The 56,253-nt window shown below is 73.4% G+C and carries 55 protein-coding genes; 22 read left to right on the forward strand and 33 right to left on the reverse strand.

All coding sequences use genetic code 11. The features are described from left to right. Nucleotides 1–254: 254 nt before the first annotated feature. From ABD324_RS13900 to ABD324_RS13925, 6 genes are all read right to left on the reverse strand, one after another. Nucleotides 255–608, reverse strand: coding sequence for a GNAT family N-acetyltransferase (locus tag ABD324_RS13900; protein WP_344416417.1), 354 nt, complete (start codon nt 606–608; stop codon nt 255–257). A gap of 217 nt (nt 609–825) precedes the next feature. Beyond that, nucleotides 826–1,236 (reverse strand): nucleoside-diphosphate kinase, encoded by a 411-nt coding sequence (gene ndk, locus ABD324_RS13905; RefSeq protein ID WP_344416419.1) that lies wholly within the window; start codon nt 1,234–1,236, stop codon nt 826–828. Between the two features lie 26 nt (nt 1,237–1,262). After that, nucleotides 1,263–1,652 carry a DUF4233 domain-containing protein gene (locus tag ABD324_RS13910; RefSeq protein WP_344416421.1) on the reverse strand — a complete coding sequence of 130 codons (390 nt, stop codon included), beginning with the start codon at nt 1,650–1,652 and terminating at the stop codon, nt 1,263–1,265. Nucleotides 1,653–1,808: 156 nt separating this feature from the next. Then, nucleotides 1,809–3,398, reverse strand: a complete 1,590-nt coding sequence (locus ABD324_RS13915) for a bifunctional folylpolyglutamate synthase/dihydrofolate synthase (protein ID WP_344416423.1) — start codon at nt 3,396–3,398, stop codon at nt 1,809–1,811. Beyond that, nucleotides 3,395–6,031 (reverse strand): valine--tRNA ligase, encoded by a 2,637-nt coding sequence (locus ABD324_RS13920; RefSeq protein ID WP_344416425.1) that lies wholly within the window; start codon nt 6,029–6,031, stop codon nt 3,395–3,397. The genes ABD324_RS13915 and ABD324_RS13920 overlap by 4 nt, the downstream gene beginning before the upstream one ends. A 45-nt stretch (nt 6,032–6,076) precedes the next feature. Continuing rightward, complete coding sequence (locus ABD324_RS13925; protein ID WP_344416427.1) at nt 6,077–6,769, reverse strand: hypothetical protein; 693 nt, start codon at nt 6,767–6,769, stop codon at nt 6,077–6,079. 66 nt (nt 6,770–6,835) lie between these two features. Between ABD324_RS13925 and ABD324_RS13930 the strand changes: the two genes are divergently transcribed. Both ABD324_RS13930 and ABD324_RS13935 read left to right on the forward strand, forming a co-directional pair. Further along, nucleotides 6,836–7,273: a PPOX class F420-dependent oxidoreductase gene (locus ABD324_RS13930; RefSeq protein WP_344416429.1), complete on the forward strand. Its 438-nt coding sequence runs from the start codon at nt 6,836–6,838 to the stop codon at nt 7,271–7,273. A gap of 70 nt (nt 7,274–7,343) precedes the next feature. Then, on the forward strand, nt 7,344–7,691 hold the full coding sequence (locus ABD324_RS13935; protein ID WP_425565851.1) for a hypothetical protein: 348 nt from the start codon (nt 7,344–7,346) through the stop codon (nt 7,689–7,691). Nucleotides 7,692–7,939: 248 nt separating this feature from the next. Here ABD324_RS13935 and ABD324_RS13940 read toward each other — a convergent pair whose 3' ends face one another. From ABD324_RS13940 to ABD324_RS13950, 3 genes are read right to left on the reverse strand one after another with little or no spacing between them, the layout of a single operon-like run. Beyond that, a complete protein-coding gene (locus tag ABD324_RS13940; protein WP_344416431.1) occupies nt 7,940–8,242 on the reverse strand; it encodes a DUF6457 domain-containing protein in 303 nt (100 codons plus the stop codon). A 22-nt stretch (nt 8,243–8,264) separates the two neighbouring features. After that, on the reverse strand, nt 8,265–8,510 hold the full coding sequence (locus ABD324_RS13945; RefSeq protein ID WP_344416434.1) for an MFS transporter small subunit: 246 nt from the start codon (nt 8,508–8,510) through the stop codon (nt 8,265–8,267). After that, nucleotides 8,507–9,862, reverse strand: coding sequence for an OFA family MFS transporter (locus ABD324_RS13950; RefSeq protein WP_344416436.1), 1,356 nt, complete (start codon nt 9,860–9,862; stop codon nt 8,507–8,509). The genes ABD324_RS13945 and ABD324_RS13950 overlap by 4 nt, the downstream gene beginning before the upstream one ends. Nucleotides 9,863–9,957: 95 nt before the next feature. Here ABD324_RS13950 and ABD324_RS13955 point away from each other — a divergent pair, with 95 nt between their 5' ends. After that, nucleotides 9,958–11,139 (forward strand): CaiB/BaiF CoA transferase family protein, encoded by a 1,182-nt coding sequence (locus ABD324_RS13955; RefSeq protein WP_344416438.1) that lies wholly within the window; start codon nt 9,958–9,960, stop codon nt 11,137–11,139. A 224-nt stretch (nt 11,140–11,363) separates the two neighbouring features. On the opposite strand, the gene clpX is transcribed toward ABD324_RS13955, so the two are convergent. The 6 genes from clpX to ABD324_RS13985 all read right to left on the reverse strand — a co-directional run bounded on the left by clpX (nt 11,364) and on the right by ABD324_RS13985 (nt 16,508). After that, nucleotides 11,364–12,641, reverse strand: coding sequence for an ATP-dependent Clp protease ATP-binding subunit ClpX (gene clpX, locus ABD324_RS13960; protein ID WP_344416441.1), 1,278 nt, complete (start codon nt 12,639–12,641; stop codon nt 11,364–11,366). Between the two features lie 197 nt (nt 12,642–12,838). Then, nucleotides 12,839–13,453 (reverse strand): ATP-dependent Clp protease proteolytic subunit, encoded by a 615-nt coding sequence (locus ABD324_RS13965; RefSeq protein ID WP_344416726.1) that lies wholly within the window; start codon nt 13,451–13,453, stop codon nt 12,839–12,841. Nucleotides 13,454–13,467: 14 nt separating this feature from the next. Beyond that, a complete protein-coding gene (locus ABD324_RS13970; protein WP_344416729.1) occupies nt 13,468–14,070 on the reverse strand; it encodes a ClpP family protease in 603 nt (200 codons plus the stop codon). Between the two features lie 220 nt (nt 14,071–14,290). Continuing rightward, a complete protein-coding gene (gene tig, locus ABD324_RS13975; RefSeq protein ID WP_344416443.1) occupies nt 14,291–15,754 on the reverse strand; it encodes a trigger factor in 1,464 nt (487 codons plus the stop codon). A 173-nt stretch (nt 15,755–15,927) separates the two neighbouring features. After that, entirely contained in the window at nt 15,928–16,254 is a 327-nt protein-coding gene (locus ABD324_RS13980) for a hypothetical protein (protein WP_344416445.1), read from the reverse strand. 80 nt (nt 16,255–16,334) lie between these two features. Next, nucleotides 16,335–16,508, reverse strand: a complete 174-nt coding sequence (locus ABD324_RS13985; protein WP_344416447.1) for a CsbD family protein — start codon at nt 16,506–16,508, stop codon at nt 16,335–16,337. A 155-nt stretch (nt 16,509–16,663) separates the two neighbouring features. Between ABD324_RS13985 and ABD324_RS13990 the strand changes: the two genes are divergently transcribed. From ABD324_RS13990 to ABD324_RS14000, 3 genes are read left to right on the forward strand one after another with little or no spacing between them, the layout of a single operon-like run. Further along, complete coding sequence (locus ABD324_RS13990; RefSeq protein ID WP_344416449.1) at nt 16,664–17,254, forward strand: RNA polymerase sigma factor; 591 nt, start codon at nt 16,664–16,666, stop codon at nt 17,252–17,254. Continuing rightward, entirely contained in the window at nt 17,245–17,811 is a 567-nt protein-coding gene (locus ABD324_RS13995) for an Asp23/Gls24 family envelope stress response protein (protein ID WP_344416451.1), read from the forward strand. Before ABD324_RS13990 ends, ABD324_RS13995 begins: the two co-directional genes overlap by 10 nt. Further along, the gene (locus ABD324_RS14000) at nt 17,808–18,197 is read left to right on the forward strand and encodes an Asp23/Gls24 family envelope stress response protein (RefSeq protein WP_344416453.1); all 390 of its coding nucleotides are present in this window, start codon (nt 17,808–17,810) and stop codon (nt 18,195–18,197) included. Before ABD324_RS13995 ends, ABD324_RS14000 begins: the two co-directional genes overlap by 4 nt. Here the strand turns inward: ABD324_RS14000 and ABD324_RS14005 are convergent. After that, on the reverse strand, nt 18,184–18,915 hold the full coding sequence (locus ABD324_RS14005) for a (2Fe-2S)-binding protein (RefSeq protein WP_344416455.1): 732 nt from the start codon (nt 18,913–18,915) through the stop codon (nt 18,184–18,186). The two genes, ABD324_RS14000 and ABD324_RS14005, sit on opposite strands and share 14 nt — an antisense overlap. A 579-nt stretch (nt 18,916–19,494) precedes the next feature. Here ABD324_RS14005 and gltB point away from each other — a divergent pair. Next, nucleotides 19,495–24,033: a glutamate synthase large subunit gene (gltB, locus tag ABD324_RS14010; RefSeq protein WP_344416732.1), complete on the forward strand. Its 4,539-nt coding sequence runs from the start codon at nt 19,495–19,497 to the stop codon at nt 24,031–24,033. Nucleotides 24,034–24,098: 65 nt separating this feature from the next. Continuing rightward, nucleotides 24,099–25,550: a glutamate synthase subunit beta gene (locus ABD324_RS14015; protein ID WP_344416457.1), complete on the forward strand. Its 1,452-nt coding sequence runs from the start codon at nt 24,099–24,101 to the stop codon at nt 25,548–25,550. A 43-nt stretch (nt 25,551–25,593) separates the two neighbouring features. Here ABD324_RS14015 and ABD324_RS14020 read toward each other — a convergent pair whose 3' ends face one another. The 4 genes from ABD324_RS14020 to ABD324_RS14035 all read right to left on the reverse strand — a co-directional run bounded on the left by ABD324_RS14020 (nt 25,594) and on the right by ABD324_RS14035 (nt 28,464). Beyond that, nucleotides 25,594–26,598, reverse strand: a complete 1,005-nt coding sequence (locus ABD324_RS14020; protein WP_344416459.1) for a cation diffusion facilitator family transporter — start codon at nt 26,596–26,598, stop codon at nt 25,594–25,596. A gap of 317 nt (nt 26,599–26,915) precedes the next feature. Next, nucleotides 26,916–27,359 (reverse strand): nitroreductase family deazaflavin-dependent oxidoreductase, encoded by a 444-nt coding sequence (locus ABD324_RS14025; RefSeq protein ID WP_344416461.1) that lies wholly within the window; start codon nt 27,357–27,359, stop codon nt 26,916–26,918. A gap of 141 nt (nt 27,360–27,500) precedes the next feature. After that, entirely contained in the window at nt 27,501–27,761 is a 261-nt protein-coding gene (locus tag ABD324_RS14030; protein ID WP_344416463.1) for a hypothetical protein, read from the reverse strand. A gap of 37 nt (nt 27,762–27,798) precedes the next feature. After that, on the reverse strand, nt 27,799–28,464 hold the full coding sequence (locus ABD324_RS14035; protein WP_344416465.1) for a DedA family protein: 666 nt from the start codon (nt 28,462–28,464) through the stop codon (nt 27,799–27,801). A gap of 117 nt (nt 28,465–28,581) precedes the next feature. Here ABD324_RS14035 and ABD324_RS14040 point away from each other — a divergent pair, with 117 nt between their 5' ends. From ABD324_RS14040 to ABD324_RS14050, 3 genes are all read left to right on the forward strand, one after another. Beyond that, nucleotides 28,582–29,103, forward strand: a complete 522-nt coding sequence (locus tag ABD324_RS14040; protein WP_344416467.1) for a DUF1697 domain-containing protein — start codon at nt 28,582–28,584, stop codon at nt 29,101–29,103. 74 nt (nt 29,104–29,177) lie between these two features. Next, nucleotides 29,178–30,488, forward strand: coding sequence for an ABC1 kinase family protein (locus ABD324_RS14045; RefSeq protein WP_344416469.1), 1,311 nt, complete (start codon nt 29,178–29,180; stop codon nt 30,486–30,488). A 9-nt stretch (nt 30,489–30,497) separates the two neighbouring features. Next, on the forward strand, nt 30,498–31,817 hold the full coding sequence (locus ABD324_RS14050) for an ABC1 kinase family protein (protein ID WP_344416471.1): 1,320 nt from the start codon (nt 30,498–30,500) through the stop codon (nt 31,815–31,817). Nucleotides 31,818–31,848: 31 nt separating this feature from the next. Here ABD324_RS14050 and ABD324_RS14055 read toward each other — a convergent pair whose 3' ends face one another. Further along, complete coding sequence (locus tag ABD324_RS14055) at nt 31,849–32,646, reverse strand: phytanoyl-CoA dioxygenase family protein (protein ID WP_344416473.1); 798 nt, start codon at nt 32,644–32,646, stop codon at nt 31,849–31,851. 103 nt (nt 32,647–32,749) lie between these two features. Here ABD324_RS14055 and ABD324_RS14060 point away from each other — a divergent pair, with 103 nt between their 5' ends. Then, nucleotides 32,750–33,238 (forward strand): hypothetical protein, encoded by a 489-nt coding sequence (locus ABD324_RS14060; protein WP_344416475.1) that lies wholly within the window; start codon nt 32,750–32,752, stop codon nt 33,236–33,238. 9 nt (nt 33,239–33,247) lie between these two features. Here the strand turns inward: ABD324_RS14060 and ABD324_RS14065 are convergent, their stop codons facing one another. Continuing rightward, nucleotides 33,248–34,234, reverse strand: coding sequence for a thiamine-phosphate kinase (locus ABD324_RS14065; protein ID WP_344416477.1), 987 nt, complete (start codon nt 34,232–34,234; stop codon nt 33,248–33,250). Nucleotides 34,235–34,322: 88 nt separating this feature from the next. Here ABD324_RS14065 and ABD324_RS14070 point away from each other — a divergent pair, with 88 nt between their 5' ends. Beyond that, a complete protein-coding gene (locus ABD324_RS14070) occupies nt 34,323–34,559 on the forward strand; it encodes an Lrp/AsnC ligand binding domain-containing protein (protein WP_344416735.1) in 237 nt (78 codons plus the stop codon). Between the two features lie 4 nt (nt 34,560–34,563). Further along, nucleotides 34,564–35,139: a DUF3515 domain-containing protein gene (locus ABD324_RS14075; RefSeq protein ID WP_344416479.1), complete on the forward strand. Its 576-nt coding sequence runs from the start codon at nt 34,564–34,566 to the stop codon at nt 35,137–35,139. Between the two features lie 106 nt (nt 35,140–35,245). Here ABD324_RS14075 and ABD324_RS14080 read toward each other — a convergent pair whose 3' ends face one another. From ABD324_RS14080 to ABD324_RS14095, 4 genes are all read right to left on the reverse strand, one after another. Further along, entirely contained in the window at nt 35,246–36,361 is a 1,116-nt protein-coding gene (locus tag ABD324_RS14080; RefSeq protein ID WP_344416481.1) for a D-alanine--D-alanine ligase family protein, read from the reverse strand. A gap of 171 nt (nt 36,362–36,532) precedes the next feature. Further along, nucleotides 36,533–37,417, reverse strand: a complete 885-nt coding sequence (locus ABD324_RS14085) for an isocitrate lyase/PEP mutase family protein (protein ID WP_344416483.1) — start codon at nt 37,415–37,417, stop codon at nt 36,533–36,535. Between the two features lie 152 nt (nt 37,418–37,569). Continuing rightward, nucleotides 37,570–38,751 carry an RNA polymerase sigma factor gene (locus tag ABD324_RS14090; RefSeq protein WP_344416485.1) on the reverse strand — a complete coding sequence of 394 codons (1,182 nt, stop codon included), beginning with the start codon at nt 38,749–38,751 and terminating at the stop codon, nt 37,570–37,572. Nucleotides 38,752–38,791: 40 nt separating this feature from the next. Then, nucleotides 38,792–39,151, reverse strand: coding sequence for a YciI family protein (locus ABD324_RS14095; RefSeq protein WP_344416487.1), 360 nt, complete (start codon nt 39,149–39,151; stop codon nt 38,792–38,794). Between the two features lie 78 nt (nt 39,152–39,229). Here ABD324_RS14095 and ABD324_RS14100 point away from each other — a divergent pair, with 78 nt between their 5' ends. Next, nucleotides 39,230–39,661 carry a pyridoxamine 5'-phosphate oxidase family protein gene (locus tag ABD324_RS14100; protein ID WP_344416489.1) on the forward strand — a complete coding sequence of 144 codons (432 nt, stop codon included), beginning with the start codon at nt 39,230–39,232 and terminating at the stop codon, nt 39,659–39,661. Between the two features lie 222 nt (nt 39,662–39,883). Further along, nucleotides 39,884–42,439, forward strand: coding sequence for an MFS transporter (locus tag ABD324_RS14105; RefSeq protein WP_344416737.1), 2,556 nt, complete (start codon nt 39,884–39,886; stop codon nt 42,437–42,439). Nucleotides 42,440–42,474: 35 nt separating this feature from the next. On the opposite strand, the gene pdxR is transcribed toward ABD324_RS14105, so the two are convergent. Continuing rightward, complete coding sequence (gene pdxR, locus ABD324_RS14110; RefSeq protein WP_344416491.1) at nt 42,475–43,950, reverse strand: MocR-like pyridoxine biosynthesis transcription factor PdxR; 1,476 nt, start codon at nt 43,948–43,950, stop codon at nt 42,475–42,477. A 79-nt stretch (nt 43,951–44,029) separates the two neighbouring features. On the opposite strand from pdxR, the gene ABD324_RS14115 reads away from it, so the two are divergent. Then, nucleotides 44,030–44,689: a pyridoxamine 5'-phosphate oxidase family protein gene (locus tag ABD324_RS14115; RefSeq protein WP_344416494.1), complete on the forward strand. Its 660-nt coding sequence runs from the start codon at nt 44,030–44,032 to the stop codon at nt 44,687–44,689. 126 nt (nt 44,690–44,815) lie between these two features. Here ABD324_RS14115 and ABD324_RS14120 read toward each other — a convergent pair whose 3' ends face one another. The 5 genes from ABD324_RS14120 to ABD324_RS14140 all read right to left on the reverse strand — a co-directional run bounded on the left by ABD324_RS14120 (nt 44,816) and on the right by ABD324_RS14140 (nt 49,410). After that, the gene (locus ABD324_RS14120; protein WP_344416496.1) at nt 44,816–45,451 is read right to left on the reverse strand and encodes a maleylpyruvate isomerase family mycothiol-dependent enzyme; all 636 of its coding nucleotides are present in this window, start codon (nt 45,449–45,451) and stop codon (nt 44,816–44,818) included. A gap of 99 nt (nt 45,452–45,550) precedes the next feature. Continuing rightward, nucleotides 45,551–46,102, reverse strand: coding sequence for a dihydrofolate reductase family protein (locus tag ABD324_RS14125; RefSeq protein WP_344416498.1), 552 nt, complete (start codon nt 46,100–46,102; stop codon nt 45,551–45,553). Between the two features lie 41 nt (nt 46,103–46,143). Next, a complete protein-coding gene (locus tag ABD324_RS14130) occupies nt 46,144–46,962 on the reverse strand; it encodes a SigB/SigF/SigG family RNA polymerase sigma factor (protein WP_344416500.1) in 819 nt (272 codons plus the stop codon). Between the two features lie 117 nt (nt 46,963–47,079). After that, nucleotides 47,080–48,966 (reverse strand): DNA ligase D, encoded by a 1,887-nt coding sequence (gene ligD / locus ABD324_RS14135; protein WP_344416502.1) that lies wholly within the window; start codon nt 48,964–48,966, stop codon nt 47,080–47,082. Between the two features lie 33 nt (nt 48,967–48,999). After that, nucleotides 49,000–49,410 (reverse strand): hypothetical protein, encoded by a 411-nt coding sequence (locus ABD324_RS14140; RefSeq protein WP_344416505.1) that lies wholly within the window; start codon nt 49,408–49,410, stop codon nt 49,000–49,002. Nucleotides 49,411–49,592: 182 nt separating this feature from the next. Here ABD324_RS14140 and ABD324_RS14145 point away from each other — a divergent pair, with 182 nt between their 5' ends. The 4 genes from ABD324_RS14145 to ABD324_RS14160 all read left to right on the forward strand — a co-directional run bounded on the left by ABD324_RS14145 (nt 49,593) and on the right by ABD324_RS14160 (nt 53,149). Continuing rightward, the gene (locus tag ABD324_RS14145) at nt 49,593–50,909 is read left to right on the forward strand and encodes a sensor histidine kinase (RefSeq protein WP_344416507.1); all 1,317 of its coding nucleotides are present in this window, start codon (nt 49,593–49,595) and stop codon (nt 50,907–50,909) included. Then, nucleotides 50,906–51,541 carry a response regulator gene (locus ABD324_RS14150; RefSeq protein WP_344416509.1) on the forward strand — a complete coding sequence of 212 codons (636 nt, stop codon included), beginning with the start codon at nt 50,906–50,908 and terminating at the stop codon, nt 51,539–51,541. The genes ABD324_RS14145 and ABD324_RS14150 overlap by 4 nt, the downstream gene beginning before the upstream one ends. Nucleotides 51,542–51,591: 50 nt before the next feature. After that, nucleotides 51,592–52,707: a Nickel transporter NicT gene (gene nicT / locus ABD324_RS14155; protein ID WP_486362875.1), complete on the forward strand. Its 1,116-nt coding sequence runs from the start codon at nt 51,592–51,594 to the stop codon at nt 52,705–52,707. Between the two features lie 163 nt (nt 52,708–52,870). Further along, the gene (locus ABD324_RS14160) at nt 52,871–53,149 is read left to right on the forward strand and encodes a hypothetical protein (protein WP_344416511.1); all 279 of its coding nucleotides are present in this window, start codon (nt 52,871–52,873) and stop codon (nt 53,147–53,149) included. A gap of 38 nt (nt 53,150–53,187) precedes the next feature. Here the strand turns inward: ABD324_RS14160 and ABD324_RS14165 are convergent, their stop codons facing one another. Continuing rightward, a complete protein-coding gene (locus ABD324_RS14165) occupies nt 53,188–55,755 on the reverse strand; it encodes a PEP/pyruvate-binding domain-containing protein (protein WP_344416513.1) in 2,568 nt (855 codons plus the stop codon). 129 nt (nt 55,756–55,884) lie between these two features. Here ABD324_RS14165 and ABD324_RS14170 point away from each other — a divergent pair, with 129 nt between their 5' ends. Further along, the gene (locus ABD324_RS14170; RefSeq protein ID WP_344416516.1) at nt 55,885–56,253 is read left to right on the forward strand and encodes a DUF6401 family natural product biosynthesis protein; all 369 of its coding nucleotides are present in this window, start codon (nt 55,885–55,887) and stop codon (nt 56,251–56,253) included.

The following is a 56,253-nucleotide window of genomic DNA, read 5'->3' on the forward strand; positions in this document are numbered from 1 at the left end:
CACCCACCACCGTCGATCACCAGCCCACCAACAACGGACCGGCTACGCCAGCCTCACAGTCAGCGAAGGAGGAGCTCCTCGAGACGGCGCGAGGTGCAGCCCTTCGCGGGTGGACCAGCCCGTACCGCCCACCACGAGGCCCACGATCGCCGTTCGGGTGCGCTCGCGCAGGTCCGACCTGACTGGCCGCACCCGAACGGCGATCACGTCGCCGCTGATCGTCTCGGCCGTCGACCGGCCGGAGGCGCCGCGGCTCAGAGCTCGAGCTGGAACCAGTGCTCGTCGCGGACGTCGCCGGGGCCGACCCGCAGGGCGCGGGGGAAGCGGCCGACCTCGGTCCAGCCGAGGTGCCGGTAGAGCTCCGGGAGGCCGGTGCCGCCCCGGGCGGACAGGATCAGCTGCTCCAGGCCCAGGGATCGGGCCCGGTCGCCGGCCGCGGAGAGCAGGCGCGCGCCGAAGCCCTCGCCCTGCCGGTCCGGATGGACCATCAACCGCAGCACCGTGGCCCGGTGGGCCACCACCGGACCCACGCCCGGCTGCAGGAACACGACGCCGGCGAGCGCCTCGCCGACCCTCGCGAGGCCGCCCGCCGAGGCGATGGCGACCATGTGCAGCGTGCCCGCCCGGACCTGCCCATCGTGGACGCGGCCAGCGCCGCGATGTCGGCCGCCGGGGCGTCGGGCGAGAAACCGACCGCCCCACCGGCCCGGGTGACCGCCAGCCACAACCCGGCCAGCGCCTCCTCGAGCCCGAGCGGCTCGGTCACCAGGACCGGCCCGTCGGACGCCGGCCGGGCCACGTCGGGCCCGGGCCGGCGCCCCTCGGTCACAGGTTCGGGAACCAGAGCTTGATCTCGCGGGCCGACGACTCCGGCGAGTCCGAGCCGTGGACCAGGTTGTTCTGGGTCTCCAGGCCGAAGTCGCCGCGGATGCTGCCCGGGGCGGCCTTCTCGACCGGGTCCGTGCCGCCGGCGATCTGCCGCCACGCGGCGATGGCCCGCGGCCCCTCGGCGACGGCGGCGAGCACCGGCCCCGAGGTGATGAACTCGAGCAGGGACTCGAAGAAGGGCTTGCCGTCGTGCTCCGCGTAGTGCTGGGCGGCGAGCTCGCGGTCCACCGTGCGCAGCTCGAGCGCCACGAGCTTCAGGCCCTTGCGCTCGACGCGCGCCAGGCACTCCCCGATCAGGTTGCGGGCGACGCCGTCCGGCTTGACAAGGACGAGGGTGCGTTCAGTCACGCGACGGAGCGTAGCGACCGACCCGCTCAACCCTGCTGGGAGGGCAGCTCCCCCCGGGCCATCCGGCCCGCCACGTCCTGACGCATCCACAGCAGCGTGCCCCAGACGACGACGAAGATCACCCCGACGACCAGCAGCGACACGTGGAAGAACCCGCACGCCAGCAACCCGGCCTGCAGGACCAGCGCGAACCCCAGCCCCCACGGCCGCCGCTGCACCCCGGACCCCAGGATCATCAGCACCGCCAGCACGGCCACGCAGGTGATCCCGACCGGCCCGAGCGAGCCCTGGGTGAACTTCCCGACGACCAGCAGCGCCAGCAGCACCACGATCGCTTCGAGGACCAACACCCCCGCGGCGATCCCCCGGAACCCCTTCATCGGGTCCGTGGCCGGCGGCGGCACCGGGGCGCTCACGCCGGCACCCCACACACCGTCGCCAGGCTCACGCCGGCACCCCACACACCGTCGCCAGGCTCACGCCGGCACTCCACTCACGGTCGCCAGGCTCACGCCGGCACTCCACTCACGGTCGCCAGGCTCACGCCGGCACTCCACTCACGGTCGCCAGGCTCACGCCGGCTCCTTCCCGAAGATGGTGCGGGTCTCCCCCGCCGTCACCACCGAACCGGTGACGATCACGCCGACGCCCGAGTCCCCGCCCTCCTCGGCCAGCTCCACCGCCTGCCCGATCGCGGCCTCCAGGTTCGGCTCGACGCTGACCCGGTCCCGACCGAACACCGCGACGGCCAGCTCGCCCAGCTCGTCCGGGTCCATCGCCCGCGGCGACGCGTTCCGGGTGATCACGACCTCGTGCACGGCCGGCTCGATGGCCTCCAGCAGGCCCTTCGCGTCCTTGTCCTTCATCACGCCGACGACCGCGACGAGCCGGGCGAACCGGAACTCCGACATCAGCGCGGCCGCGAGCGCCCGGGCGCCGTGCGGGTTGTGCGCGGCGTCGATCAGCACGGTGGGCTGCCCCGGGCCCCCCGACATCGGCTCCAGGCGCCCGGGCGACTGCACGGACGCGAACGCCTGACGCACCGCCTCCGGATCCAGGGGCTGCGAGACCCCGGCCCCGACCAGCGCCTCGGCCGCCGCGAGCGCGATCGCCGCGTTGGACGCCTGGTGCTCGCCGTGCAGCGGCAGGAAGATCTCGTCGTAGACCCCCGAGAGGCCCTGCAACGACAGCCGCTGACCGCCCACGGCCAGCTCCCGCTCCCGCACCCCGAACTCGGCGCCCTCGCGCGCCACCTGGGCGCCGACCTCGGCACAGCGCTCGATCAGCACCTCGGCCACGGCCTTGTCCTGCGCCGCGAGCACCGCGACCGAGCCTGGCTTGATGATCCCGGCCTTCTCCCGGGCGATGCCGAGCACGTCCGTGCCCAGGAACTCCGCGTGGTCCAGCCCGATCGGGGTGATCACCGCGACCGTGGCGTCGACGACGTTCGTGGAGTCCCAGCGCCCGCCGATCCCCACCTCGACGATCCCGGCCTCGACCGGCGCATCGGCGAAGGCGGAGTAGCCCATCGCCGTGAGCACCTCGAACTTCGAGAGCCGGACGCCGTCCGCACCGGAGTTCTTGGCGTCGACCAGCTCGACGAAGGGCTCGACGTCCCGGTACGTCTCCACGTACTTCTCCGGGCTGATCGGCCGGTTGTCGATGTTGATCCGCTCCGTGGCCCGCTGCAGGTGCGGGCTCGTGTACCGGCCCGTGCGCAGCCCGATCTCGCTGAGCAGCGCGTCGACCATCCGGGACACGGACGTCTTGCCGTTCGTCCCGGTGATGTGCACGACCGGATAGCCGTTCTGGGGCTCCCCCAGCAGGTCGACCAGGGCCTGGATGCGATCCAGGGTGGGGTCGATGACCGTCTCGGGCCAGCGCCGGTCGAGCACCGCCTCGACGGCCAGGAACTCCGCATAGCCGGCCACGGTGGACTGCGCCGGCACGACGTCCGGCGTCTCGCCGCCGCGGATCTGGTCGAGGACGGCGGCGATCACCGCGTCCTCGGCCGACTCCTCCGGCGTGCGGACGCCGCCCTCGCCCTCGGGGAGCTCCTCGGGATGGTCCGGGAACTCGTCCGGGTACGCCCCGCGCTCGTCCTCGGCCGGCCGGGCGGGCTCGCGACCGGACTCCCGGTCGGACTCCCCGCGCCCGCTCATGACGCCGGGAGCGTGGCCAGCCGCCCGTTCACCCGCTCGATCTCGGCCTGCGCGGCCTCGCGCCGCGCCCGGATCCCGTCGACGACCTCGGCCGGCGCCTTCTCGGTGAACTTGGAGTTCCCGAGCTTCTTGTCGGCCTGGTCGAGCTCCTTCTGCGCCGCCGCGAGGTCACGCCCCAGGCGGGCCCGCTCGGCGGCGACGTCGATCGCCCCCGAGGTGTCGAGCTCGACGTGGATCGTGCCCTTCCCGCTCGCGACCTCGACGGTCGCGGTGGGCGCGAAATCCTCCCCGGCCGGGTCGAGCCGGGTCAGGAACCGGACCGCCCGCTCGTGCGCGGTGAGCCCCGCCGCGTCCAGCCCGACCAGCCGCGCCTCGACCGACCTGCGGTCCGGCAGTCCCTGCTCGGTGCGGAAGCGGCGGACCTCGGTGATCAGCTTCTGCGCCGCCTCGACCCGCGCGACCGCGGCCGCGTCGACCGGGAGCCCGGCGTCGGTCGGCCAGGCGGCGGTCACGACGGTCTCCCCGCCGGTCAGCGCGGTCCACAGCGCCTCGGTGACGAACGGGGTGATCGGGTGCAGCAGCCGCAGCAACGCGTCGAGCACGTGGCCCAGGACCGCGCGGGTGCCGTCGGCCGTGGCCGGGTCGTCGAACTGCGGCTTGGCCAGCTCCAGGTACCAGTCGCACAGCTCGTCCCACGTGAAGTGGTAGAGCCCCTCGGTGGCCTTGGCGAACTGGAAGTCCTCCAGCAGCGCGTCCGTCTGCTCGCGGACCTCGCGCAGCCGGCCGAGGATCCAGCGGTCGGCGTCGGTGGGCTCCGCGGGCAGCGGCAGCCCCGCCGACGCCCCGTTGGCGATCGCGAACCGGGTGGCGTTCCACAGCTTGGTGGTGAAGTTCCGCGAGCCCGCGACCCACTCGTGCGAGAGCGACATGTCCGTGCCCGGGTTCGACCCGCGCGCGATGGTGAAGCGCAGCGCGTCGGCCCCGTAGGCGTCGATCAGCTCGAGCGGGTCGATGACGTTGCCCTTGGACTTCGACATCTTCTTGCCGTGCTCGTCCCGGATCAGGCCGTGCAGGTAGACGTCGGAGAAGGGCGTCCGTCCCATCGCGTACGTCCCGAACATCATCATCCGGACGACCCAGAAGAAGAGGATGTCGTAGCCCGTGACCAGCACGGCGTTCGGGTAGTAGCGCTCGAGGTCCGGCGTCTTGTCCGGCCAGCCGAGGGTGGAGAACGGCCAGAGGCCCGAGGAGAACCAGGTGTCGAGGACGTCCTCGTCCTGGCGCCAGCCCTCGCCGCTCGGCGGCTGCTCGTCCGGCCCGACGCAGACCATCTCGCCCTCGGGGCCGTACCAGACCGGGATCCGGTGGCCCCACCACAGCTGCCGCGAGATGCACCAGTCGTGCATGTTGTCGACCCAGTCGAAGAACCGGGACGACATCTCGGCCGGGTGGATCGTCGTGTCCCCGTTGCGGACCGCGTCCCCGGAGGCCTTGGCCAGCGACTCGACCTTGACCCACCACTGCAGCGACAGCCGCGGCTCGATGATCCCGCCGTTGCGCGAGTCGTGCCCGACGGAGTGCAGGTAGGGGCGCTTCTCCGCGACGATCCGGCCGTCGGCGCGCAGCGCCTCGGTGATCGCGGTCCGCGCCTCGAAGCGGTCCAGCCCGTCGAACTCCGTGCCCGAGTTCGCGATGACCCCGGCCTCGTCCATGATCGTGGGCATGGGCAGGTCGTGGCGGCGGCCCATCTCGAAGTCGTTCGGGTCGTGCGCCGGGGTGATCTTGACGGCGCCGGTGCCGAACGCCGGATCGACGTACGGGTCCGCGATGACCGGGATGTCCCGGCCGGTGATCGGCATCCGGATGGTGCGCCCGACCAGGTGCGCGTAGCGCTCGTCGTCCGGGTGGACGGCGACCGCGGTGTCCCCGAGCATCGTCTCGACCCGGGTGGTCGCGACGACGACGGAGTCCTCCCCGTCCCCGTACCGCATGGAGACGAGCTCGCCCTCGATCTCCTTGTGGTCGACCTCGATGTCGGAGATGGCGCTCTGGACGGCCGGCGACCAGTTGACCAGGCGCTCGGCGCGGTAGATCAGCCCGTCGTCGAACATCTGCTTGAACACGGTCTGGACGGCGCGGGAGAGCCCCTCGTCGAGTGTGAAGCGCTCGCGGGACCAGTCGACACCGTCCCCGAGGCGGGTCATCTGCCCCAGGATCGCGCCGCCGGACTCGGCCTTCCAGTCCCAGACGCGCTGGACGAACGCCTCGCGCCCCAGGTCGCGGCGGGTGGGCCCGCCCGCCTCGGTGAGCTGCCGCTCGACGACGGCCTGGGTCGCGATCCCCGCGTGGTCCATGCCGGGCAGCCACAGCGCGTCGAACCCCTGCATGCGGCGGCGCCGCGTGAGGATGTCGATCAGCGTGTGGTCCATGGCGTGCCCGAGGTGCAGGCTGCCGGTGACGTTGGGCGGGGGGATGACGATGCAGTACGGGTCCTTGCCGGACTCCGGTGCCGCGGTGAAGTAGCCCTTGTCGACCCAGCCCTCGTACAGGGCACCCTCTACCTCCGCCGGGCTCCATTTCGACGGGAGCTCGGCTGAGCCCTTGACAGGGCGGGAAGGAAGGGTCTCGGTCACGCCGTCAAGTCTACGAGGGGGGTACGACAGCTTTTCGCGGGCCGCTCAGACCGGCAGGAACACCGCGTGGAGACGGTCGAAGCCCAGCACCGGCGCGAGGGCGCGGCGGCGGAGCAGGTCGGGCTCCAGGGCGCGCACGGTGCCGCTGGTGGGCTCGTAGACCCGCCAGGCCCCGTCGTCGGCGATCCGCAGGGCGAGGCAGTAGTGCCGCGGGACCAGCGTGCCGACCAGCAGCGGCACCGGGCGGCGGGCCGCCAGTGCGGCCTCGACCTGCCGGATCATGGCGTCGACGTCCGCGGGCACCGTGTCGTCGACGAACCGGATCCGGTAGCGGCCTGCGCCCGGCACGTACCGCGCCAACCAGCGGCGGAAACCCCACGGCGTCGTCCCCAGCGCCTTCGGCCAGAGCCGGTTGGTGCCGCGGTGGATCTCGCGCTGGCGGTCGTCGTAGCGGGCGGCGAACCCGCGGACCATGCCCGAGGCGTCCTTCTCACGGACCTCGAGCCGCTCCAGCTCGGCGGGGTCCGCCCAGGTCGCGAGCGCGAGCAGGACCGCGCTGCCACACGTGGTGCCGTCGACCTGGTCGAGCCGGGCGCCGGCGTGCCGCTGCTCCCCCAGCTCCTCGCCGACCAGTGGACGGCGGACGCCCGAGAGTGCCTGGACGGCGGCGGCGGGCGCCGGGACGGGCCGCGACACGAGCCGCTGGGCCGCCCTGCCGATCGCCGACACCGTGCGCACCGGCCCACCGTAGCCGTGGGACGGGCTCACCGGGGACTGTCGGTGACCGTCGCTACGGTGCGGCCCATGAGCACGGAACCCAGCCCCGCGATGACCCCCGCGGTCGTCGACTTCCTGAACCACGGCACCCGCACCGGGATCCTGGCCTGGACCGCCGCGGACGGTCGCCCACTGGCGGCACCCGTCTGGTTCCTGGTCGAGGACGGCACGATCGTGTTCAACACCGGTGCCGGCACCGCCAAGGGACGGGCGCTCGCCCGCGATCCCCGGGTCTGCCTGACCGTGGACGTCTCCACGCCGCCGTACGCGTTCGTGCAGGTCCAGGGCGTGGCCGAGACCGGCGAGGAGCCCGGCGAGCTGGTGCGCACCGCCACAGCGCTCGGCGGACGCTACATGGGCGCGGAGCGCGCCGAGGAGTACGGGCGGCGCAACGGCGTGCCCGGCGAGCTGGTCGTCCGCGTCCGCCCCACGAAGGTGATCGCGAACCTCGACGTCGCCGGCTGAGCGTGCGAGCAGGTGCAACCATCGGTAACGTTACCGCTGGTTACACCGCCGAGCGCGAGGGAGCGACGCGATGGACGCCACCCCGACCGAGCCCGGTCCCGATCCGCTGGAGATCTCCCCGACCGGCGTGCGCACCGACGACACCGAGATCCTCCCGGCTCTCGTCGTCCGCGCGATCGGCCATCGCGGCCGCCCGATCCCCGGCCGCCCCTTCGACGAGTCCACCGGCACCGTCCCGAACACCGCAGGCCGGGTCGCCCCCGACACCTATGTCGTCGGCTGGATCAAGCGCGGCTCCACGGGCGGGATCGGCGCCAACCGCACCGACGCCGCCGAGACGGTGGGCTCCCTGATCGTGGACGCCTCGACGGGCGCCCTCACGCCGCGCCGCCGCAAGCGCATCCTGCTCCGCCGCTGACCATCAGCACCTCAGCGCAGTCACGCCGCCGCCCTACATGATCATCAGGACACCAGCGCGAATTTTCCATGATCGTTCAGCACTGACGTCCTCCTGATCACCCACGGTGGTGATCAGCAGGACATCGCGCGCGCGGCGGGAGCTGAGAGGTCCTGATGATCACGGTAGGGCGCGGGGCGCACGGGGCGGGGTGCGGGCCGGGGGGCGGGGGCAGGCCCCGGGGGGCGGGGAAGCAGGGCGGGGGGAACTCAGGCCCGCTGGGACTGGTCGTTGCTCGCCACGCCCCGCTCGGTGTCCGCGCCCCAGCCCTCCGCCAGGGCGGAGATCTTCTGCGCGAAGTCCGCCGCCGCGACCTGAGGCTCCTCCGCCCGCCCCGCCGCCATCCCGATCAGGAACGCGGTCACCGGCGCCGCCGGGCGGCTGACGCCGTGGGCCACGTCCGAGGTCAGGTCCAGGACCGTGTCGACGATCCGGTCCCCCGACTCGTCGATCCCCAGCTCCCGGGAGACGGCGGTGATCCACTCGGCCATTGCTCTCGCGTCGTCACTCACGACGGAAAGGTACCCACTCGGGTCAGAACAACGCGGGGATCTTGAGGAGCAGCGCGATCAGCCCGTACAGGAAGGGCGCCGCCACCCACACCCACGCGAGGACGACGAGCGCCACCGGCGCCCGGCCCGTCCGGTCCGGAGCATGACCCACCGACGACCCACCCGCCCGCTCACGCCCCACCGACGCCCCACCCGCCCGCTCACGCCCCACCGACGCCCCACCCGTCCGCTCACGCCCCGCCGATGATTCGCTCGCCCGCTCGCTCATGCCGACACCTCCTGCCGGTCCACGGCCGGCTCGTGCCACGTCGACGCCACCGGCTTCACCAGCTCGTTCGCCACGAACCCGAGCGCCAGCAGCACGATCATGATCACGAAGGCCGGGGTGTACCTCGCGGGCCCGGCGACGTCCGAGCGCGCGTCCGCGATCGCGTTGACGATGATCGGCCCGAGCACACCCGCCGTGGACCAGGCCGTGAGCAGCCGGCCGTGGATCGCGCCGACCTGGTAGGTGCCGAAGAGGTCGCGCAGGTAGGCCGGGATCGTGGCGAACCCGGCACCGTAGAACGACAGGATCAGCATGGTGCACAGCAGGAACACGACCTTGTTGCCCTCGCCGACGAACGTCAGCACGACGTAGAGCAGCGCGCCGAGGCCGAGGTAGAGCCGGTAGATGTTCTTGCGCCCGATCACGTCCGACAGCGACGACCACACGACCCGGCCCAGCATGTTGGCCAGCGACAGGATCGACACGAACGCCGTCGCGGCGGCCGTGATCTGCGCTGCCGGGGCGGTGCCCTTGAAGAAGTCCTGGTAGATCGGGTTCGCCCGCTCGAGGATGCCGATGCCCGCGGTCACGTTGAAGCACAACACGATCCACAGCAGCCAGAACTGCGGCGTCCTGATCGCGTTGGCCGCCGAGACGCTCGCGGTGGACACCAGCGCCCTCGCCTTCTGCACGGCAGGGTCCCAGCCCGCCGGCTTCCACCCGTCCGCCGGTACGCGGATCAGCAGCCAGCCCATCGTCATGAACACCGCGTACACGACGCCGTGGACGAGGAAGGCGAGCGCGATCCCGTTCCGGTCGGCGCCGAACGAGGCGAGCATCGCCGCCGTCCACGGGTTCGCGATCAGGGCGCCGCCGCCGAACCCCATGATCGCGATGCCGGTGGAGAGGCCCGGGCGGTCCGGGAACCACTTGATGAGCGTGGAGACGGGCGAGATGTAGCCGATGCCCAGCCCGATCCCGCCGACCCCGCCGTACCCGAGCACGACCAGCCAGTACCAGCCGATCCACACACCGAACGCCGAGATCAGGAAGCCGGCCACGAAGCACGCGGAGGCCACCGCCATCGCCCACCGCGGGCCCCGGGCGTCGACCCGGGTGCCGAACACCGCGGCCGAGAGCCCGAGCATCACGATGCCGAGGGTGAACGGCAGCGCGGAACCCACGCCGCCGATGCCCATCGCCTTCTCGAGTGCGGGCTTGAACGCGCTCCACGCGTAGACCTGCCCGATGGCCAGGTGGATCGACAGCGCGGCCGGTGGGACCAGCCAGCGGCTCCATCCCGGGGGCGCGACGATCCGCTCCCGTGCCCAGAATCCCGCGAATCCCGACATCGCGCACCTCCCGTGACGACCCGGGCGAACGGTAGGTCGGGGTGGTTGCGCCGGCAAATCGTGGCGGGTCACGGGGCGTGTGATGGAGTGACCGCGTGAGCGCACCCCTTTCCGGCATCCGCGTGGTGACCTTCGACCACGCCGTGTCCGTGCCCTACGCCGGGCGCCTGCTGGCCGATCTCGGCGCCGACGTGGTCAAGGTGGAACGGCCGGGTGCCGGCGACTTCGCCCGGGGCTACGACGGTGCGTGCGGGGACGTGTCCTCGTACTTCGCGTGGATCAACCGCGGCAAGCGGTCCGTGGTGCTGGACCTCAAGGCGGCCGACGGCCTGGCCGCGGCGCACCGGCTCGTCGACACCGCCGACGTCGTGCTCGCCAACCTCGGCCCCGGGGCCACCGCCCGGCTCGGTCTCGACGGCGACTCGCTGCGCGGGCGCCGGCCGGAGCTGATCACCTGCGAGCTCAGCGGGTACGGCGAGAGCGACCCGGCCGGGCCGTTCTCGGGCCGCAAGGCGTACGACGCGCTGATGCAGTCCGAGGCGGGCCTCCTGGAGCTGACCGGCGACGGCCCGGTGACGGCGCGGGCCGGGATCTCCGTCGCCGACATCGCCGCCGGGGTGCAGGTGCAGGCCGCGGTGCTGGCCGCACTGTTCCACCGCGAGCGCACCGGCGAGGGCGCCACCCTGCGGATCACGCTGCTCGAGGCCCTCACCGAATGGATGCACCAGCCGATGCTCTACGCGCTCGGCACCGGCCGGCCGCCGACCCGCAGCGGCGGGCACCATCCGTCGATCGCGCCGTACGGCCCGTTCCCGTGCGCGGACGGCGCCGTCCACCTCGCGATCCAGAACGAGCGGGAGTGGCTGCGGCTCTGCACCACCGTCCTCGGCGACCCGACGATCGCGGTGGATCCGCGCTTCACCTCCGTGTCGCTGCGGGTGACGAACCGGGACGAGCTGCACGCGCTCATGCACACCCGCTTCGCCGCTCTCTCCCGGACGACGCTGGGCGCGCTGCTCGACGAGGCGGACATCGCCTGGTCGGCGGTGGGTCACGTCGCCGAGCTGCCGCAGCACCCCCAGCTCGTGGCCCGCGGCCGCTTCCACGAGGTCCCCGTCCCGGGCGGCACGACGGTCCCGATGGCGGACCCGCCCGTCGACTCCAGCGCCTGGCCGCCCCCGCGGGACGCCGAGGTCCCCACCCTGGGCGCCCACACCCGAGAGGTCCTCGAGGAGCTCGGCTACTCGGACCAGGAGATCGCCGCCCTCACCCCCTGACCGCACTATGGATCCATAACGCGCCACAGGACACCCCCTGACCGCGTTATGGATCCATAACGCGCCACAAGGGGCCACCTACGCGCGTTATGGATCCATAGTGCGCGGCCTGCGAGAGAACGCGCGGCCTGCGGAGCGAGCGCGCGGCCTACGAGCGAGCGCGCGGCCCGGAAAGGCGAACGCCCGCCTCCGGGAACCGGGGCGGGCGTTCGGCGACGAAGTGCTCAGGCGGAGCGTTCGCCCCGCTCCCGGCGCTGCGGGCGGCGGGGGACGATCGTCGGGTTGACGTTCTCCCGCACCGTGTCCCCGTCGACCACGACCTTGGCGACGTCGTCCCGGCTCGGGATGTCGTACATCACCGGGAGGAGGACCTCCTCCATGATCGCGCGGAGGCCACGGGCACCGGTGCCCCGCAGGATCGCCTGGTCCGCCACCGCCTCCATCGCGTCGTCGGTGAACTCGAGCTCCACGCCGTCCATCTCGAACAGCTTCTGGTACTGCTTGACCAGGGCGTTCCGCGGCTCGGTGAGGATCTTGACGAGCGCGTCCTTGTCGAGCGAGGTCACCGAGGCCACGACCGGGAGCCGGCCGATGAACTCGGGGATCAGCCCGAACTTGATGAGGTCCTCGGGCATGGTGTCCGCGAAGCTCTCGGAGTTGTCCAGGTCCGCCTTGCCGCGGATCTCCGCGCCGAAGCCCAGCCCGCGGCGTCCGACCCGGTCCGAGATGATCTTCTCGAGGCCCGCGAACGCACCTGCCACGATGAACAGCACGTTCGTCGTGTCGATCTGGATGAACTCCTGGTGCGGGTGCTTGCGCCCGCCCTGCGGCGGCACGCTCGCGGTGGTGCCCTCGAGGATCTTCAGCAGCGCCTGCTGCACACCCTCGCCGGACACGTCCCGGGTGATCGACGGGTTCTCCGACTTGCGGGCGATCTTGTCGACCTCGTCGATGTAGATGATCCCGGTCTCGGCCCGCTTGACGTCGTAGTCCGCCGCCTGGATGAGCTTGAGCAGGATGTTCTCGACGTCCTCGCCCACGTACCCGGCCTCGGTGAGGGCCGTGGCGTCCGCGATGGCGAAGGGGACGTTGAGCAGCTTCGCGAGGGTCTGCGCGAGGTAGGTCTTGCCGCACCCGGTGGGGCCGAGCATCAGGATGTTCGACTTCGCCAGCTCCACGCCGTCGCCGTCGCCCCGGTTGCGGTCACCCGCCTGGATGCGCTTGTAGTGGTTGTAGACGGCGACCGAGAGCGTCCGCTTCGTCTGGGCCTGCCCGACGACGTACTGGTCGAGGAACTCGTGGATCTCGGCGGGCTTGGGCAGCTCGTCGAGCTTCACGTCGCCGGTCTCGGCGAGCTCCTCCTCGATGATCTCGTTGCAGAGATCGATGCACTCGTCGCAGATGTAGACGCCAGGGCCGGCGATGAGCTTCTTGACCTGCTTCTGACTCTTCCCGCAGAACGAGCACTTGAGCAGGTCACCGCCGTCACCGATGCGTGCCATGAGTGCAGACCCCAGTCCCATTCCGGCGTGCCCGACCGGCACACCCATGTCGTGACGGTACCTGCCCGACGGCGGCCGCGGGGAGCATCTCGGCATCCCATTCGGTCGCGTGTCGGCAGACGGTCGAAATGCGTGCACCCCGCAATGCGGGGGCGGATGCCGTGGTCACCGGGAGGCCCGATGACCACGGCGGCGGATCAGCCGACGGCCGACAGCTTGCGGCTCTGGATGATCTCGTCCACGATCCCGTACTCCTTGGCCTCGGTGGCCGTGAGGATCCGGTCGCGCTCGATGTCGTCGTGCACCTGCTGGGCGGTCCGCCCGGTGTGGCTCGCGAGCGTGCTCTCCAGCAGCGACCGCATCCGGGTGATCTCCGCGGCCTGGATCTCCAGGTCGGACACCTGGCCGTAGAAGCCCTCGGTGGCCGGCTGGTGGATCAGGATGCGCGCGTTCTGCACCGCGAGGCGACGGCCGGGCGTACCGGCGGCGAGCAGCACGGCCGCGGCCGACGCCGCCTGCCCGAGGCAGACGGTCTGGATGTCGGGGCGGATGAACTGCATCGTGTCGTAGATGGCCATCAGCGAGGTGAAGGAGCCACCCGGCGAGTTGATGTACATCGAGATCTCGCGGTCGGGGTCCGCGGACTCCAGGCACAGCAGCTGCGCCATGACGTCGTTGGCCGACGCGTCGTCGATCTGCACGCCGAGGAAGATGATGCGCTCCTCGAACAGCTTGTTGTACGGGTTGGACTCCTTGACCCCGTACGAGGTGCGCTCCACGAAGGACGGGAGCACGTACCGCGACTGCGGCATCTGGAAACCGTTGCTCACGACGAGCTCCCGTTCTCACTCGGCCGCGGGAGGTCGCCCGCCCGCGAGACGACCTGGTCCACGAAGCCGTACTCCAGTGCCTCCTGCGCGGAGAACCAGCGGTCCCGGTCGAAGTCCTGGGTGATCCGCTCGACGGTCTGGCCGGTGTGCCCGGCGATCAGCGCCGCCATCTCCTCCTTGTGGCGCTTGAACAGCTGCGCCTGGATGCGGATGTCGGACTCCGAACCACCGACGCCTGCCGACGGCTGGTGCATCAGGATCTGGGTGTGCGGCAGCGCCGAACGCTTACCGGGGGTGCCCGCCGAGAGCAGGAACTGCCCCATCGACGCGGCGAGCCCCATGGCCGTGGTGGCCACGTCGCACGGGATGAACTCCATCGTGTCGAAGATGGCCATGCCCGCGGTGACCGAGCCGCCCGGCGAGTTGATGTAGAGGTTGATGTCCGACTCGGGGTCCTCCGCGGCGAGCAGCAGCATCTGCGCGGCGATCCGGTTGGCGATCTCGTCGTCGACCTGCTGCCCGAGCACCACGATGCGCTGCTGCAGCAGCCGCTCGAACACCGAGTCCGACAGCGTCATGCTCGAAGGGCCCGAGCGCATCTGCAGCGCCTGGCGCTCCTTCAGGAGACGGTCCTGCTGACTCACTTCACCCTGCCTTCGCCCTAGCTCAACTCGGGGTCGTCCTGTGTCTGTGGTGTGTCTGTGCGGCCGACCCTACGCGGACGCGGGGGGCCGCGTCCGCGAACCGGGGGCGTGTTCGCCGACAGCGCACCCAACGTGTCGGCGCGCTGCCGGCGGACACCCGTCCGCGCAGGTCAGGTCACGCCTTGGCGGCGTCCGCGTCATTCTCGGCGGCCGTCTCGTCGGTGGAGTCGTCGGCCGTCTCGACGACGTCGCCCTCGACCACCTCGGGGGTCGCGGCGTCGGTCGCCCCGGCAGCGTCGTCAGCGTCGTCCTCGGAGCCGTCGCCGATCAGGTCGGAGAGGTCGACCTCGGCACCGGACGCGTCCGTGACCGTGGCCGCGCGGACGGCGACGATCAGCGCCTTGCTGCGCCGCACGTCCTGGTAGATCGCGCCGAGCTGGCCGGCCTGCTGGATCTGCTGGACGAACTGCTCGGGCGCCATGCCGTACTGCTGGGCCTGGTACATGATCCGCTCGGTGAGCTCCTGATCGCCGACCTGGATCTCCTCGGCGTCCGCGAGCGCGTCGAGCACGAGACGGGTCTTGACCGACTTCTCGGCCTCCTCCTTGGTCTCGGTGTCGAACTCCTCGCGGGTCTTGCCCTGCGACTCGAGGAACTTGTTGAACTCGTCGTCGCTGTGGTCGAAGGCGTGCACGGCGTCGTGGTGGCGGGACTCCACCTCCGCCTCGACGATCGACTCCGGCAGCGGCACCTCGGTGGCGTCGACGATCTGCTCGAGGATCTTGTCCCGGGCCTGCGTGACCTGCTCCATGCGGCGGACGCGGCCGAGCCGCTCCTTGAGGTCCGCGGTGAGCTCCTCGAGCGTGTCGAACTCCGACGCGAGCTGCGCGAACTCGTCGTCCGCGTCGGGGAGCTGGCGCTCCTTGACGGCGGTGACCTTGACGGTCACCTCGGCGTCGGAATCGGCGTACTCGCCCGCGACCAGCTTCGAGGTGAAGGTCTTCTCCTCGTCGGCCGACAGGCCGGTGATGGCCTCGTCGATGCCCTCGATCAGGCCGCCCTGGCCCACCTGGTACGAGAACCCGGTGGTCTGGGCCTCCTCGACCTCCTTGCCGTCGACCGTCGCGGAGAGGTCGATCTGCACGAAGTCGTCGGTGGCGGCGGGGCGCTCGACCCCGGTCAGCGTGCCGAAGCGGGCGCGCAGCTGGTCGAGCTGCTCGGTGACCTGCTCCTCGGTGACCTCGACGTCGTCGACGGTGACCGTCAGCCCGTCGAGCTCGGGGAGGGTGATCTCCGGCCGGACGTCGACCTCGGCGGTGAAGGCGACCTTGTCGCCGTCCGCCAGCTCGGTGACCTCGATGTCCGGACGGCCGATCGGCGACACGTTCTCGGCGGCCGACACGGCCTCCGAGTACTTGGCCGGGACCGCGCTGTTGAGCACCTCGTCGAGCACGACGCCGCGCCCGAGGCGCGCGTCGAGGATGCGGGCCGGCGCCTTGCCCGGGCGGAACCCGGGGATGCGGACCTGCTGGGCGATCTTCTTGTACGCGCGCTCGAAGTCGGGCTTGAGCTCGTCGAACGGCACCTCGACGGTGAGCTTGACGCGCGTCGGGCCGATGTGCTCGACGGTGCTCTTCACGGTGGAACTCCTCGGGACTGCTTGCTTCGGTGGGCCCTGACCGGCGCGGGACCGCGCCGCTCACGGATCGGACCGGAAGGGTCGAGGACACGAGTGGCGACACGCGCGCCGGGCACGTGTCCGGCGAGTCTAGGCGAGACGCACCCGGGCCGGTCGGGCGGTCGGTCGGCGGGTCAGGCTCGTGGGAGCGGGTGTGGGGTCGGGGCCGCCACCACGTCCGCGACGGTCACGTCCACGGCCCGCTCGCCGACGACCCCGCGCACCGCCGCCGCGATCTCCTCCGCGACGGCGGGCAGGCCCGCCGGCCACGGCCGCAGGACGACGACGGCGACCTCCACCGGCCCGTCTCCCACCCCGACCCGGACCCCCACCACCCGACGCCCGGGCAGGTAGGAGGCGATGCTGCCGAACGGCCCGCCGTCGAGGCGGACGACCGCGGGATGGGCGAGCACGGCCGCGGCGACGGCCTGCGGCAGGTCCGGCTCCGGTCCGAGGCTCACTGACCCACCCTAGGCCCGGCCGGGTCAGGCACAGCAGAACGCCCCGGCCGCTCGGGCCGGGGCGTTCGCGCACACGGGGATCAGCGCTTGAAGACGTCCTTGATCTTCTCGCCGGCCTGCTTCACGTCCGCGCCCATCTGGTCCGTGCGGCCGTCGGCCTCGAGCTCCGGGTCGTCGGTCGCGCGTCCGGTGGCCTCCTTCGCCTTGCCCTTCAGCTCCTGGGCCTTGTTCTCGAGCTTGTCCTTCGCGCTCATGCGACACCTCCGCCTGTGCGGGCCCGGCGCGCGACCGGTCGTTCCGGCGACTACCGTCGGGCCCCGCGGTCGGGCTACCCCGTCGACCGCCCGGCACTCCCGATGTGACCGGCGTCACGGGGTGGGACTCGGCGGACGGGGGCGGAGTGCGCGCGATGCGGGTGTCGCCTTCCGCGCCGGTGCCGGAACCACCCCCGCCCGAACAGGGCCTGGACGAGCAGACGCTCGTGGTGCGGGCCCGGGAGGGCGACGTCCGGGCGTTCTCCGAGCTCGCCCGCCGACACCAGGACGCCCTCTACCGGCTGGCCCTGCGGCTGGTCGGGAACTCCTCCGACGCGGAGGACGCACTGCAGGAGTCCCTGATCGACGCGTGGCGGCGGCTGGTGCGGTTCCGCGCGGACTCGTCGTTCTCCACCTGGATGTACCGGATCGTGACGAACCGGTGCCTGGACCTGCTGCGCCGCAGGCGGCCCGCCGTCCCGGTCGACCAGCTCGCCGAGGAGCTCGCCGCTCCGGCGGCGGGCGCCCCGGAGCAGGCCGCCGAGGTCGACGCCGGACTGGCCGCGCTGCGGGTGGCGCTGCGCCGGCTGCCGGACGAGCAGCGCGCCTGCTGGGTGCTGCGCGAGCTGGAGGGCCTGGGCTACGCGGAGATCGCCGAGATCACCGGGGCCGGCGAGACGGCGGTGCGCGGCCGGATCCACCGGGCCCGCACCGCGCTGGCGGGAGAGATGCGCGCATGGAGATAGAGGAGAGGATCGAGCCGCTCGCCTGCGGGCGCGACGCCGCGGAGGTCTGGGACGCCGCCGTCGCCGGCAGGCTCGACGAGCACGCCCGCAGCTGCCCGCACTGCGGCGCCGCCGCGGCCGACGCGCTGCGGCTCGACGGCGTGGTGCACCGATTGGCGGACGAGCGGCCGGTGCCGCCGGCGTCGGTCCTGGACCGGGTGATGAACGCCGTGGCGGACACGGTGATCGCGGAGCTGCGGCCGCAGGACCTGCTGGTGCTCGACTCCCCCGCAGGCCCGGCGCGGCTGAGCCGCGCGGCCGCGGCCCGGGTGATCCGGCACGTGGTCGACGGCATGGACGGCATGCGGGCCCGCAGCTGCCGGATCGAGCAGGACCCCGACACCGGCGAGCGGACGACGGCTCAGGTCGCCATCACGGTCACAGCACGCTTCGGCGTCGATCTCGCCTCCGTCACCGCGCGCGTCCGGCAGATGGTCCTCGCGGCCGGTGAGCAGGCCCTCGGGGTGCCCGTGAGCAGGGTGGACATCACGGTCGTCGACCTCTGGGAGGGGCCGTGAGCACCCCGGCCGGGTCGACCCCGCCCCCCACTCCCCCGGTCCGCCTCCACGTGGCCGACGTCGTCGTGGCCCGGATCGCGGCGGCCGCGGCGCGCGCGGTGCCCGGGGTCGCGGCCCTGCGCCCCGATCTCGGCCAGGCCCTGCTCGGCCTCGCGGGGAGCCTGCTCGGCGAGCAGGGCGGCCCGCTCTCCGCGGCGGGCGCCGCCGCGACCGTCGACGGTGACGTCGCCCGGATCTCGTTGACGCTGGTCACCACACTGGGCCACAACTGCCGGGACCTCGCCGCCGCCGTCCAGCGGGCCGTCGGGGCGCAAATCCGTACCGAGACCGGGCTCGGCGCGGTGGTCACGGTGACCGTCGCGGACGTCGCGCTCAGCCCGGGCTGAGCGCCCGCCCGCCGGGGACCCGCCCGCCGAGGACACAGTCCCCGCAGGTCCCGCCGCCGGGGATCCGGTAGTAGAGGCAGCAGGAGCGGCGCCGGAAGGTCCAGCCGGTGTCGGGCGGCGCGGGCGGGCGGCGCATGCCGGTGGCCGCGAGCAGCGGATGGTCCAGCACGGCGGCGGCCAGCTCGGCCGTGCGCAGGGCCGCCGGGGGACGGTCCCCGGCGAGGACCCGCTCGGCCCCGGCGACGGACGAGCCGACGTTGCCCCACAGCACCTTCCGGGACACCGGCACCAGCGCCGCCGCCGCCTCCACCAGCGGCTCCGCGATCTCCGCGACGAGCGCGGGCAGCCCGGCGGCCGGCCGCACCCGCTCCGGGTCGGCGCTCCACAGCGGCCACGGGCCGGTCATCGAGACCCGCCAGTGCAGGGTCGCGGGATCGAGACCGGGCAGCACCCCGTGCAGGGCGGCCGCGGCCAGCGGCGCCGAGAGGAACCGCGCGGCCAGGCCCTGCACCGCGATCGACGCCGCGACCCGCTCGGCGACCGGCGCACCGGCCTGCTCCGAGAGCACCCGGCCCACGTGGTCCACCCGCGCCGCCAGGGCGGACGACGTGCCCAGCTCGGCCAGCGGCCGCCACGTCGGGTCCACTCCCTCCGCCGGATCGGCCGACACCGCGAAGAAGGGGCCGACCCGCGCGACGTCCGTGAGTACGTTCCGCATCGACATGGTCACGGTCCGCCGTCACCCGGCCGGGTGGGGGCCCGGCCACACCCCGGGGCACCTCCACCCGTCGACGTGCGCTGCGTCACGCAAGGCTCCCCTCACTCGTCTCCGGACATCGGTCACGACCTGCCCACACGGATGCGCCGGTGATCTCCGCTACGCCGATCGCGGCCCGCTCCCGCCCAGGTCACACCGCTTGCCCACGCTATCTCTGGCGGAAGCCGGGTGCGGCGTGCGACCCTTTCGCCGGCGAGCCCGCACCCATCGACGCGTGCTCTCGCGCAAGGGCACACCGCAGGCCGGGCCAGCAGCCGGGGTTCGGCCGACACACGTGCGCTCGAACGACCACTGGAGACGACGACGCGCAGTCCGCAGGGTACGCCCGACCGGACCAGCGCCAGCGTTCCGTCGGAGCATCGCTGTATTCTGGACATTCCTTGGCACCACAAGGTCCACGTCGTCCCGATGCGAAGTCGGGGTGCACCGAGACGACAGGAGGAGCTGTTGGCTGCGACCAACGACCCCGCCACCACGGGCAACGGGCAGGCTGTCCCGTCCGTTCCCGCTCCCGGCGGGCTGTACTCCCCCGAGCACGAACACGACGCCTGCGGCGTCGCGATGGTCGCCGACCTCCAGGGCCGGCGTGACCACGCGATCGTCCGGCGGGCGCTGACCGCGCTCCTGCGCCTCGAGCACCGCGGCGCACGCGGCGCCGAGGAGAACACGGGCGACGGCGCGGGCATCCTGATCCAGGTCCCCGACGCGTTCTACCGCGAGGTCGTGGACTTCGCGCTGCCCGCGGAGGGCAGCTACGCCACCGGCATCGCCTTCCTCCCCCGGGACGCCGAGGCCGCGGACGCGGCCGTCGCGCGGATCAACCAGCTCGCCGCCGAGGAGAACCTGCGGGTCCTCGGCTGGCGCGAGCTGCCCACGGACCCGGAGAAGGCCGACCTGGGGCCCAGCGCCCTGGCCGCCATGCCCGGCTTCCGGCAGCTGTTCGTCGCCGGCATCGAGACGGGCATCGTGAAGCCCCCGCCCACCGACATCGAGCTGGAGCGGCGCACCTTCTGCCTGCGCAAGCGCGTCGAGCACGCCACCGGGGTCTACTTCCCCAGCCTGTCGCCGCGCACGGTCGTCTACAAGGGCATGCTGGCCGAGCCCCAGGTCGAGGCGTTCTACCCGGACCTGGCCGACGAGCGCGTCACGAGTGCACTGGCGGTGGTGCACTCGCGCTTCTCCACCAACACCTTCCCGGCGTGGCCGCTGGCCCACCCGTACCGGTACGTGGCCCACAACGGCGAGATCAACACGCTGCGCGGCAACCGGAACTGGATGAAGGCGCGCGAGGCGCTGCTGGAGTCCTCGAAGCTGCCCGGCAACCTGGACCGCCTGGTCCCGATCGTCACGCCGGACGCGAGCGACTCCGCGACCTTCGACGAGGTGCTCGAGCTCCTGCACCTGTCGGGCCGCCCGCTGGCGCACGCCGTGCTGATGATGATCCCGGAGGCGTGGGAGAACCACGCCGAGATGGACCCGGCCCGGCGCGCGTTCTACGAGTACCACTCGAACCTCATGGAGCCCTGGGACGGCCCCGCGCTCGTCGCGTTCACCGACGGCGTCCGCATCGGCGCCGTGCTCGACCGCAACGGGCTGCGCCCGGCCCGCTACTGGGTCACCGAGGACGGGCTCGTGGTCCTGGCCTCCGAGGTCGGCGTCCTCGACGTCGAGCCGGAGCGCGTCGTGCGCAAGGGCCGGCTCGAGCCGGGCCGCATGTTCCTGGTGGACACCGCCGAGGGCAAGATCGTCGCGGACGACGAGATCAAGGGCGAGCTGGCGGCCGCGGAGCCGTACGCGGAGTGGCTGCACGCCGGCCGGATCGATCTCGCGGACCTGCCCGAACGCCAGCGCGAGACGCCCACCCACGTGGAGCTCACGCTGCGCCAGCAGACCTTCGGCTACACCGAGGAGGAGCTCAACGTCCTCCTCAAGCCGATGGCGGCGGCCGGTGCCGAGCCGATCGGCTCGATGGGCAACGACGCGCCGATCGCCGCGATCTCCGAGAAGCCGCGGCAGATCTACGACTACTTCATCCAGCTGTTCGCCCAGATCACGAACCCGCCGCTGGACGCCATCCGCGAGGAGCTCGTCACCTCGCTGCGCTCGCTGCTCGGCCCCGAGGAGAACCTCCTGGAGGCCGGCCCGGCGAACTGCCGGCGGATCGTGCTGCCCTTCCCGGTGCTGGCCAACGAGGACCTGGCCAAGATCGTCCACGTCAACGACGACGGCGACATGCCCGGTTTCGCCAGCTACACCGTCAAAGGCGTGTTCAAGGCGGCCGACGGCGGCGCGGGCCTGGTCCGGCGGCTGCAGGAGATCCGCGGCGAGGTGTCCGACGCGATCTCGGGCGGTGCCCGGCTGATCGTGCTGTCCAGCCGCGGCATCGACGCGGAGCACGCGCCGATCCCGTCGCTGCTGCTCACCGGGGCCGTGCACCATCACCTGGTGCGCGAGCGGACCCGCACGCAGGTCGGCCTGCTCGTCGAGTCCGGGGACGCCCGCGAGGTGCACCACATCGCGCTGCTCATCGGCTTCGGCGCGTCGGCGGTCAACCCGTACCTGGCCATGGCCACCGTGGAGGACCTCGCCGAGCGCGGGGACATCCCGGGGACCGACGCCCGGACGGCGGCCAAGAACCTGGTCAAGGCGCTGGGCAAGGGCGTGCGCAAGACGATGTCCAAGATGGGCATCTCGACCGTCGCGTCCTACACCGGCGCGCAGATCTTCGAGGCCGTCGGCCTGTCGAAGGAGGTCGTCGAGACCTGCTTCGCCGGCACCACGTCGCGGATCGACGGCGTCGGGTTCGACGTGCTGGCCCGCGAGGCGCTCGCGCACCACCGGCGCGCCTTCCCCGCGGACGGCACCCGGGCGTCGCACCGGGCGCTGGCCGTCGGCGGCGAGTACCAGTGGCGCCGCGAGGGCGAGCTGCACCTGTTCAACCCGCAGACCGTGTTCAAGCTGCAGCACTCGACCCGCTCCGGCCGGTACGAGATCTTCAAGGAGTACACGAAGGCGGTCGACGACCAGGCGAAGCGGCTGATGACGCTGCGCGGGCTGTTCGCCTTCAAGGAGGGTGTGCGCCCGCCGGTGCCGCTCGACGAGGTCGAGTCGGTCGAGTCGATCGTCACGCGCTTCGCCACCGGCGCCATCTCCTACGGCTCGATCAGCCAGGAGATGCACCAGACCCTCGCCATCGCGATGAACCGCCTGGGCGGCAAGTCGAACACCGGCGAGGGCGGCGAGGACTCGGACCGCTTCACCCCCGAGCCCAACGGCGACTCCCGGCGCAGCGCGATCAAGCAGGTCGCCTCGGGCCGGTTCGGCGTGACCAGCGAGTACCTGGTCAACTCCGACGACATCCAGATCAAGATCAGCCAGGGTGCCAAGCCCGGCGAGGGTGGTCAGCTGCCCGGCGGCAAGGTCTACCCCTGGATCGCGAAGACCCGTGGCAGCACGCCCGGCGTGGGTCTGATCTCCCCGCCGCCGCACCACGACATCTACTCGATCGAGGACATCAAGCAGCTCATCCACGACCTGAAGAACGCCAACCCGAAGGCCCGCATCCACGTGAAGCTGGTCAGCCAGGTCGGCGTCGGCACGGTCGCGGCGGGCGTGGCGAAGGCCTACTCGGACGTCGTGCTCATCTCGGGCCACGACGGCGGGACGGGCGCGTCGCCGCTGTCCTCGATCAAGCACGCGGGCGGCCCCTGGGAGCTCGGCCTCGCCGAGACCCAGCAGACGCTCCTGGCCAACAACCTGCGCGACCGGATCGTCGTGCAGGCGGACGGGCAGCTCAAGACCGGCCGGGACGTCGTCATCGCGGCCCTGCTGGGCGCCGAGGAGTTCGGTTTCGCCACCGCGCCCCTGGTCGTCAGCGGCTGCATCATGATGCGCGTCTGTCACCTGGACACGTGTCCGGTCGGCGTCGCGACGCAGAACCCGGTGCTGCGCGAGCGGTTCGACGGGCGCCCCGAGTACGTCGTCAACTTCATGCGGTTCGTGGCCGAGGAGGTGCGCGAGTACCTGGCGCAGCTCGGCTTCCGGACCCTGGAGGAGGCCGTCGGCCACGCCGAGGTCCTCGACACGGACGCGGCGGTGCACCACTGGAAGACCGAGGGCCTGGACCTGCGCCCGATCTTCCACACCCCGGAGCTGCCGAAGGGCGCGTCGCGCCACCGCACCCGCAACCAGGACCACGGCCTGGAGAAGGCCCTGGACAACACCATGATCCAGCTGGCCGAGGGCGCGCTGTCCTCCGGCGACAAGGTCCGCCTGGACCTGCCGGTGCGCAACGTCAACCGGACCGTCGGCACCATGCTCGGCTACGAGCTCACCAGGCGGTGGGGCGCCGAGGGCCTGCCGGACGACACGATCGACATCACGCTGACCGGCTCGGCCGGGCAGTCGCTGGGCGCGTTCGTGCCGAAGGGCATCACGCTGCGGATGGTCGGCGACACGAACGACTTCTTCGGCAAGGGCCTCTCCGGCGGCCGGCTGATCCTGCGGCCGGACCCCCGGGCGCCGTTCGTGGCCGAGGAGAACATCATCGCCGGCAACGTGATCCTCTACGGGGCCACGGCGGGCGAGATGTTCATCCGCGGCATCGTCGGCGAGCGCTTCTGCGTGCGGAACTCCGGCGCGACGGCGGTCGTCGAGGGCGTGGGCGACCACGGCTGCGAGTACATGACCGGCGGCAAGGTGGTCGTGCTGGGCAGGGTCGGCCGCAACTTCGCGGCGGGCATGTCCGGCGGCACCGCCTACGTCCTGGACCTGCACGCGGACGGCGACCTGCTGGCCAAGCGGGTCAATCCCGAGATGGTCGACCTCGATCCCCTGGACGACGCGGACCGCGAGTTCCTGCGCGGCGCCGTCGAGTCCCACCACGCGGAGACCGACTCCCCGGTCGCCCGCGCCCTGCTCGCCGACTGGGACGTCGCGGTGGAGCGCTTCGGCAAGGTCATGCCGAAGGACTTCAAGCGCGTGCTGCAGGCCCGCGAGCAGGCCGAGAAGGATGGCCGCGACGTCAACGCGGCGATCATGGAGGCGGCGCATGGCTGAGCTGCGCACCCGATCCACCCGAGGGGACGGCCAGGCAGAGCCGACCATCAGCACGGAGGCTGCACATGGGTGACCCGAAGGGATTCCTCACCACCGCGCGGGAGACCCCGAAGCGGCGTCCCGTCGACCTCCGCCTGATGGACTGGCGGGAGGTCTACGAGGACTTCCCCCGCGAGACCCTCGAGAAGCAGGCCGGCCGCTGCATGAACTGCGGCATCCCGTTCTGTCACCAGGGCTGTCCGCTGGGGAACCTGATCCCGGAGTGGAACGACCTCGTCTACCGCCACGACTGGCGTGAGGCGATCGAGCGGCTGCACGCCACCAACAACTTCCCGGAGTTCACCGGGACGCTGTGCCCCGCCCCGTGCGAGGCGGCGTGCGTCCTCGGGATCAACGACGACGCCGTCACCATCAAGCAGGTCGAGGTCGAGATCGTGGACCGGGCCTGGGACGAGGGCTGGGTGACCCCGCAGGTCGCCGAGACGAAGACCGGCAGGAAGGTCGCGGTCGTCGGCTCCGGGCCCGCGGGCCTCGCCGCCGCGCAGCAGCTCACCCGCGCCGGGCACGACGTCGTCGTGTTCGAGCGGGCGGACCGGATCGGCGGGCTGCTCCGCTACGGCATCCCCGAGTTCAAGATGGAGAAGGCGCGCCTCGACCGGCGGCTCGAGCAGATGCAGGCCGAGGGCACGCACTTCCGCGCCTCGGTCACCGTCGGCGAGGACGTCACCGTCGAGCAGCTGCGCGAGGAGTACGACGCCGTCGTGCTCGCCGGTGGCGCCACCGCGTGGCGCGACCTACCGGCCAAGGGCCGCGAGCTCGAGGGCATCTACCAGGCCATGGAGTTCCTGCCCTGGGCGAACCACGTCCAGCAGGGCGACATCGACGAGCCGCCGATCTCGGCGAAGGACAAGCACGTCGTGATCATCGGCGGTGGCGACACCGGGGCGGACTGCCTCGGCACCTCGCACCGCCACGGCGCCGCGTCGATCACGCAGCTCGAGATCATGCCGACGCCGCCGGAGCACCGCACCGAGGGCATGCCCTGGCCGACGTACCCGATGGTCTACCGGGTGTCGTCCGCGCACGAGGAGGGCGGCGAGCGCCTGTTCTCGGTGAACACCACCGAGTTCGTCGACGACGGCACCGGCAAGGTCAAGGCGCTGCGGCTGGTCGAGGTCAAGCGCGGCGACAACGGCTTCGAGGCCATCGAGGGCACCGAGCGCGAGATCCCGGCGGACCTGGTCCTGCTGGCGATGGGCTTCGTCGGTCCGCAGAAGGCCGGTCTGGTCGAGCAGCTGGGCGTGGAGCTCGACGAGCGCGGCAACGTGCGGCGCGACCAGAGCTACATGTCCAGTGTGGACGGTGTGTTCGTGGCCGGCGACATCGGCCGCGGGCAGAGCCTCATCGTGTGGGCGATCGCGGAGGGCCGCTCCGCCGCCGCGGGGGTCGACACCTACCTGACGGGCCGGGACATCCTCCCGAGGCCCATCAACCCCACGGATCGCCAGATCGCCTGACAGACCCGTGAGTGGCGATGGTCGCCAGAGCGACTATCGCCACTCACGAGTCGAAGGTGCGGCCGTAGCGCTCCAGGACCCGGGAGCGCATCGTCTCGTCCGTGCGCGGCACCGGCTCGAGGAAGATCTCGGCGAGGTCGGGGAACCGCGCCCGCAGGTCGGCGTCGATCGCCACGCAGGCCCGCTCCACGTCGTCCGCGCCGAGGGCGCCGTCGAAGTCGAGGCGGGCGCAGAGCAGCACCGAGTCCGTGCCGAGCATCATCGTCAGCAGGTCGACCACCGCGTCGACCTCCGGCCGCGCCGCCAGGTCGTCGGCGATCGCCCGGACCAGCCGCGGGTTCGCCTGCCGGCCGATCAGCAGGCCCTTGTTGGTGCGGCCCAGGATGTACGCGACGCCGCTCAGCAGCAGCCCGATCAGCAGGGACGCGACGCCGTCCCACAGCGCCGAGCCGGTCAGCTGGTGCAGCCCCACGCCCCCGAAGGCCAGCACGAGCCCCACCAGCGCGGCGCTGTCCTCGAAGAACACCGTCTTGACCGTGGGATCGTCCGTGCCGCGCAGCCAGGCCCGGAAGGTCGTCTCCTCCGCCGCGGCCTCGTTCCGGACCTGACGGACGGCCTGGAGCCAGGAGAAGCCCTCCAGCACGAACGACACCCCGAGCACCGCGTAGGCCACCCAGGCGAGCGTCTGCTCGGCCTCGCCGCCGACGATCGTCCGGACCCCCTCGTAGATCGCGAACACCGCGCCGGACACGAAGATGGAGACGGCGGCGATCAGCGCCCAGAAGAAGCGCTCCTTGCCGTACCCGAACGGGTGACGTCGGTCCGGGCGCCGGGCGGAGCGTCGCAGGGCCGTCAGCAGCAGTCCCTCGGTGGCGGTGTCCGCCACGGAGTGCGCGGCCTCGGCGAGCATCGCGGACGAGCCGGTGAGCAGTCCGGCGACCAGCTTGAGCACCCCGATGAGGGCGTTCGCCCCGCCGGCGATCAGCACGGTCAGGGTGCTCTCTTCGCCACCGGTTGCCGTCTCACCTGCGGATTCAGCTGTGCTCACGCCCAGACCGTAGCCCGGCGCAACGGCCGCCGCGCACGGCCGTCACCCCACGGTCGAGGGAGTTGTCCTTTTTCTCCCGTCCCGCGCCGCACGGTCGGTCCCACGCGCCCGTCGGCGACCGCTTGCGGAAGCAAGGATCCGGTGGACCGCCTGTCCGGCAACGACCGATCGGCGCGTTCCGTGCCACGTTCGACGGTACTGATGGTGTTCGTGGGAATCCGACCGAAACCCCGTGGGGCTCCGCGCGTTGAACGGAGCACCGGTGCCGGTGGACTGGGGAGCCCCCACCGGCACCGGACAACCTCCCCGGATCCCGCTCAGGAGATCCGGAAGACGGGGAAGCCCGGTGCCACCGCGAGCAGCGTCTCGTCCGTCGAGCTCTTGTCGACGCCCTCGAAGAACGCCCCGACCTCCCAGGCCCAGCGCCGCAGGTACTCGCGGATCACGACCGGCTTGGCCGCGTCGGTCAGCTCGGTGGCGGTGAAGGTCTCGGTCCGCCGGCCCACCCGCAGCTCACCGGTTCCGGAGGCGCGCAGGTTGCGCACCCACTGCGTGTGCCCGCGGGGCGCCACCAGGTAGCGCTCGCCGTCGACGGTCAGCAGGTTCACCGGCGTCGTCCGCCACTGCCCGCTCGTGCGGCCGCGCACGGCCAGCACCCGGCTGCCCATCACGCTGATGCCGGCGCGGGTCAGTCCCGCGACCACGCGGTTGAAGAAGGCGGTCCCGCTCGACGGGACGAGGTAGCGCTGGTTCGCGATCATCGGGTTCTCCATTTCGAGAGCAGTGCTCTGTGTTGAGAACAGTGAACACCCGATGCGGCGCACGCGTCAAGAGCAGTGCTCTCTCTTTTGCCGAGATGAACCTCAGGGCGGTTTCGGGGGCCCCGAAAACCGCCCTGAGGTTCATCTCGACTCGTCGAGTTCGAGCTCGAAGGCGTCGTCGCCGATCCAGACGCGCAGGCCCTCGGCGTCCTCGGTGAGGAAGCCGTCCTCCTCCTCGCCCAGCTCGCGGGCGGCCCCCAGGGCCAGGGCGCTGTAGCGCACCCGGCCCTCCCCCACGTCCATGGGCCGGTACTCGCGGGCCAGCCGCGCCGTCCGGCTCTCGGCGGCCAACCACGCCGCGTTGTCCTCGCCGACCTCGACCACCCACGCCTCGTCGCGCACGGGCGGAGTATCCGCCCGGTCGATCACGCGCGGAGTCTCAGCCTGAGACAGCGGGCTCCGGCTCGGTCTCGGTGACGACGACCGGGCTCCGGCGGGCCGTGACCCGCCTGTGCACCCTGCGGCCGATCTCGAACGAGCCCGCCGTCACGACCGCCATGCCCATCCCCGCCAGCAGGCACAGCAGCGGGTTCCCGCCGGTCAGCGGGCCGAGGGCGAGGCCGACCAGCAGCATGTAGACCGACCAGATCACCGAGCTGACCGCCGACGCCGGCAGGAACGCCCGCAGCGGGAGCCGCACCCGTCCGCACGCGGCGGTGCTGACCAGTCGGCCACCGGGGATCAGGCGCGCGCCCACACAGGCGACGATCGGCCGTCGGTAGAGGTTGCGGCGCACCCAGGCACCCAGGCCCACGGCGGAGTCCGCGCCCGCACCCCGCAGGATCCGGTTCGACGAGCGCCCCAGCGAGTAGACGAGCACGTCCCCCACCATCGAGCCCGCGACGGCGGCGACGAACAGGCCGATCACCCCGGCCACGTCGTGCGTGCCGAAGGCGGCCAGCGCCGACACCGTCAGCAGGGTCTCGCTCGGCAGCACCGGGAACGGGCCGTCCAGCGCGATCAGGACCGCGAGCACCGGCAGCAGCCAGACGCTGTGCAGCACGGCGTCGAACATCGCCGTGAGCCAGCCCGCGTCGGGTTGCACCAGTGGTCCCTCCTGTCCGGTTCGTCGGTGTACTCGTCCGAGGCTGCCAGAACGTCACAGCCCGGTCACGGGGGTCATCCCCCATTTCCGTCGGGGGTTACCGGTAGGTTCCGGCCCGTGACGGGGTACGCGGTGCTGCTGCGGGGGATCAACGTCGGCGGCAACAAGAAGGTCGCGATGGCGGACCTGCGGGAGCTGCTCGCGGACCTGGGATACACGCAGGTCAAGACGCTGCTGCAGAGCGGCAACGCGGTGCTGGCGGCCGACGAGGAGCCCGCTCGGGTGGCCGCCCGGGTCGAAGAGGCGCTCGCGGAGCGCTACGGCACCGAGATCCGCGTCCTGGCGCTCACGCTCGGGGACCTGGAGGCGGTCGAGGCCGCCCACCCCCTGCGCGAGGTCGCCGACAACGGCTCCCGGATGGTCGTGCTGTGGCTGTTCGGGCCGGTGGGCACGCCCAGCCCCGCCTCGCTGGACGAGGAGCGGATCGTCGTGGGCGACGGCGTGATCTACCAGTGGTGCCCCGAGGGGATCTCCAACTCCCCGGACGTGGCGGCCTTCGTCCGCAAGGAATGGAAGATCGCGACGACCGGGCGGAACTGGAACACCCTGGAGAAGCTGATCGGGGCCATCCCCCGATAGGTGGTGCTATCCACACCCCGGATCTCCGTGGTGCCCCGGACGACTGCTGCCCGGGATCGCGCGACGCTCTTCCCATGACGACGCTCATCCCGGCCTCACCGCGCACCCGTACCGCGGCCCTCGCGGCCCTCCCGGTGGCGTTCGCCGGGCGCGCCGTCGCCGGCCGCGTCCGCCGCCTCGCCGGGGCCGACGCCGAGGAGGTGTCGGCGGAGACCATGGCGCGCAACGCCGAACAGCTCTTCGCCGTGCTCGGCAGACTCAAGGGCGGCGCGATGAAGGTCGGCCAGGCCCTGTCGGTGTACGAGCCGATGATCCCCGCCGAGATCGCCGGGCCCTACCGCGAAGCGCTGACCAGGCTGCAGGCCGAGGGCCCGACCATGCCGGCCCGCGAGGTCCACCGGGTCCTCGCCGACCAGCTCGGCCGCGGCTGGCGCTCCCGCTTCCGCGCGTTCGACGACGAGCCCACGGCCGCCGCGAGCGTGGGTCAGGTGCACCGGGCCGTGTGGCAGGACGGGCGAGAGGTCGCCGTCAAGGTCCAGTACCCCGGCGCCGGGGAGGCCCTGGCCGCGGACCTGCGCACGCTGGAGCGCTTCGCCGCGATCCTGACCCTGATCGTCCCCGCGCTCGACGCCAAGGCCCTACTGCGCGAGCTCCGCGCCCGGATGCTCGACGAGCTGGACTACCGCGCCGAGGCCGACCGCCAGCGGCTCTTCGCCCGCGAGTTCGCGGGATCGTCGCTGGTGGTGCCGCGGGTCGTGGCGTCCGCGCCGGCCGTGATCGTGTCCGAGTGGCTGGACGGCGTGCCGCTCGGTTCCCTGATCGGCGCCGGGGTCGACGGCGCCACCCGGGACCGCTGGGCGACGACGATCGTCGAGGCCATGTTCTCCTCCCCCGCCCGGCTGGGGATGCTGCACGCGGACCCGCACCCCGGCAACTTCCTGGTCCTGCGGGACGGCCGGCTCGCGATGATCGACTTCGGGGCGGTCGCAGCGCTGCCCGACGGTTTCCCGCCCGCGCTGGCCGGGCTGTTCACCCACCTGGCCCGCGGCGACGCGGACGCGATGATGGCGCTGCTGCGGGCCGAGGGCTTCGCAGGTGCGGACGTCCGCGCCGAGGAGGTCCTCCGCTACGTCGGCGCGCTGGCCGATCCGCTGCGCACCGAGCGCTTCCACCTGCACCGGGAGTGGATGCGGGAGCAGGGCGACCGGGTGGTCAACCTGCGCAGCCGCGCCTTCCGGGAGACCGGCCGGCGCCTGTCGCTCCCGCCGGAGCACCTGCTCGTGGTCCGGGTGCTGTCGGGCTGGCTGAACATCCTCGCCCAGCTGGACTGCACCGTCGGGCTGCGCGGCATCGCCCGGGAGTGGGTGCCGGGGTTCGCGCCCTAGGGTGGGGTCATGCCGGAGGGGATTCCGCAGGGTGGGCTGGGTCGGTCCGCACGCCTCGCCGGCCTGCCGCTGGCGTTCGCCGGACGGGCCGTGAGCGGCTGGGGCCGCACCCTGGCCGGGGCCGACGCCGACCAGGTCTCCGCGGACACCCTGGCCCGCAACGCCGAGCAGCTCTTCGCCGTGCTGGGCACGCTCAAGGGCGGCGCGATGAAGCTCGGCCAGGCCCTGTCGGTGTACGACGCGATGATCCCCGCGGAGATCGCCGGGCCCTACCGCGAGGCGCTGGCGACCCTGCAGACCTCCAGCCCGCCGATGCCCACCGCGGACGTCCACCGGATGCTCGCCGAGCAGCTCGGCCGCGGCTGGCGCTCCCGGTTCGGCTCGTTCGACGAGGAGCCGGTGGCCGCGGCGAGCCTCGGCCAGGTGCACCGGGCGGAATGGGGGGACGGCCGGGAGGTGGCCGTCAAGGTCCAGTACCCGGGCGCCGACCTGGCCCTCGACGCGGATCTCCGTACCCTGCAACGCTTCTCGCGCCTGTTCGCGGCGATCTTCCCGGCCCTCGACGCCCGCTCCCTGGTCCGCGAGCTTCGGGAACGCACCCTCGAGGAGGTCGACTACCGCATCGAGGCCGACCGCCAGCGGGCCTTCGCCGCGGCGCTCGGCGACCGGCCGGGCCTGCGGGTGCCGCGCGTGGTGGCCTCGTCGCCGAAGGTCCTCGTCTCCGAGTGGCTCGACGGGGTGCCGCTGCGGGAGTACCTGGGCGGTCGGGGCTCGGAGCAGGACCGGGACCGGTGGGGCCACACGATCGTCGAGACGATGTTCGCCTCGCCCGCCCTGGTCGGGATGCTCCACGCGGACCCGCACCCGGGCAACTTCCTGGTCCTCGACGACGGCGACCTCGGCATGATCGACTTCGGCGCGGTCGCCACCCTGCCGGACGGGGTGCCGCCCGTGCTCGTCGAGATCCTGCGGCTGACGGCCGCGGAGGAGTCCACGGCGCTCACCCGGCTGCTGCGCGACGAGGGCTTCCTCGCCCCCGGCGCGGACTCGGCGGACGTGCTGCGCTGGGTCGGGGCGCTCGCCGATCCGCTGCGCGCGGAACGCTTCCACTTCACCGAGGAGTGGATCGCGCGCCAGGGCGAGCGGGTGGCCAACCCGACCAACCGCGCCTACCGCGACACCGGCCGGGCGCTGATGTTCCCGGCGGAGTACGTGCTGGTCATGCGGGTCCTCTCGGGCTGGATGAACATCCTCGCCCGCCTCGACTGCACCGTCTCCGCCCGCGCGCTGGTCGAACGCTGGATCCCCGGCTTCGCGCACCCCCTGTGAGTGGCATCGTCGCTCTGGCGACTATTGCCACTCACGAGGTCTGTGGCAGGGCCTCGCGGACCGGGAGGGCGACGGGAGTCGGGTCGGGGGTGTCGAGGTCCAGCAGGCCCGTGGGTACCAGCGGGGGCTGGGCCATGAACTTCACCCGGGACTCGTGGTGCTCCTGGGCGGAGTGGACCAGGAACGGGTGGACGAGCCAGACGTCCCCCGGTGCGCCCGTGGCGAGGGCGGTGGGCAGGTGCTCGGTGGCCGGGACGACCTCACCGGCGAAGGCGAAGAACTCCGCGCCCTCGTCACCGTGCGGGGCGAGCAGGCGGGCCGCGTCGCGGTGCGAGCCGGGACGGACCTTCGTCGGGGCGTCCACCTCCGTGACCTCGGAGAACAGGAAGAGCAGCAGCAGGGCGCGCCCGCGCGAGCGCAGGCCGAGCCGGAACTCGCCGCCGGGCCCCGCGTAGCTGCCCTCCACGTGCCAGCCGGCGTCGCCCGGGTCGCCCAGTCGGTTGAGCGGGGTATGCGGAAAACGGATCGGGAAGGTGCCCAGCCCGAGCCGCGGCGTCCAGGCCCCGGGGCCGGCCAGCTGGTCGAACGCCGAATGGAGACGGTCGGTGGTCGCCGCCCGCCGGAACGGGGCGTCGCCGCGACCGGCGATCCGGTGCACGGGGCGGGTCCAGGTGGCCGGCTCGTCCTCGCGGGCCCCGATCTCGGCCTCGAGCTGCTGCCAGAGCAGGCCGCGGCACTCGTCGGCCAGGGCGCGCGGGAAGGCCTCCTCGAGCAGCACGCACCCGTCGTCGACGAAGGTCCGGACCTGGGCGGGGGAGAGCGCGGGCACGGAGATCACCGTGCCGCGCCGGGATCGCCCGTTCCACCGGTTTTCCGGGCGATCACCGTCACTCCACGTAACGGCCCGCAGCAGGACGCCGATGGTGCTCGATGTGAGCGAGCCCGACCCGACCCCCGACACCGCGAGCCCGACCCTCCGCACCACCTATCTCGCGATCGCCCCGGAGCCGGCCGGGACGCCACCCGCTCCGGCCGGCACTCCCGCCGCGGCGCCGGTCCCGGCCGCGCCGCGGACCGGAACCGCGGACGCGACACCGGCCCCCGCCACCGAGCCTGCCCGGACCGCACCCGGTCCGCGGCCCGCCGACGATCGCTCCGGGACCGACCCCGCTCCGCACGTCGACACCGCACGGCCCGACCCCGCCGTCGCGGGCGGCAGCCCCGGCGACGGACCGGCGTCCGCGCTCACGGACCCCGGCCCCTCGACCGCCCGCCTCGAGAGCCCCGTCGCGCCCCCGCCCACGGTCCCCGCTCTCCCCCTGGCGCCGGCCGATCCCGCCGACCGCCCCTTCGCCCGCCCGCAGCGCTCCGCCCCCGGCAAGCCCGGCACCTTCCTGCGCCGTCTCCTGCGCCGCGCCTGACACCGACGGTCAGGTGAAGTGCTGCCATCCGCTCGGGCCCTCGTGGGCCTCGCCGTCGACGGTCACCCCGGTGCCCTCCTCCACCGCGCCGACCACGGTGAAGCCCTCCGGGAGGGGCGTGGACGGCGGGAAGGTGGCGGCCAGGGCGTGGTCCTCGCCGCCCGTCAGCATCCAGTCGACGGGATCGACGCCCAGGGCGGAGCCGACGTCGCGGAGCCGGTCCGGGATCGCGAAGGCGGTGCGGCGCAGGTCGATCCGCACCCCGGAGGCCTCGGCGACGTGCGCCAGGTCGGCGAGCAGGCCGTCGGACACGTCGATCATGGCGGTGGCGCCGGCGACGGCGGCGGCCGGCCCGGCGGCATAGGGCGGTTGCGGACGGCGGTGGGCGTCGACCACCGCGCCGGGCGAGCGGAAGCCGCGGGTCAGCACGGCGAGCCCCGCGGCGGACCAGCCCAGCCGCCCGCACACGGCCACGACGTCGCCGGGCCGCGCACCCGAGCGCGTCACCGCCTCACGGCCCTCCAGGGTGCCCAGCGCCGTCACGGACACGACCAGCTGCGACGACGACGCGACGTCCCCGCCGACCAGCCCGACGTCCACGAGCCCGGCCTCGGCCCACAGCCCGTCGGCGAGTCCCTCGAGAACCTCCACCGGCGTGTCGCGGGGCGCAGCGAGACCCACGAGCAGACCCGTCGGGACCGCCCCCATGGCGGCGATGTCGGCGAGGTTCGCCGCCGCCGCTTTGCGTCCCACGTCGACCGGGCTCGACCAGTCCAGGCGGAAGTGCACGCCCTCCACCAGCACGTCCACGCAGGCGACGACCCGTCCGTCCGGCGCCGCGACGACCGCGGAGTCGTCCCCCGGGCCGAGCAGGGTGGCGGCCGGCTGGATCCGCTCGCGGGTCACCCGGGCGATCAGGCCGAACTCTCCCACGGCACCGAGGGTGACCGTGTCGTCCGGTGTGTTGCTCGCCTCTTGGTTCGGCGATGGGGCCACGGGCACTCCTCAAGGTACGTTGCCTTCCGACTTTCCTACCGGACGACGGTTCCGGCGGGACCGAGCAGCAGAAGTGGAGGGGCACGCCGTGGTGCAGGCCTACATCCTGATCCAGACCGAGGTCGGCAAGGCCGCCGCCGTCGCCGGGGAGATCGCCGGGATCACCGGCGTGATCACCGCCGAGGACGTCACCGGACCGTACGACGTCATCGTGCGCGCCGAGGCCGGCAGCGTCGACGAGCTCGGCCAGCTCGTCGTCGCCAAGGTGCAGGGGGTCGCCGGGATCACCCGGACGCTGACCTGCCCGGTGGTCAAGCTCGGCTGAGCCCGTGACCAGCACTCCCCCGCGACCCGGCCTCGACCTGCGACGACCGGCGGTGGTCCTCGCGATCGCGCTGCCGGTGCTCCTCGCGCTGGTCGTGGCCGGGCTCGCGGTGGCGGCCAGGGCGGGCGCGTTCTCGCCCACGGTCGCAGCGGAGACCGGGCCGCTCGCGCTCGCCCCGGTCGACGCGCCCGACGCCACCTCGGCGGGCTGCACGTCCCTGCTCGCCGCGCTCCCGGCGGACCTGCCGGGTGATCCGGCGCTGGCCGGGCGGCCGATGGCCGAACCTGTCCAGGCCGGGACGAAGGCGTGGGCCGCCGTGCCGCGCCCCGTCGTGCTGCGCTGCGGTCTCTCCCGCCCGCAGGAGCTCACGCCGACCGCCACGCTCACGGACGTCAACGGCGTGAGCTGGCTGACGATCACGGACGGCACCCCCCAGCCCACCCTGGTCACCTACGTGGCCGTGGACCGGGGCGTCTACATCGCCCTGACCACGCCGACCCAGATCGGCTCGGGCCCCGTCCAGTCCGTCAGCGACCGGATCGCCGCCACCCTCCCGAAGCGCCCCCTCCAGCTCCGCTGACCCCACCCCCGCGAGTCGGCACTTTCGGGAGTGCGAAACACACGCCGACGACGTCGTCGGCGTCACATTCGGCCTCCCGAAATCGCCGACTCGCGGGGTGGGGTGGTCAGCGCAGGCCGGTGCCGCGGGCGAGGGCCGTCTCGACGAGCGTGGCGAGGAGGGTGGGGTAGTCGACGCCCGTGTGCGCCCACATCCGCGGGTACATCGAGATCGGGGTGAAGCCCGGCATCGTGTTGACCTCGTTGACGGTCAGCTCCCCGTCCTCGCCCACGAAGAAGTCCACGCGCGCGAGTCCCTGGCAGTCCAGCGCCCGGAACGCGGCGATCGCCATGTCGCGCACGGACTCCGTGACGGCGTCGTCGAGCTTGGCGGGGATGTCGAACTCGCAGACGTCGTCGAGGTACTTGGCCTCGAAGTCGTAGAACTCGCTGGTCCCGCCGACCAGCCGGATCTCCGCGGGGACCGACGCCCGCAGGGTCCCGTCCGGCAGCTCCAGCACGCCGCACTCGACCTCGCGCCCCACGACCGCGGCCTCGACCAGCACCTTCGGGTCGTGCTCGCGGGCGGTGGCGATCGCCGCGTCGAGATCCGCCCAGTCCGAGACCTTCGTGATCCCCACGGACGAGCCGGCCCGCGACGGCTTGACGAACACCGGCAGCCCCAGGCGCTCCCTCTCGGCCCCGGTCAGGGTCGGCACGCCGCGGTGCAGCACCACCAGGGTCCCGGCGGGCAGCCCCTCCGCGGCCAGGAGCTTCTTCGTGAACTCCTTGTCCATCCCCGCGGCGCTCGCGAGCACCCCGGCCCCGACGTAGGGCAGGCCGGCCATCTCGAGCAGGCCCTGGATGGTGCCGTCCTCGCCGAAGGGCCCGTGCAGCACCGGGAACACCACGTCGACGCCCGCGAAGACCTCGCTGCGGTCGAGCCGGATCAGGCCGCCGCGGGTCGGGTCACCGGGCAGCGCCAGCGCCGTGGCCGAGGCATCCACCTGCGGCAACGCGCGATCGCGGATCTGCAGGGCCGCCGGATCGTCCGTGCCGAGCACCCACGCGCCGTCGGGCGCGATGCCCACCGGGACCACCTCGAACCGCTCCCGGTCGAGGTGGGTCAGGACGCTCCCGGCCGAGACGCACGAGATCGCGTGCTCCGAGCTCCGCCCGCCGAACACCACGGCCACCCTGATCCGGTCCGGCCGGGCTGCGGTCTCGTTCGCGGGCTCAGTCATGCCTCGGGAGCGTAGGCGGGCCCGTCACCCGACCGGTGCAGGCCCCTCCCCGGCTGTTCCGCTCTCCCACGGTGACGGCACGCACGCCCGGCGCGACGACGCCCCCGAGCGCGACCGACGATCGGGTGTGCCGGCGCACCGCCGACCTGCGGCTCACGGTGAGCCGCGGGGTCAGCGGTAGCGCTGCTCGAGGGTGCGGATCTCGGGGAGACCGACGAGGTCGGTGAACTCGTCGAAGCTCGGGAGGCCCGGCAACGCCGCCTGCGGGGTGCCGTCCTTGCGCAGGGTCTCCAGCACCGCCCGCATCGCCGCGGTGGCGGCCAGCAGCGTGCCGATCGGGTACAGGACCAGCGCGAACCCCAGCTCCCCCATCCGTTCCAGGGTCAGCGGCGGCGTCCTCCCGCCCTCCGCCCAGTTGAAGACGAGCGGGGCCACCCCCGCGAGCTCCCCCGCGATCCGCTCGACGTCGGCCTCGGAGACCGGGGCCTCGACGAACAGCAGGTCCGCCCCCGCCTCCGCGAAGGCCCGGGCCCGCGCCACGGCCGCGTCCACCCCCTCGACGGCGACGGCGTCGGTGCGGGCGATGATCAGGAAGTCCGGATCGCGGCGGGCGTCCGTGGCGGCGCGGATCTTCCCCAGCATCTCCGGCAGCGGCACGATCGCCTTGTCCGCCATGTGCCCGCACTTCTTGGGCGTGACCTGGTCCTCGAGCTGGATCGCGGCCACCCCGGCCTGCTCGTAGGTCTGCACCGTGCGCACGACGTTGATCGCGTTGCCGTAGCCGGTGTCGCCGTCCGCGATCACCGGCAGGTCGACCGCGGCGACGATCCGGCGGGCGTTGTCGACCATCTCGGTGCCCGTGAGCAGCCCGACGTCCGGCCGCCCGGTCAGCCCCGCCGTCGTCCCGAACCCGGTCATGTACACCGCGTCGAACCCGGCCTGCTCCACGAGCCGGGCCGACAGGGCGTCGTAGGCGCCGGGGGCGAGCAGCGGCGCGCCGGGGCGGATCAGGTCGCGGAGCCGGGTGCGGGGCCCCGGGGAGAGCAGGTCGGCCATCCCCCGAGCCTGACACACCGGACACCCCGCCCGCCGGATCCACGAGCCGGCCCACCTGCCCGGGCAGACAGGGCAGCCCAGCCGCCGGCCCGACAGAGCGGCCCGGCCACCGACCCGACAGCGCAGCTCAGCCACCGGCCCGACAGAGCGGCTCAGCCGCCGAGCTCCGCCCGCCTCCGGACCAGGTACCGCCGCTCGACCGGGTTCGCCGTGCGCTCGAGCGCGACCCCGCAGGCCTGCGCCGCCTCGGCCCGGCGCCCCAGCCGTTCGAGCACGTCTGCCCTGGCCACCGGCAGGTACTGGTACCCGTCCAGCTCCAGCGCGTCCAGCTCCGCGAGCACCTCCCCCAGGTCCGCCCCCGGCACCCGGCTCCGCGCCATCGCCCGGTTCAGCGCGACGACCGGCGTCGGCCACACCCGCGCCAAGGCGTCGTAGGTGATCACCAGCTGCGCCCAGTCCGTCTCCGCCCAGCTCGGGGCGACGGCGTGCAGCCCGGCGACCCCGGCCTGCAGCGCGAAGCGGCCGCGCGGTCCCTCCCGCAGCGCACCCGTCGCGAGCGCGAGCCCCTCCCGGACGAGCGACCGGTCCCAGCGCGACCGGTCCTGGTCGGGCAGGAGCACGAGATCGTCGGCGTCGGTGCGCGCCGGTCCCCGCGCCTCGGTGAGCAGCACGAGCGCGAGCAACCCGCGCGCCTCGGACGACCGGGGCACCAACCCGACCAGCATCCGGGCCAGCTCCGTCGCCCGCCGGACGGGCTCGGGCGAGTGGAGGCCGTGCCCCGCCGTGTGGACGAGGTGCACCACCGTGAGCACCGCGTCGAGACGAGCGGGGAGCTCGCCCTCCGGCGGCACGCGGAACGGGATCCGGGCCGCCGCGATCTTCTGCTTGGCCCGGGTGATCCGCCGCGCCACGCCGGCCTCGCCGGTCAACAGCACCGCGGCGATCGCCGGCACGTCCAGCCCGCACACCAGCCGCAACGTGAGCGCCACCTGGGACTCCCGGGTCAGCGCCGGATGGCAGCAGGTGAACACGAGCCGGAGCGGATCCGTCGGCTCGACCCCATCCGGGCCGGCCGGCTCGACCAGCAGCGGGAGCTTCCGCCGCAGCGTCGCCTCCCGCCGCAGCCGGTCGAGCGCGATCCGCCGGGCGGTCGTCGTCAGCCACGCGGCGGCGTTCTCCGGTGTCGCGTGCCCCGTCGCCCCCCGCCGCAACGCCCGCTCGACGGCCTCCTGCGCGCAGTCCTCCGCGAGGTCGAGATCCCGGGTCAGCCGGACCGTGGCCGCGACGACCTCCGGCCAGGCCGCCCGGAACGCCGCCTCGACGCACGGGCTCACGATCGGCCGAAGGGTGTGCCGGCCGGGCGCGGCCACGCCGTCACCCCGGGAGCTCCATGACCGGCCGGACCTCGACGTTGCCCGCCGGGCAGGCCGCGGCGAGGCGCAACGCCACGTCGAGGTCGGGGGCGTCGATCACGTAGAAGCCGCCGAGCGCCTCCTTCGTGTCGGCGAACGGCCCGTCCGTCACCAGCGGCGCCCCGGAACCGCGGCGGACCGTGCTGGCCGTCGACGAGCGCTCGAGGGCCTCCCCGCCGACCACCTCGGCCCCGGCCGCGGCCACGGCGGCGCAGAACTCCTCGTGCAGTGCCAGCTCGTCGGCAATCGCCGCCGGGTCGGAGGCGGCCGGGGTGTCGTACCAGTCCTCGGCGTCGTAGAGCAGGAACACGTAGCGAGCCATGGGTGAATCCTCCCGTTCCGGGGCTTTCGTGTCATCCACCCGACGAACGGGCGCGGCCCGATCGGACACACTCGCGTCATGAGTTCAGATCTGGAGCCGGTCCGGCGGATCGTCGGACAGGACAGCGGCCTCGCGTCGGTCACCGTGGTGCGAGCGGACGGCACCCCGCACTCGTCCCTCGTCAACGCCGGGGTGCTCGACCATCCCCGCACCGGCAGCCCCGTCGTCGCCTATGTGACGTACGGGCCGGTCAAGCTGCGCACCCTGCGCGTCCGCCCCGCGACCTCGATCCTCTGGCGCGCCGGATGGCGCTGGGCCGCGGTCGACGGCGCCAGCGAGCTGATCGGCCCCGGGGACACCGATCCCGAGGAGCTGCGGCTGCTGCTGCGCGCCGTGTTCGTCTCCGCGGGTGGCACCCACGACGACTGGGCCACCTACGACCGGGTCATGCGCGAGGAGGGCCGGGTCGCCGTTCTCGTCGCCCCGACGAAGGTCTACGGCAACGCCTGAGCCCCCTGCCCGTCAGGTCTGTGGGACATCCCACCTCATGTAGAGGCGACTACCGCTCGACCGTGACGCCCTGCAACAGTTAGCCTGAGACAACTAATGCTGAACTGCAGGGGAGGACGCGTGTCCGCCGATCAGGCTGCCGTGCTGGACCGTTCGGGGGGCGTGGTGAGCGAGCCCGGGCCCGGCTACAAGTGGATCGCCCTGTCCAACACCACGTTGGGCATGCTGATGGCGACCATCAACTCGTCCATCGTGCTGATCGCCCTGCCGGACATCTTCCGCGGCATCGGGATCAACCCGCTGGAGTCGTCGAACACCAGCTACCTGCTGTGGATGATCATGGGCTTCCTGGTCGTCACCGCGGTGCTGGTGGTCGGTTTCGGGCGGCTCGGCGACATGTTCGGCCGGGTCAGGATGTACAACCTCGGCTTCGCCATCTTCTCGGTCTCGTCGATCCTGCTCGCGGTCACCTGGATGCAGGGGGACGCGGCGGCGCTCTGGCTGATCGGCTGGCGCATCGTGCAGGGCATCGGCGGCGCGTTCCTGATGGCCAACTCCAGCGCCATCCTCACGGACGCCTTCCCGTCGAACCAGCGCGGCATGGCCATGGGCATCAACGGTGTCGCGGCCATCGCCGGCTCGTTCCTCGGCCTGATCATCGGCGGCCTGCTCGGGCCGGTGAACTGGCACCTCGTGTTCGTGGTGTCCGTGCCGTTCGGCGTGTTCGGCACCTTCTGGGCCTACTACAAGCTGCACGACAACGGCCGCCGCAGCCGCGCCAAGATGGACTGGTGGGGCAACATCACCTTCGCGGTGGGCCTCATCGTGCTGCTCGTCGGCATCACCTACGGCATCCAGCCCTACGGCGACTCGACGATGGGCTGGGGCAGCCCGATGGTGCTGTCCTGCATCATCGGCGGCGTCGTGGTCCTCGCGATCTTCGGGTTCATCGAGACGCGCGTGGCGTCGCCGCTGTTCGAGCTGTCGCTGTTCAGGAACCGGGCCTTCAGCTTCGGCAACGCGGCGAACCTGCTGGCCTCGCTCGGGCGCGGCGGGCTCCAGTTCGTGCTGATCATCTGGCTGCAGGGCATCTGGCTGCCGCAGCACGGCTACAGCTTCGAGCAGACGCCGCTGTGGGCGGGCATCTACATGCTCCCGCTGACGGTCGGCTTCCTGGCCTCCGCACCGCTGTCCGGGATCCTCTCGGACCGGTGGGGCGCCCGGTGGTTCACCACCGGCGGCATGATCATCACAGCGGTGAGCTTCGTCCTGCTCGAGGCCCTGCCGGTGGACTTCGGCTACTGGGTCTTCGCGCTGATCCTACTGGTCAACGGCATCGGCATGGGCCTGTTCGCCTCGCCGAACCGGGCCGAGATCATGAACTCGCTGCCCGTGAACGCGCGCGGCGCCGGCGCCGGGATGACGGCGACCTTCCAGAACTCGGCGATGGTGCTGTCCATCGGGTTCTTCTTCAGCCTGATGATCGCGGGCCTCTCGGCGAACCTGCCGACGACCCTGCACGACGGGCTGATCGCCCACGGCGTGCCCGCCGCGGACGCCACGAGCATCGCCAACCTGCCGCCGGTCGGCGTGCTGTTCGCCGCCTTCCTCGGCTACAACCCGATCCAGACGCTGCTGGGCCCGGTGCTGAACACCCTGCCCACGGACCAGGCGAGCTTCCTCACCGGCCGCAGCTTCTTCCCGCAGCTGATCTCGCAGCCCTTCAGCGACGGCCTGACCGCCGCGTTCTGGTTCGCGGTGATCGTCTGCGTGATCGCCGCCGCGGCCTCGCTCTTCACCGGGAAGCCGGCGAAGCCCGCCGTCGCGGAGACGGTCGGGGCGGAGCTGGTGTCCGAGGGCGGAGGCCTGGTCGACCAGGAGCCGGCCCCCGCGCGCACCGCGGCGATCGCCGGGTACGCCGCGGCGGAAGGCACCTGGCCCGACGCCGGCACGGTCCTCGGCTCGCTGCGCACCGCACACGGCACCGCCATCCCCGGCGGCGTCGTCACGGTCACGGCACCGGACGGCATGCAGGTCGGCCGCGCCGAGGTGGACCAGGCCGGCGGCTACGCGCTGCACGGCCTGCCGCCCGGGCACTACATGGTGGTCGCGACCGCGCCGGGCTTCCGGCCCGAGGTCGCCACCGTGATGCTCAACGGCAAGGGCGCGGCCAAGGACTTCGACCTGCGCGGCGACGGCGCGGTGCACGGTGTGGTCCGGATCGGCGAGCTGCCCGCCCCGGGCGTCGCCCTGCTGGCGCTCGACGGCAACGGCCGCCTGGTCGGGCGGGCCACCACCGGTGACGACGGCCGGTTCCGCCTCGAGGGCGTCCCCGTGGGCACCACGACGATCACCGCGACCCTCGACGGCCACGAGCCCCGCGCCACCACGGTGCACGTGACGGCCGAGGGTTCCGCGCCCGTCGAGCTGGTGCTGTCCGCGGGCGGTTCGCTGGGCGGCACGGTCACCGGCCCGGACGGCCGCACGGTGCCCAACGCGCTGGTCACGGTGGTCGACGGCGCGGGCGAGGTGGTCGCCACGGCCACCAGCGGGATCGACGGCCGCTTCGGCGTCCGGCAGGTCCGCCCGGGCACCTACACCGTGACGACGAGCGTGCACCTGCCCGCCGTCACGACGGTCGAGCTGGTCGGCACGGGCACCACGGAGGTCGAGCTGCGCTTCGGCGCCGTCGGCCCCGCGGCCCACATCCCGACCGTAGGCAGCCACCGTCTCCACGAGGACACCGCCGACCGGCACCTCCCGATCGCCGGCGACTGACCCACCCCCGTGAGTGGCGATAGTCGCTGGAGCGACTATCGCCACTCACGAGTGTCCGGGGTCCCCCGGGCGGCCTCCAGGTGTTCCCTCAGGATCGTCGCGACGACCGGGAGTGCCGCCTCGAGATCGGCCCGGGAGGGCCCGGCGTAGCCGAGCACGATCCCGCCCCGGTCCTGCCGGCCCTCGTCCCGACGCCCGTCCCGGCCACCATCTCGACCCTTCTCCCGGCCACCGTCCGGGCCCTCGTCGCGGCCGCTGTCCGGTCCGCCGTGCCGCTCCAGCGTGTCCAGCCCGATCCCCTGCGCCGCACCGGCTTCCTGCACGGCCCGCGCGGTCCGGGCGTCCGGCAACGGCACCAGGACGTGCGCGCCCGCCCGGTCCCCCAGCACCGGCACCCCGGCCAGCGCCGCGACGAGCGCCGCCCGCCGCTCGGCGAGCTCCCGGCGCAGCCGCCGCAGGTGCCGGGCCAGGTCGCCGGAGGCGGCGAGCGCGGTGAACACCCGCTGGCCCGCGGGCGCCGGCCGGCTGCCCGTCCGGGCACGACGGTCCAGCAGCGCCTCCCGCACCGCGGGCGGCGCCACCAGCCAACCCACGCCCAGCGTCGGCGTGAGGATCTTGCTGGCCGTGCCGACGTGCACCACGACGTCCGGGCCCAGCGCCGCGAGCAGCGGCAGCGGGGCGACGTCGTAGCGGAGCTCGCCGTCGTAGTCGTCCTCGATCACCAGCGCACCCTCCGCGCGGGCCCGCCCGACCAGCTCCACCCGCCGCGCCGCCGGCATCCGCGCGCCGAGCGGGAACTGGTGCGCCGGGGTGCAGTACACGGCCGCGAGACCGGCGGGAAGCCGTGCGACCTGCAACCCCTCGTCGTCGACCGGGATGCCGACCACCTCGAGCCCGGCGGCCGCCAGGGCCGCGGCGGCCCGCCGGTACCCCGGCTCCTCCACAGCCACCCGCGCACCCGCCGGCAGCACCGCGGCCAGCTCGGCGATCGCGCTCGTGCTCCCGCCCGTGGCCAGCACATCGTCGGGTGTGGCGACCAGCCCCCGGTGCCGCAACAGGTGCTCCGCGACGGCCGCGCGGAAGCCGGGCAGCCCGGCGTAGTGGGGCAGGAGGTCCGGCTCGGGATCCGCGGCCGCCCGCCAGGCCCGCCGCCACGCGGCCCGGTCGATGACCTCAACGCACGGCGTCCCCGCCCGCAGGTCGATCCGCGGTGCCGCCACCGGGGCGGCCACGGTCCGCACCGGAGCGGGCCCGGGGCTCGGCACCGCCCGCACGAACGTACCCGCCCCGACCCGGCCCTCCACCCAGCCCTCGGCGAGCAGCTGGTCGTACGCCGCCGCCGTCACCGTGCGGCTGACCTGCAGGATCGCGGCCAGCTCCCGGGTCGACGGCAGCCGGTCCCCCGCCCGCAGGGCCCCGTTCGCGGCGGCGGCGCGCAGCCCCCCGGCGAGCTGGACGGCGAGCGGCTCGGGCGCGGCGCGATCGAGCGGCAAGGGCGGCAGGTCACTCATCGGCGTTCCTCCAATGGCCCTCCCGAACAGGAGCGGATTGGCCGTTCCAGGATGCCATCCCGCGCCGCAGACTGATCACGTGAGCACGCCACCCTCCACCCCGCCGTCCAGTCCGCTGTCCTCCACACCCCGCACCACCGTCGGCCGTCTGCGCGAACGCGCCCGCACCGACCGCGACGACCTGTACGCGGTGCTCGACGCCGGGCTCGTCTGCCACCTCGGCCTGGTCCGCGACGGCACACCGGTCGTGATCCCCACCGGCTACGGCCGCCTCGGCGACACCCTCTACGTGCACGGATCCTCCGGCGCCCGCTGGCTGCGGGAGGGCCCGGTCTGCGCGACCGTCACGCACCTCGACGGCGTCGTGCACGCCCGCTCGGTCTTCCACTTCTCGATGAACTACCGCAGCGCCGTCGTGCTCGGCGAGGCCCGGCTCGTCACCGCGGAACCCGAGCGGACGGACGGCCTGCGCGCGATCGTCGAGCACCTCGCCCCCGGCTCGTGGGGCTACGCCCGGGTGCCGAACCGCAAGGAGATGGCCGCCACCACGGTCCTGGCCCTCGACCTGGCCGAGGCCAGCGTCAAGGTCCGCACCGGCCCCCCGTCCGACGACGCCGAGGACATCACCGACGAGGTCTGGGCCGGCGTGGTCCCGGTCCACACCGCCCACGGCGCCCCCCAGCCGGACCGGCACGTCCCGGTGAACGCCCCCCTCCCACCGCACCTCCGGCCGAGCTGAACGTGGGCCACGCGCGGGACCCCCCGAAACGCGGCCGACGTTCCTCTCGACCCCACGCCCCCGAGCCGGCCCGCCCGACCGCCGCCGCGGCAGCAGACGTCCGTGCCGCGCACGGCCGCCGCGGGCTCAGCCGGCGACGCGGCGCCGGACCTCGTCCACGCCCTCTCCCGAGAGCGCGGCGAGGCCGGCAGGGCGGCCGGTCGCGATCAGCAGGAGCTCGCCGGCCGGACCGCTGACCTCGGGCCCGCTGCCGTGGCTCCACTCGTGGTCCGTCGCGGCCAGCCGCAGTCCGGCGAACTTCGTGGCGGCTCCGTAGAACGCGCTGGTGAAGACGTGGTCCAGCGCCGGCGCGACCCGCTCGGCCGCCATCTCCCGGGTGCGGCCCAGCGGGCGGAGCATGTCCTGGGCGTGGACGAGCGAGTCGACCAGCGGATCCGTCGGCTTGGTGCCCAGGGGTCGTTTCGGCGACCCGGCCGTCTCCCGCAGCTGCGCGACGAGCTCGGCGGGCTCGAACTGCCCGGAGCGCGCCCGCGCCGAGTCCCCGATCATCCTGTTGATGTCCCCGCGGGCCTTGAGCACGCCGAGGAACGCCGAGACCGGCGACAGCCGGGTCGCCAGCGTGAGGTGCGCGGCGACGTCGCGGACCGTCCAGCCCTCGCACAGCGACGCCGCCGCCCAGTCCGCGGCGCCCAGGCCGTCGAGAGCGTCGGCCAGCCCGAGACGTTCCGCCTCGACGGCGGCGATGATCGCCTGCGTGTCCATCCGGACCCCCTTCCAACGGGAGCCGCATGCTAGCGCCACCGACGAAAGGCCCCGCAGGGAGCGGCTGACGGACCCCCGCCGGCGATCCGTCAGACACTCCTAGACCCGCACGTACCTCAGGTACACCGTGCCCCCGGCGAAGGTCTTCTGCTCTACCAGGCGCAGCGTCAGGTCCGTGCCGAGCGGGAGGTACGGCGTCCCACCCCCGACGAACGCCGGGACGACCGTCAGCCGGAACTCGTCGATCAGGTCCAGCAGCGACGCGGCCAGCGCGGGCCCGCCGAGGCCGAGCTCACCGTCGGTCTCCTTCTTCAGCCGCGCCACCTCGTCGACGGCGTCGGCGCGGCGCACCAGCCGGCAGCCGTCCGGAACCGACTCCAGCGAGTCCGAGAACACGATCCGCGGCGTCTCGACGTACAGCGCGGCGAACTCCGCCTCCACCGGGTCGCCGTCCGCCCGCTCCGGCGCCGTCCAGAAGTCCTCCATGACGTCGTAGAGGCCGCGCCCGAAGAGGAACGCGGCCGTGTCCCGGGTCTGGTCGTTGGCGAACCGGTGCACCTCCTCGTCCGGCGCGGAGAAGCCGATGCCGCCGGACGGGTCCTCGACGTAGCCGTCGAGGGAGGTGCTCATCGAGTACACGAGGGTGCCCATGCGCCGGTAGACCGCCGGGCGACCCGGAACTCATCGGTGGGCTACCCCGACAGTCCCTCCCGCAGCTGGGCCAGCGTGCGGGAGAGCAGTCGCGAGACGTGCATCTGCGAGATCCCCATCCGTTCCGCGATCTGCGTCTGGGTCATCTCCCCGAAGAAGCGCAGCAGCAGGATGGTGCGCTCCCGGGCGGGCAGGGCGTCGAGCAGCGGGCGCAGCGACTCGCGGTACTCGACCAGGTCCAGGCCCTTGTCGAGGTCGCCGAGCCGCTCCGAGAGGGCCGAGTCCGGGTCGTCGGTGTTGCCGACGGCGTCGAGCGAGCCGGAGCGCTGGTTGGCCTGCGCGTCGAGCGCCTCGATGATCTCGGAGACGTCCGCGTCGAGGTGCCGGGCCAGCTCGCTGGGCTTCGGCGCGCGGCCGAGCTCCTGGGAGAGCGGCCCGGTGGCGCGGCGGATCGAGACCGTGAGGTCCTTGAGCCGCCGCGGGACCCGCATCGTCCAGGTCTTGTCGCGGAAGTAGCGCAGCATCTCCCCGCGCACGCAGGGGATCAGGTAGCCGAGGAACTCGCCGCGGGCCCGTTCGGGATCCCAGCGGTCGACGGCGGTGATCAGCCCGACCGTGCCGACCTGCACCAGGTCCTCGATGCCGCCGGTGTAGCCGCGGCCGTGCCGCTGCGCCAGGTGCTCGACGACCGGGAGGAACCCGAGCACGATCTCGTCGCGCAGCGGACCCCGCCGGACGTCGTTCTCCGGCAGGGCGGCGTACCGCTCGAGCACCGGCATGAGGTCGACGTAGTCGCTGGCCGGCGCGGTGGACACCTGTTCCGCCGGGACAGGTGCGGGTGCGGTCGGTGCCGCGGTCATGCAGACCCCTCTCGTCGAACGAGATGGACAGGGCGTCTGCTTCACCCGGAATCAACTCAGCGATGTGTCGCGCCCCTGACGCTACGCGCGTCGGGGGGCGCCCGCAGGCCGAGCGCCCTACAGGGCCGGAAGCTCCTGGTCACGGCCCCGCAGCGGGGCGAGCGGGTCCCCCGCGGAGGCCAGCCGGGCGGGCAGGGTGCGGATCGTCCAGCGGTCCGGCGCCAGCTCCGGATCGTCGAGCTCCGCCCAGGTCAGGGGCACGGCGACCGGGGCGCCGGGGGCGGCACGCGTGCTGAACGGCGCCACGAGGGTCCGGTTGACCGCGTTCTGTGTGTAGTCGAGCCGGATCAGGCCGTCGCGCCGGTCGGTGTGCCACTCCCACGAGACGAGCTCCGGCACCATCGACCCGACCGCGCGCGACAGCTTCTCCACCCAGCCCCGCGTCTCGGCGAACGTGTGGCGCTGCGCGACCGGGATCCGGATCTGCACGCCCCGCTTGCCGGTCACGAGCGGCCCGGCCGCGACACCCAGGTGCTCCAGGGCGGTGCGGTAGAGCCGGGCGACCACCAGCACATCGTCGAACGACGCCCGGGGCCCCGGATCGATGTCGATCAGCGCCCAGGTCGGGCGGTGCGGGTCCGCGGCCGTCGAGGTCCACGGGTGCAGCTCCACGGCGCCGAGGTTGCCCATCCAGGCCAGCGCGGCCGTGGAGTCCACCACCGCGTAGACCTGCGTCTCGCCCTCACCGGCATCGGGATACCGCCAGCGCCGCAGCCAGTCCGGCGCGTGGCCGGGCACCTCCTTCTGCCAGAACCCCTCCTTGCCGACGCCGTCGGGGAACCGGTGCAGGTTCACCGGCCGGTCCACGAGGTAGGGCACCAGGTACGGCGCGACGACGGCGTAGTGCCGCACCAGGTCCCGTTTGGTGACGTTCGGCGCGAACAGCACCTTGTCCAGGTTGGTCAGCGCCAGCTCGCGGCCGCCGACCGTCCAGGTCCCCTTGGCGCGCAGCGCATCCAGGGCCGCGCGCTCGTCCGCCGTGGCCGCCGCACCGGCCGGGAGGACCGTGATCTCCGACGGGTCGCGGTCCGGTCGCAGCCCCCGCCAGGCCGAGTGCCGCAGCCGCCCGTCGTGGGTCATCGTGCGGTACTCGACCTCCCCGACGAGCCGCGGCTCCACCCAGCGGGCCCCGCGCGCCTGCTCCCGCGGGACGGCGTCGGCGAACGGGTTCTCCCTGCGCTCCAGGGGTTCCAGGAGGCCGAGAAGGGTCCGCAGGGCGGCATCGGAGAAGCCGGTGCCGACGTTGCCCAGGTAGTGCAGCCGCCCGTCCGCGTCGTGGGCGCCGAGCAGCAGGGCCCCGAGCGTGCCGCCGCGGCGCCCCTGCCCGGGCGTCCAGCCGCCGACAACGACCTCGCGGGTGGTGAAGATCGCCGTCTTGATCCAGGCGGCGGAGCGGCGGCCGGGCTCGTAGCGGGAGCTCCGCTTCTTGGCGACGATCCCCTCGAGCCCGTGCGCCCGCGCCACCTCGAGCACCTCGGCGGGCGGCACGTCCGTGACGGACGGTGTCACCGAGACCGCCGGCCACTCCCCGATCCCGAGGCCGAGCAGCAGCGCGCGGCGCTCGTCGTAGGTCAGGGCGGTGACCGGCGCGCCGTCGATCTCCAGGACGTCGAACACGTAGAGCTGCACCGGGACCGCGGCGAGCAGCGTCGCCGACGGGTGGCGGACGTGCATCCGCTGCTGCAGGAGCCCGAAGTCCGGCCGGCCGGCCCCGTCCAGGGCGACGATCTCGCCGTCGAGCAGCAACGGGCGGCCGGTCGGGATCCCGGCGGTGAGCTCGGGATAGCCGGCGGTGACGTCGTTGCCGTTGCGGCTGGTCAGCGCCACCCCGCCGGGCCCGGTGCCGATCAGCGCCCGCACCCCGTCCCACTTGAACTCGCCGGCCCAGCCGGGCCCGGTGGGCGGGCGGCCGGCCGTCGCGAGCATGGGACGGGGCGGGGGCACGGGCACAGGATGTCAAATCCCGATCAGCGCTGCTCAGGACACCAGTGCCCGCGCGCGACGACCGTTCGCGAGCACCACGACACCCAGCAGGACGAGCCCGCACAGCGCCTGCTCGAACCGCATCCACACCGGGAAGGCACCGGGCAGCGACACGATCACGACGATCGCCACCGTCATCGCCGCGGACACGATCCGCAGCCGGAGCAGGGCCCGTCGCGATCCGGCAGCGGCGCGGCGGGTGAACGCGACCGTCAGCAGGGCGCTCGCGGCCACCAGGGACATCCGGATCCAGACGGCGGGGGTCACGGCCGTCGGGTCGTTGCGCAGCAGCACCACGGCCAGCAGGCCGAGCACGCTGACGACCAGATAGGCCCGGACCAGCGCGGTCAGCGCGCGGAACACGGGGGCGGTCTCCTCGGTGAGGGTCTCGACGGTGGAACGCATGGCGGCCTCCTCGGCTCTGGTGACGGGGAGAAGCCTGCGCCGGCGAGGGGGCCCGGCACGTCGGCTCCGGGGTCGATCCCGCGGTGCCGGCCCCGGGTGCACGCGGCCTGCACCCCAGGGTGCAGCCCGGGCTCCACCCGAGGGTGCTCCCCTGCGCGACGCAACGGTTCTAGGGTCGGCCCGTGGCGAGCGAACCGACGGTGCCGACCGGGCGGACGGAGCCGACCGGGCCGAGCGGGCAGACAGGACCGACCGGGCAGACAGGACCGACCGGCCGGACCGCGGCGGTGCTCACCGGCCTGCGCCGGGCACGGAGCCGGCACGAGAACGTGGTGCGCTGGACGCACTGGCTCGCCCCGCTGTTCCTCGTGTCGTTCGTCGTGGCGGCCGCCCTCGCCCATCCCGCACCCGCGGCGACCGGGCGCGGGCTCGTCATCGCCGTGGGCGTGGCGGCGTTCGTCGTCGGGATCCTGGGCCGCAACGCCACCCTCGCGCGGATCGCGCCGCTGCACCTCGCCTTCGTCGCGATGGTCGTGCTCAGCTCGGCGGTGCTGACCTGGCTGCAACCGGACGGCCCGGGCCCGGAGGGCGTCCTCATCGCGGCGCTGTGCGTGGCCCGGGTGCTGCCGGAGCGGCTCGGCGGCCCGTTCCTGCTGCTGGTGTTCGTCGCGGTGGAGGTCGCCGCGTGGATCACCGGGCGCGGCGATCTCGCCGTGCTCACCGCGCTCGCCGCCCTCTACGGCCTGTTCTACCTGGCCTTCCGCCTCACCGAGGCGACCAAGCGGGCCGAACGGCTGCTGGGCGAGCTGGAGGCGAGCCGCGCCGAGCAGGCCCGCGCGGCCGGCCTCGCCGAGCGCCAGCGCCTCGCCCGCGAGATGCACGACGTCCTCGCCCACTCCCTGTCCGGCATGGTCCTGCAGCTCGAGGGCGCCCGGATGCTCGCCGCGAGCGACCCGGCGGACCCCCGCCTGCCGGAGGTCCTCGACCGCGCCCACCACCTCGGCCAGGCCGGGCTCACCGAGGCCCGCCGCGCCATCGGCACCCTGCGCGACGACGACCTCCCCGGCCCCGACCGGATCCCCGAGCTGGCCCGGCTCTTCGCGACCGACCACGGCATCCCCTGCACCGTGGAGACGACCGGCACCCCGTTCCCCCTGGACTCCGAGGCCTCCCTCGCCGTCTACCGGGTCGCCCAGGAGTCCCTCACCAACATCACCAAGCACGCCACCGGCCCCACCCGCGTCACCCTCCACCTCACCTACACCGAGCCGAACCCTCACGACCCCGAACCCCGCGAGTCGGCACATTCGGGAGGCCGAAACACACATCTGCGACGCCTGGCACTCGTCGTCGAGGACATCGGGACCGCTCCGGACGAACCCGGCACCGGCGGCTACGGCCTCACCGGCATGCGCGAGCGCGCCGAGCTCCTGGGCGGCACACTGACCGCGGGCCCGACCCCGACGGGCTTCCGCGTGGAGCTGGAGGTACCCGCATGATCAGGGTCCTCCTCGCCGACGACCAGCGGGTCGTCCGCGAGGGCCTCTCGATGGTCCTCGGCCTGCTCCCCGGGATCGAGGTCGTGGGCACCGCGGCCGACGGGGCCGAGGCCGTCCGGCTCGCCGCCGTGCTCGCCCCGGACGTCGTGCTCATGGACCTGCGCATGCCCCGCTGCGACGGCGTCGAGGCCACCGCCCGGCTGCGCGAGCAGCATCCGGACGTCAAGGTCGTGGTGCTCACCACGTACTCCGACGACCGCTCCGTGCTCGACGCCCTGCGCGCCGGCGCCCGCGGCTACCTCACCAAGGACGCGGGCGGCGAGGAGATCCGCCGGGCGATCACCGAGGTCGTGGAGGACCGTGCGGCGATCGACCCCGCCGTCGCGCACCATCTCCTCGACGCCCTGAGCGCACCCCCGCGCGACTCGGCCGGTCTCACCCCGCGGGAGACCGAGGTGCTGCGGCTGATCGCGCAGGGCCTGTCGAACACGGAGATCGCGGAGCGGCTCGTGGTCAGCGAGGCGACGGTGAAGAGCCACGTCAACCGCCTCTTCGCCAAGATCCACGCGCGGGACCGGGCCCAGGCCGTCGCGTACGCCTATCGCCACGACCTCGCCGACCCGAAGAGCTGAACGCCTCTTCAACCTTGCGTGTCGCAACGGTCGGGTGGTGAGGTCGGGCGGTGACCGCTCCCCCTCTCACCCGCCGGCCCCGGCTGCTGCCCGGCGAGCGCCGCGGCGTCGCCGCGATGGCCGGCGTGCTGCTCGTCCTGACCGTCGCCGGTTGGGGCGTGCTGGCGATCGTCGTGGCGCCGCAGCACTACGACCTGGGCGACAACGGGGTCTTCGGGATCGGTCTCGGCCTGACTGCCTACCTGCTCGGCATGCGCCACGCCTTCGACGCCGACCACATCGCCGCGATCGACAACACCACCCGCACCCTGCTGGCCGCCCGCGAACCGGGCGAGCGGCGGCCGCTGGCCGTCGGGTTCTGGTTCGCGCTGGGCCACTCCACGCTGGTCCTCGTGCTCGTCGGGCTACTGGCGCTGGGCGTGCGGGCGGTCGCGGGCGAGATCTCCGACGACGGCTCCGCGCTCAAGCAGATCGGCGGACTGATCAGCACCAGCGTCTCCGGGGTGTTCCTGGTGCTGCTCGGGCTGGTCAACCTCGTCCTCCTGGTGCAGATCCTGAAGGTGTTCCGGGACATGCGGTCCGGGCGCTACGACGAGGAGACGCTGCAGGAGCACCTCGACAAGCGCGGCCTGATGAACCGGGTGCTCGGCCGGGCCACCCGCGCGGTGCGCAGGCCGCGGCACATGTTCGGCGTCGGGCTGCTGTTCGGGCTGGGCTTCGACACGGCCAGCGAGGTCACGCTGCTGGTGATCGCCGGGGGTGCCGCCGCGGGTGCGCTGCCCTGGTACGCCGTGCTGGTGCTGCCCGTGCTCTTCGCGGCCGGAATGGCGCTGTTCGACACCCTCGACGGCGCCTTCATGTGCGTCGCCTACGACTGGGCCTTCCTGCGGCCCGTGCGCAAGGTCTTCTACAACATCACGATCACCGCGCTCTCGGTCGCCGTCGCGCTCGTGATCGGCCTGATCGAGCTGCTGTCGCTGCTCGCGGACAAGCTCGGCGTGGAGTCCGGGCCGCTGGCGTGGATCGCGTCGCTGGACCTCGACAACGTCGGTTTCGTCGTGGTCGGGCTGTTCGTCCTGACCTGGGCGATTGCGTTGCTCGTGTGGCGTTTCGGGCGGATCGAGGAGCGCTGGAACGCGGGCCTCGCACCGACCCGCGAACCCTGACGGAGCGCGTTTTTCCTGGTCACAGGCTGTGTGCAGGCTGCGGTGACACGTGTCTCACGTCATCAGTTCGAGTGAATACGGCGTGTCGGTTGACACGCACGGCCGGGCTCCGGCGACACGCCCGATGTCAGATGCATGCACAGGCCAAGGATCGGGAGATCACATGAGCCCCTCCAACGACCACCCCGGCCGGCGCTCCTCCACCCGGGAGGCGGACGCCCCGCCCGCCACCGTCACCGTCCCCGCCCAGCGCCGCGCCCCCGCCCAGGAACGTGCCGAGGGGTCCGGCGAGCTGCACGGCTGCCGGTGCGGGCACCAGGCCTCCTCCCACGAGCACTTCCGCGCGGGCACGGACTGCGCGGCCTGCGACTGCGGGCGCTACGTCAGCACCACGGGCCTCGCCCGCCAGCTCGCCGCCATCCTGCGCCGCGACCGCGGCTGACCGACCTCTCCGCTCCACAGGAAGTCCGACGGCCCCGTTCAGCCCTCGAGCAGGGTCACCGTCCCGGCGTCCCCGTCGACCCGCACCCTGTCCCCCGTGCGGATCCGGGTGGTCGCCGCCCCCGTGCCGAGAACGGCCGGGATGCCGTACTCGCGGGCCACGATCGAGCTGTGGCTCAAGGGCCCGCCGACATCCGTCACCACCGCCGCGGCCTGCGCGAACAGCGAGGTCCAGGCAGGGGTCGTGATCCGGGCGACCAGCACCTCCCCCGGCCGCATGCCGGAGAAGTCCTCCGGTCCGCGCAGCACCCGGGCCGTGGCCGTCACCGCGCCGGAGGCCGCCGCGATCCCGCGGATGGTCGAGCCCGTCTGGTTGCGGTCCCGCGCCGGCATGACCGCCTGCAGCGCCCGTTCCAGCCGCGGCAGCTCGGGCAGCATCTGCGGCGGCGCCACGAGCCGCCGTCCGCGGTGCAGCATGCGCCGCTCCTCCACCGGTCCGGGCACGCCCGCCCGCAGCTCGGCGGCGGTGAGCCAGTAGACGTCGTCGGGCGACGTGAGCGTGCACGCCTCGACGAGCCGCCCGCCCAGCTCCCGGAGCATCCGGCGGATCAGCGGCCAGGCCAGCCCCATGTCGGCCAGGGCGTCCTCGCGGACCGGACCGGTCTCGCGGGCCCGGCGCAGCAGCGCGTCGAAGGTCCGGCGCCGCAGCGGGCCGAGCCGGTGGCGGACCAGTGCGGTCTGCGCGTCACGGCGGTCGACCAGCCGGCGTTGGCGCGCGTACGGGTCCGCACCCTCCCCCGTGAGGTGCCGGCGGACGGTCCCGAGCAGCGGGCCCGGCTCGTCGGCCGGGGTGGGGGCGGAGAAGTCCAGGTCGTAGACGGTGTGGCCGTACCGGGCCAGGTGCTCGCGCACGAGGGTGGCCCAGCCCCGCCAGGCCTGCGGGTCCGCCCCCGCCGGCGGATCGTCGTCGCGGACCGCGCGCACGAGCTCGTCGGTGTCCACGGCCGCGACCGACTCGGCGAGACCGGCCACGCGGGCGGCCGCGGCCAGGTCGTAGAGCGACTTCTCGGCCAGGATCGGCACGCTGTCCGCGCCGACCAGGAACGTCCCCGCGGCCGGGTCGCCGGGCCGCCGCACGGCGCGGTCGTAGAAGGCCGCGAACGCGATCTCCGCCGTCGCCGCCAGCGGGATGATCGACTGGACCGCCGTGTAGTAGCGGCACCCCGCCTCGAGCAGGGTCGCCGCGCCGTCGAGCAACGCGGCGGGCGACATCCCGGCGAGATCACGGACGGCCCAGCTCGCGACGGTGCCCGCGTACTCCGGGTGCGCGTGCTCGCGCCAGCCGCGGATCCCGGCGCGCCCGCTCCCGTCCGTTCCGCGCAGCGTGCGGAAGGCGAGCGGCATCCGCACGGTGAGCCGGGCGAGCCCGCTGCCGCGGTAGAAGTAGTAGGCGTACCCGTTGACCGTCGGGAAGCGCAGGTCGCCCTCGCGCACCCCGGCCCCTCCGACGATCTGCGCGAACAGCGCGGACAGCGCGCGCGTCACGGCACCGTCGACCAGGTCGGCGAACAGCGGCGTGAGCGGGTCCGGCATCTGCTCCACGATGCTGGCCCGGAAGTAGAGCCCGCCGCGGTACGGCAGCGGCCAGTCCCGCGGCGGATCGGCCGCGGGCGGCGGCAGCGCCGTGACCGGCCGGGACTGGACGATCGCGAACACCCCCGCCGCCCGGCACCACTCGATGTCCTGCGGCGCACCGAAATGCTCCTCGATGCGCGCGCCCAGCCGCGCCAGCTCGGCGGCCGCGGCGGGATCCAGGACCGGGGCGCGCCGCATCTGCGCGGGCACCGGGACCTGCGCGGTCCCCCCGCCGGTGCGGACCGTCATCTCGGCCTTGTCCGCGATCCGGCGGCTCACCTCGGCGAACGTCACCCTGTCGACGACCAGATCGTCCGTGGACACGAGCCCGCCGACCACCGACTCGCCCAGACCCCACGCCGCGCCGATCGCGATCCGGTCCCGCCGCCCCGTCGTCGGGTCGGCGGTGAACAGGACCCCGGACGCGTCGGCGTCGACCATCCGCTGGATCACGACGGCGAGGCTCACGGGGTCCGGCCCGATCCCCTGCCGTGCTCGGTGCCCCGCCCGGTACTCCATGGCGCGCGCCGTCCACAGCGACGACCAGCACTCGACGACGGCGGCGAGCACCGCCTCCTCGCCCCGCACGTCGAGCAGGGTGTCCTGCTGGCCGGCGAAGCTCGCCCCCGCCAGGTCCTCGGCGGTGGCCGACGAGCGCACGGCGACCGCCCCGCCGAGCTCCGCGTAGGCCTCGCGGACCGCCGCCGCGATGTCCTCGGGCACCGCAGCCTCCCGGAAGAGCTCGCGGATCCGTGCGGAGGCGGCGTCGCGGTCCGGGTCGGCGGCGAGCTCCGCGATCCGGCCGCCGATCCCGGCGGCGGCGACGGCGTCGTCGTAGGCCGAGGTCAGGAGCACCGCACCGGGCGGCACGGGCAGCCCCGCCCGGGTCAGCTCGCCGAGGTTGGCGCCCTTGCCCCCGGCGGTCGCGACGTCGGCCGAGCCCAGCTCCGAGAACCGCGCGAGGTACCCCATGGGCCGCACCGTAGGACCGGGAAGGCGCGCCGTCGACGGTCACCGGCGGCGCGGTGTGTCCGGGATCGCGCTGCGGCACCGGTCACGTGCACCTGCACGCGGCGCCCCGGGCTCCGTACCGTCCGGGAGGTGACCGCCCAGCCCCTGGATCCCGAGTCGGCCCGCGTCGTCCTCGGTGCGCTGCACGCGGAGGTCGGCGCCGCCGGGCTCGCCGCGGCCGCCGCCCTCCCCGGCCTGGGCGCGATGATCGACCAGCACGCCGCCTCGCTCCGCGAGCACCTCACCGCCGGCACCGATCCGGACACCGGGCTGGTGCTGCTCGCGACCTACGCCCGGGACGCCCGCGCGCACGTCGAGGAGCACGGCTGGCAGCCGCCGACCCCGGGCGCCTGGTCGCACGCGGACCGGAACAGCCTGCGCCTCACCGCGATCTGCGCTCTCACCGAACGGCTGCACGCCTCGCCGGACGTCCTGCCGCCGCTCGACCTGACCGCCTGA

Origin of the sequence: Pseudonocardia ailaonensis (genome assembly GCF_039531635.1) — a bacterium.
GTDB lineage: Bacteria > Actinomycetota > Actinomycetes > Mycobacteriales > Pseudonocardiaceae > Pseudonocardia > Pseudonocardia ailaonensis.

Coding starts and splice junctions, on each gene's coding strand:
- ABD324_RS14130 (WP_344416500.1), bottom strand. CDS start 46,962: ATGACCGCGGCACCGACCGCACCCGCACCTGTCCCGGCGGAACAGGTG.
- ABD324_RS13900 (WP_344416417.1), bottom strand. CDS start 608: ATGGTCGCCATCGCCTCGGCGGGCGGCCTCGCGAGGGTCGGCGAGGCG.
- ABD324_RS13985 (WP_344416447.1), bottom strand. CDS start 16,508: ATGAGCGCGAAGGACAAGCTCGAGAACAAGGCCCAGGAGCTGAAGGGC.
- ABD324_RS14165 (WP_344416513.1), bottom strand. CDS start 55,755: ATGGGGTACCTCGCGCGGTTCTCGGAGCTGGGCTCGGCCGACGTCGCG.
- ABD324_RS13990 (WP_344416449.1), top strand. CDS start 16,664: ATGCGGGTGTCGCCTTCCGCGCCGGTGCCGGAACCACCCCCGCCCGAA.
- ABD324_RS14125 (WP_344416498.1), bottom strand. CDS start 46,102: ATGGGCACCCTCGTGTACTCGATGAGCACCTCCCTCGACGGCTACGTC.
- ABD324_RS14025 (WP_344416461.1), bottom strand. CDS start 27,359: ATGATCGCGAACCAGCGCTACCTCGTCCCGTCGAGCGGGACCGCCTTC.
- pdxR (WP_344416491.1), bottom strand. CDS start 43,950: ATGAGTGACCTGCCGCCCTTGCCGCTCGATCGCGCCGCGCCCGAGCCG.
- ABD324_RS14105 (WP_344416737.1), top strand. CDS start 39,884: ATGCTGATGGCGACCATCAACTCGTCCATCGTGCTGATCGCCCTGCCG.
- ABD324_RS13935 (WP_425565851.1), top strand. CDS start 7,344: ATGGACGCCACCCCGACCGAGCCCGGTCCCGATCCGCTGGAGATCTCC.
- clpX (WP_344416441.1), bottom strand. CDS start 12,641: ATGGCACGCATCGGTGACGGCGGTGACCTGCTCAAGTGCTCGTTCTGC.
- ABD324_RS14160 (WP_344416511.1), top strand. CDS start 52,871: ATGAGCCCCTCCAACGACCACCCCGGCCGGCGCTCCTCCACCCGGGAG.
- ABD324_RS14015 (WP_344416457.1), top strand. CDS start 24,099: ATGGGTGACCCGAAGGGATTCCTCACCACCGCGCGGGAGACCCCGAAG.
- ABD324_RS13930 (WP_344416429.1), top strand. CDS start 6,836: ATGAGCACGGAACCCAGCCCCGCGATGACCCCCGCGGTCGTCGACTTC.
- ABD324_RS14095 (WP_344416487.1), bottom strand. CDS start 39,151: ATGGCTCGCTACGTGTTCCTGCTCTACGACGCCGAGGACTGGTACGAC.
- ABD324_RS13995 (WP_344416451.1), top strand. CDS start 17,245: ATGGAGATAGAGGAGAGGATCGAGCCGCTCGCCTGCGGGCGCGACGCC.
- ABD324_RS14140 (WP_344416505.1), bottom strand. CDS start 49,410: ATGCGTTCCACCGTCGAGACCCTCACCGAGGAGACCGCCCCCGTGTTC.
- ABD324_RS13965 (WP_344416726.1), bottom strand. CDS start 13,453: ATGCCGCAGTCGCGGTACGTGCTCCCGTCCTTCGTGGAGCGCACCTCG.
- ABD324_RS14045 (WP_344416469.1), top strand. CDS start 29,178: ATGACGACGCTCATCCCGGCCTCACCGCGCACCCGTACCGCGGCCCTC.
- ABD324_RS13950 (WP_344416436.1), bottom strand. CDS start 9,862: ATGTCGGGATTCGCGGGATTCTGGGCACGGGAGCGGATCGTCGCGCCC.
- ABD324_RS14150 (WP_344416509.1), top strand. CDS start 50,906: ATGATCAGGGTCCTCCTCGCCGACGACCAGCGGGTCGTCCGCGAGGGC.
- ABD324_RS13945 (WP_344416434.1), bottom strand. CDS start 8,510: ATGAGCGAGCGGGCGAGCGAATCATCGGCGGGGCGTGAGCGGACGGGT.
- ABD324_RS14085 (WP_344416483.1), bottom strand. CDS start 37,417: ATGGCCGACCTGCTCTCCCCGGGGCCCCGCACCCGGCTCCGCGACCTG.
- ABD324_RS14080 (WP_344416481.1), bottom strand. CDS start 36,361: ATGACTGAGCCCGCGAACGAGACCGCAGCCCGGCCGGACCGGATCAGG.
- ABD324_RS14050 (WP_344416471.1), top strand. CDS start 30,498: ATGCCGGAGGGGATTCCGCAGGGTGGGCTGGGTCGGTCCGCACGCCTC.
- ABD324_RS14120 (WP_344416496.1), bottom strand. CDS start 45,451: ATGGACACGCAGGCGATCATCGCCGCCGTCGAGGCGGAACGTCTCGGG.
- ABD324_RS13970 (WP_344416729.1), bottom strand. CDS start 14,070: ATGCGCTCGGGCCCTTCGAGCATGACGCTGTCGGACTCGGTGTTCGAG.
- ABD324_RS13915 (WP_344416423.1), bottom strand. CDS start 3,398: ATGAGCGGGCGCGGGGAGTCCGACCGGGAGTCCGGTCGCGAGCCCGCC.
- ABD324_RS14100 (WP_344416489.1), top strand. CDS start 39,230: ATGAGTTCAGATCTGGAGCCGGTCCGGCGGATCGTCGGACAGGACAGC.
- ABD324_RS14005 (WP_344416455.1), bottom strand. CDS start 18,915: ATGCGGAACGTACTCACGGACGTCGCGCGGGTCGGCCCCTTCTTCGCG.